57 protein-coding genes (1 of these 57 running past the window's edge) are annotated in these 57,671 nt (G+C 34.6%); 39 read left to right on the plus strand and 18 right to left on the minus strand.

Annotated features, from left to right (window positions below; genetic code table 11):
* Window positions 1-238 precede the first annotated feature (238 nt).
* The 4 genes from rmuC to EKL99_RS09240 all read left to right on the plus strand — a co-directional run bounded on the left by rmuC (window position 239) and on the right by EKL99_RS09240 (window position 3,240).
* Window positions 239-1,597: a DNA recombination protein RmuC gene (gene rmuC, locus EKL99_RS09225; protein ID WP_126556090.1), complete on the plus strand. Its 1,359-nt coding sequence runs from the start codon at window positions 239-241 to the stop codon at window positions 1,595-1,597.
* 17 nt (window positions 1,598-1,614) lie between these two features.
* The gene (locus EKL99_RS09230) at window positions 1,615-1,980 is read left to right on the plus strand and encodes a 6-phosphogluconate dehydrogenase (protein WP_126576822.1); all 366 of its coding nucleotides are present in this window, start codon (window positions 1,615-1,617) and stop codon (window positions 1,978-1,980) included.
* Window positions 1,981-2,526 carry an acyl-CoA thioesterase gene (locus EKL99_RS09235; RefSeq protein WP_126455565.1) on the plus strand — a complete coding sequence of 182 codons (546 nt, stop codon included), beginning with the start codon at window positions 1,981-1,983 and terminating at the stop codon, window positions 2,524-2,526.
* 174 nt (window positions 2,527-2,700) lie between these two features.
* Window positions 2,701-3,240 (plus strand): YceI family protein, encoded by a 540-nt coding sequence (locus EKL99_RS09240; RefSeq protein ID WP_126576823.1) that lies wholly within the window; start codon window positions 2,701-2,703, stop codon window positions 3,238-3,240.
* A gap of 2 nt (window positions 3,241-3,242) precedes the next feature.
* Here EKL99_RS09240 and EKL99_RS09245 read toward each other — a convergent pair whose 3' ends face one another.
* Window positions 3,243-4,157, minus strand: a complete 915-nt coding sequence (locus EKL99_RS09245; RefSeq protein ID WP_126576824.1) for a TIGR01777 family oxidoreductase — start codon at window positions 4,155-4,157, stop codon at window positions 3,243-3,245.
* A gap of 118 nt (window positions 4,158-4,275) precedes the next feature.
* Here EKL99_RS09245 and EKL99_RS09250 point away from each other — a divergent pair, with 118 nt between their 5' ends.
* The 9 genes from EKL99_RS09250 (at window position 4,276) to EKL99_RS09290 (ending at window position 12,677) form a co-directional block, all read left to right on the plus strand.
* Window positions 4,276-4,935, plus strand: coding sequence for a TetR family transcriptional regulator C-terminal domain-containing protein (locus EKL99_RS09250; protein WP_126455559.1), 660 nt, complete (start codon window positions 4,276-4,278; stop codon window positions 4,933-4,935).
* Entirely contained in the window at window positions 4,935-6,242 is a 1,308-nt protein-coding gene (locus tag EKL99_RS09255) for an AarF/ABC1/UbiB kinase family protein (RefSeq protein ID WP_126576825.1), read from the plus strand. Before EKL99_RS09250 ends, EKL99_RS09255 begins: the two co-directional genes overlap by 1 nt.
* Before the next feature lie 26 nt (window positions 6,243-6,268).
* Window positions 6,269-6,376, plus strand: a complete 108-nt coding sequence (locus EKL99_RS09260) for a DUF2256 domain-containing protein (RefSeq protein WP_370273044.1) — start codon at window positions 6,269-6,271, stop codon at window positions 6,374-6,376.
* Window positions 6,352-7,659, plus strand: a complete 1,308-nt coding sequence (locus EKL99_RS09265; RefSeq protein ID WP_126576826.1) for a DASH family cryptochrome — start codon at window positions 6,352-6,354, stop codon at window positions 7,657-7,659. Before EKL99_RS09260 ends, EKL99_RS09265 begins: the two co-directional genes overlap by 25 nt.
* Window positions 7,660-7,666: 7 nt before the next feature.
* Window positions 7,667-9,151, plus strand: coding sequence for a cryptochrome/deoxyribodipyrimidine photo-lyase family protein (locus tag EKL99_RS09270; RefSeq protein ID WP_126576827.1), 1,485 nt, complete (start codon window positions 7,667-7,669; stop codon window positions 9,149-9,151).
* A gap of 51 nt (window positions 9,152-9,202) precedes the next feature.
* On the plus strand, window positions 9,203-9,487 hold the full coding sequence (locus EKL99_RS09275) for a TIGR03643 family protein (RefSeq protein WP_255416288.1): 285 nt from the start codon (window positions 9,203-9,205) through the stop codon (window positions 9,485-9,487).
* Window positions 9,488-9,543: 56 nt separating this feature from the next.
* Window positions 9,544-10,227, plus strand: a complete 684-nt coding sequence (locus EKL99_RS09280; RefSeq protein WP_126561746.1) for an SDR family NAD(P)-dependent oxidoreductase — start codon at window positions 9,544-9,546, stop codon at window positions 10,225-10,227.
* Window positions 10,228-10,384: 157 nt separating this feature from the next.
* Window positions 10,385-10,996, plus strand: a complete 612-nt coding sequence (gene folE, locus EKL99_RS09285; protein ID WP_231507417.1) for a GTP cyclohydrolase I FolE — start codon at window positions 10,385-10,387, stop codon at window positions 10,994-10,996.
* Window positions 10,997-11,258: 262 nt separating this feature from the next.
* The gene (locus EKL99_RS09290) at window positions 11,259-12,677 is read left to right on the plus strand and encodes an SDR family oxidoreductase (protein WP_126576828.1); all 1,419 of its coding nucleotides are present in this window, start codon (window positions 11,259-11,261) and stop codon (window positions 12,675-12,677) included.
* A gap of 1 nt (window position 12,678) precedes the next feature.
* Here EKL99_RS09290 and EKL99_RS09295 read toward each other — a convergent pair whose 3' ends face one another.
* From EKL99_RS09295 to EKL99_RS14435, 7 genes are all read right to left on the minus strand, one after another.
* Window positions 12,679-13,974: a deoxyribodipyrimidine photo-lyase gene (locus EKL99_RS09295; RefSeq protein WP_126576829.1), complete on the minus strand. Its 1,296-nt coding sequence runs from the start codon at window positions 13,972-13,974 to the stop codon at window positions 12,679-12,681.
* Complete coding sequence (locus EKL99_RS09300) at window positions 13,974-14,435, minus strand: SRPBCC family protein (protein ID WP_126460723.1); 462 nt, start codon at window positions 14,433-14,435, stop codon at window positions 13,974-13,976. The genes EKL99_RS09295 and EKL99_RS09300 overlap by 1 nt, the downstream gene beginning before the upstream one ends.
* A 166-nt stretch (window positions 14,436-14,601) precedes the next feature.
* The gene (locus tag EKL99_RS09305; protein ID WP_126561742.1) at window positions 14,602-15,042 is read right to left on the minus strand and encodes a sterol desaturase family protein; all 441 of its coding nucleotides are present in this window, start codon (window positions 15,040-15,042) and stop codon (window positions 14,602-14,604) included.
* 45 nt (window positions 15,043-15,087) lie between these two features.
* Window positions 15,088-15,927, minus strand: coding sequence for a phytoene/squalene synthase family protein (locus EKL99_RS09310; protein WP_126556053.1), 840 nt, complete (start codon window positions 15,925-15,927; stop codon window positions 15,088-15,090).
* Window positions 15,924-17,405, minus strand: a complete 1,482-nt coding sequence (locus EKL99_RS09315) for an NAD(P)/FAD-dependent oxidoreductase (RefSeq protein ID WP_126576830.1) — start codon at window positions 17,403-17,405, stop codon at window positions 15,924-15,926. Before EKL99_RS09315 ends, EKL99_RS09310 begins: the two co-directional genes overlap by 4 nt.
* 39 nt (window positions 17,406-17,444) lie before the next feature.
* Complete coding sequence (locus EKL99_RS09320; protein WP_197037229.1) at window positions 17,445-18,344, minus strand: MerR family transcriptional regulator; 900 nt, start codon at window positions 18,342-18,344, stop codon at window positions 17,445-17,447.
* A 429-nt stretch (window positions 18,345-18,773) separates the two neighbouring features.
* Window positions 18,774-18,911: a hypothetical protein gene (locus tag EKL99_RS14435; RefSeq protein ID WP_156063265.1), complete on the minus strand. Its 138-nt coding sequence runs from the start codon at window positions 18,909-18,911 to the stop codon at window positions 18,774-18,776.
* Window positions 18,912-19,914: 1,003 nt separating this feature from the next.
* On the opposite strand from EKL99_RS14435, the gene EKL99_RS09325 reads away from it, so the two are divergent.
* The 6 genes from EKL99_RS09325 to EKL99_RS09350 all read left to right on the plus strand — a co-directional run bounded on the left by EKL99_RS09325 (window position 19,915) and on the right by EKL99_RS09350 (window position 23,165).
* Window positions 19,915-20,175, plus strand: coding sequence for a heavy-metal-associated domain-containing protein (locus EKL99_RS09325; RefSeq protein WP_126460711.1), 261 nt, complete (start codon window positions 19,915-19,917; stop codon window positions 20,173-20,175).
* 103 nt (window positions 20,176-20,278) lie between these two features.
* Window positions 20,279-20,611: a helix-turn-helix transcriptional regulator gene (locus tag EKL99_RS09330; RefSeq protein ID WP_126460708.1), complete on the plus strand. Its 333-nt coding sequence runs from the start codon at window positions 20,279-20,281 to the stop codon at window positions 20,609-20,611.
* A 19-nt stretch (window positions 20,612-20,630) separates the two neighbouring features.
* Window positions 20,631-21,101, plus strand: a complete 471-nt coding sequence (locus EKL99_RS09335) for a DUF6428 family protein (protein ID WP_126576831.1) — start codon at window positions 20,631-20,633, stop codon at window positions 21,099-21,101.
* Between the two features lie 15 nt (window positions 21,102-21,116).
* Window positions 21,117-21,749 carry a low molecular weight phosphatase family protein gene (locus EKL99_RS09340; protein WP_126576832.1) on the plus strand — a complete coding sequence of 211 codons (633 nt, stop codon included), beginning with the start codon at window positions 21,117-21,119 and terminating at the stop codon, window positions 21,747-21,749.
* Window positions 21,750-21,751: 2 nt separating this feature from the next.
* Window positions 21,752-22,846 (plus strand): ACR3 family arsenite efflux transporter, encoded by a 1,095-nt coding sequence (arsB, locus tag EKL99_RS09345; RefSeq protein ID WP_126460699.1) that lies wholly within the window; start codon window positions 21,752-21,754, stop codon window positions 22,844-22,846.
* Window positions 22,847-22,973: 127 nt separating this feature from the next.
* A complete protein-coding gene (locus EKL99_RS09350) occupies window positions 22,974-23,165 on the plus strand; it encodes an FAD-dependent oxidoreductase (protein ID WP_126576833.1) in 192 nt (63 codons plus the stop codon).
* Between the two features lie 55 nt (window positions 23,166-23,220).
* On the opposite strand, the gene EKL99_RS09355 is transcribed toward EKL99_RS09350, so the two are convergent.
* Window positions 23,221-24,183: an arginase gene (locus EKL99_RS09355; protein WP_126556039.1), complete on the minus strand. Its 963-nt coding sequence runs from the start codon at window positions 24,181-24,183 to the stop codon at window positions 23,221-23,223.
* 11 nt (window positions 24,184-24,194) lie between these two features.
* Window positions 24,195-25,478 (minus strand): ornithine--oxo-acid transaminase, encoded by a 1,284-nt coding sequence (rocD, locus tag EKL99_RS09360; RefSeq protein ID WP_126576834.1) that lies wholly within the window; start codon window positions 25,476-25,478, stop codon window positions 24,195-24,197.
* 230 nt (window positions 25,479-25,708) lie between these two features.
* Here rocD and EKL99_RS09365 point away from each other — a divergent pair, with 230 nt between their 5' ends.
* The 12 genes from EKL99_RS09365 to EKL99_RS09420 all read left to right on the plus strand — a co-directional run bounded on the left by EKL99_RS09365 (window position 25,709) and on the right by EKL99_RS09420 (window position 45,339).
* Complete coding sequence (locus tag EKL99_RS09365) at window positions 25,709-26,161, plus strand: Lrp/AsnC family transcriptional regulator (protein ID WP_126454003.1); 453 nt, start codon at window positions 25,709-25,711, stop codon at window positions 26,159-26,161.
* Between the two features lie 124 nt (window positions 26,162-26,285).
* On the plus strand, window positions 26,286-28,379 hold the full coding sequence (locus tag EKL99_RS09370; RefSeq protein WP_231507418.1) for a penicillin acylase family protein: 2,094 nt from the start codon (window positions 26,286-26,288) through the stop codon (window positions 28,377-28,379).
* Window positions 28,380-28,490: 111 nt separating this feature from the next.
* Window positions 28,491-29,261, plus strand: a complete 771-nt coding sequence (locus tag EKL99_RS09375) for a dienelactone hydrolase family protein (RefSeq protein ID WP_126576836.1) — start codon at window positions 28,491-28,493, stop codon at window positions 29,259-29,261.
* A gap of 750 nt (window positions 29,262-30,011) precedes the next feature.
* Window positions 30,012-31,787, plus strand: a complete 1,776-nt coding sequence (locus EKL99_RS09380; RefSeq protein WP_126460681.1) for a long-chain fatty acid--CoA ligase — start codon at window positions 30,012-30,014, stop codon at window positions 31,785-31,787.
* Window positions 31,788-31,792: 5 nt separating this feature from the next.
* Window positions 31,793-32,845 (plus strand): proline iminopeptidase-family hydrolase, encoded by a 1,053-nt coding sequence (locus tag EKL99_RS09385; protein WP_126515481.1) that lies wholly within the window; start codon window positions 31,793-31,795, stop codon window positions 32,843-32,845.
* Window positions 32,846-33,248: 403 nt separating this feature from the next.
* Window positions 33,249-33,758: a MarR family winged helix-turn-helix transcriptional regulator gene (locus EKL99_RS09390; protein WP_231507419.1), complete on the plus strand. Its 510-nt coding sequence runs from the start codon at window positions 33,249-33,251 to the stop codon at window positions 33,756-33,758.
* 43 nt (window positions 33,759-33,801) lie between these two features.
* Complete coding sequence (locus EKL99_RS09395) at window positions 33,802-36,192, plus strand: 3-hydroxyacyl-CoA dehydrogenase/enoyl-CoA hydratase family protein (protein WP_126568312.1); 2,391 nt, start codon at window positions 33,802-33,804, stop codon at window positions 36,190-36,192.
* Between the two features lie 92 nt (window positions 36,193-36,284).
* On the plus strand, window positions 36,285-37,466 hold the full coding sequence (locus EKL99_RS09400) for an acetyl-CoA C-acyltransferase (protein WP_126460675.1): 1,182 nt from the start codon (window positions 36,285-36,287) through the stop codon (window positions 37,464-37,466).
* Between the two features lie 147 nt (window positions 37,467-37,613).
* On the plus strand, window positions 37,614-39,419 hold the full coding sequence (locus EKL99_RS09405; RefSeq protein WP_126556028.1) for an acyl-CoA dehydrogenase family protein: 1,806 nt from the start codon (window positions 37,614-37,616) through the stop codon (window positions 39,417-39,419).
* A 152-nt stretch (window positions 39,420-39,571) separates the two neighbouring features.
* On the plus strand, window positions 39,572-42,856 hold the full coding sequence (locus tag EKL99_RS09410) for an amidohydrolase family protein (RefSeq protein WP_126576837.1): 3,285 nt from the start codon (window positions 39,572-39,574) through the stop codon (window positions 42,854-42,856).
* A gap of 403 nt (window positions 42,857-43,259) precedes the next feature.
* A complete protein-coding gene (locus tag EKL99_RS09415) occupies window positions 43,260-43,919 on the plus strand; it encodes a superoxide dismutase (protein WP_231507424.1) in 660 nt (219 codons plus the stop codon).
* Window positions 43,920-44,139: 220 nt separating this feature from the next.
* Window positions 44,140-45,339: an LETM1-related biofilm-associated protein gene (locus tag EKL99_RS09420; RefSeq protein WP_126460662.1), complete on the plus strand. Its 1,200-nt coding sequence runs from the start codon at window positions 44,140-44,142 to the stop codon at window positions 45,337-45,339.
* A gap of 45 nt (window positions 45,340-45,384) precedes the next feature.
* Here EKL99_RS09420 and can read toward each other — a convergent pair whose 3' ends face one another.
* The 4 genes from can to EKL99_RS09440 form a co-directional block, all read right to left on the minus strand.
* The gene (can, locus tag EKL99_RS09425; protein WP_126561731.1) at window positions 45,385-46,020 is read right to left on the minus strand and encodes a carbonate dehydratase; all 636 of its coding nucleotides are present in this window, start codon (window positions 46,018-46,020) and stop codon (window positions 45,385-45,387) included.
* A gap of 90 nt (window positions 46,021-46,110) precedes the next feature.
* Window positions 46,111-47,775, minus strand: a complete 1,665-nt coding sequence (locus EKL99_RS09430; RefSeq protein ID WP_126576838.1) for a SulP family inorganic anion transporter — start codon at window positions 47,773-47,775, stop codon at window positions 46,111-46,113.
* 90 nt (window positions 47,776-47,865) lie between these two features.
* Window positions 47,866-48,141 (minus strand): hypothetical protein, encoded by a 276-nt coding sequence (locus EKL99_RS09435; RefSeq protein WP_231507420.1) that lies wholly within the window; start codon window positions 48,139-48,141, stop codon window positions 47,866-47,868.
* A gap of 135 nt (window positions 48,142-48,276) precedes the next feature.
* Window positions 48,277-48,756 carry a Dps family protein gene (locus EKL99_RS09440; protein ID WP_126460653.1) on the minus strand — a complete coding sequence of 160 codons (480 nt, stop codon included), beginning with the start codon at window positions 48,754-48,756 and terminating at the stop codon, window positions 48,277-48,279.
* Window positions 48,757-48,873: 117 nt separating this feature from the next.
* Between EKL99_RS09440 and EKL99_RS09445 the strand changes: the two genes are divergently transcribed.
* On the plus strand, window positions 48,874-49,815 hold the full coding sequence (locus tag EKL99_RS09445) for a LysR substrate-binding domain-containing protein (protein WP_126460650.1): 942 nt from the start codon (window positions 48,874-48,876) through the stop codon (window positions 49,813-49,815).
* A gap of 30 nt (window positions 49,816-49,845) precedes the next feature.
* Here EKL99_RS09445 and EKL99_RS09450 read toward each other — a convergent pair whose 3' ends face one another.
* On the minus strand, window positions 49,846-50,043 hold the full coding sequence (locus EKL99_RS09450; protein ID WP_126455626.1) for a hypothetical protein: 198 nt from the start codon (window positions 50,041-50,043) through the stop codon (window positions 49,846-49,848).
* Window positions 50,044-50,208: 165 nt separating this feature from the next.
* Window positions 50,209-50,871, minus strand: coding sequence for a tRNA (5-methylaminomethyl-2-thiouridine)(34)-methyltransferase MnmD (mnmD, locus tag EKL99_RS09455; protein ID WP_126576839.1), 663 nt, complete (start codon window positions 50,869-50,871; stop codon window positions 50,209-50,211).
* Between the two features lie 297 nt (window positions 50,872-51,168).
* Here mnmD and EKL99_RS09460 point away from each other — a divergent pair, with 297 nt between their 5' ends.
* Window positions 51,169-52,236: a branched-chain amino acid aminotransferase gene (locus EKL99_RS09460; protein WP_126576840.1), complete on the plus strand. Its 1,068-nt coding sequence runs from the start codon at window positions 51,169-51,171 to the stop codon at window positions 52,234-52,236.
* Window positions 52,237-52,332: 96 nt separating this feature from the next.
* On the opposite strand, the gene EKL99_RS09465 is transcribed toward EKL99_RS09460, so the two are convergent.
* Window positions 52,333-52,719 carry a nucleoside triphosphate pyrophosphohydrolase family protein gene (locus tag EKL99_RS09465; protein WP_126455620.1) on the minus strand — a complete coding sequence of 129 codons (387 nt, stop codon included), beginning with the start codon at window positions 52,717-52,719 and terminating at the stop codon, window positions 52,333-52,335.
* An 83-nt stretch (window positions 52,720-52,802) separates the two neighbouring features.
* Here EKL99_RS09465 and EKL99_RS14670 point away from each other — a divergent pair, with 83 nt between their 5' ends.
* From EKL99_RS14670 to EKL99_RS09490, 5 genes are all read left to right on the plus strand, one after another.
* Window positions 52,803-52,991 (plus strand): hypothetical protein, encoded by a 189-nt coding sequence (locus tag EKL99_RS14670; protein WP_126460641.1) that lies wholly within the window; start codon window positions 52,803-52,805, stop codon window positions 52,989-52,991.
* A 276-nt stretch (window positions 52,992-53,267) separates the two neighbouring features.
* The gene (locus tag EKL99_RS09475) at window positions 53,268-54,389 is read left to right on the plus strand and encodes an SRPBCC family protein (protein ID WP_126576841.1); all 1,122 of its coding nucleotides are present in this window, start codon (window positions 53,268-53,270) and stop codon (window positions 54,387-54,389) included.
* A gap of 64 nt (window positions 54,390-54,453) precedes the next feature.
* The gene (locus EKL99_RS09480) at window positions 54,454-54,996 is read left to right on the plus strand and encodes an RNA polymerase sigma factor (protein ID WP_126576842.1); all 543 of its coding nucleotides are present in this window, start codon (window positions 54,454-54,456) and stop codon (window positions 54,994-54,996) included.
* Between the two features lie 33 nt (window positions 54,997-55,029).
* Window positions 55,030-55,446, plus strand: coding sequence for a hypothetical protein (locus EKL99_RS09485; protein ID WP_126561727.1), 417 nt, complete (start codon window positions 55,030-55,032; stop codon window positions 55,444-55,446).
* 36 nt (window positions 55,447-55,482) lie between these two features.
* Complete coding sequence (locus tag EKL99_RS09490; RefSeq protein ID WP_126561726.1) at window positions 55,483-55,941, plus strand: sensor of ECF-type sigma factor; 459 nt, start codon at window positions 55,483-55,485, stop codon at window positions 55,939-55,941.
* Between the two features lie 68 nt (window positions 55,942-56,009).
* On the opposite strand, the gene EKL99_RS09495 is transcribed toward EKL99_RS09490, so the two are convergent.
* Window positions 56,010-57,071 carry an oxidoreductase gene (locus tag EKL99_RS09495; RefSeq protein ID WP_126576843.1) on the minus strand — a complete coding sequence of 354 codons (1,062 nt, stop codon included), beginning with the start codon at window positions 57,069-57,071 and terminating at the stop codon, window positions 56,010-56,012.
* A 115-nt stretch (window positions 57,072-57,186) separates the two neighbouring features.
* Here EKL99_RS09495 and EKL99_RS09500 point away from each other — a divergent pair, with 115 nt between their 5' ends.
* Window positions 57,187-57,671, plus strand: partial view of a hypothetical protein gene (locus EKL99_RS09500; RefSeq protein ID WP_126460623.1) — the beginning only. The gene runs 661 nt beyond the window's last position; only the first 485 of its 1,146 coding nucleotides appear in the window; the start codon lies at window positions 57,187-57,189; the stop codon falls past the right edge of the window.

Here is a 57,671-nt window from a genome sequence, read left to right on the forward strand (position 1 = left end):
ATGCATAATCATATTTTACTTTTTTTTCCATAAAAAATGCCCCAAATAGTGTCTAACTTTTTGGGGCATGTCCAAAAATGAAATCTGGCTTTTTTATCTAATATGTTTTTAAAACTCCGCCTGTTTGAGTCATCAAAATTAATAACTTTCTATAAAAAAACTTGCATTAGTATTTTGATTTCCGAAAGAAAATCAGGAAACTTTTGTTTATTTTTACAACGTTTCAAAAAGAAATTCTATGTCAGATATGTTTCCGTTTTTATTGATTTTTATTGTTGCGCTCGCGATTGGTGTTTTCATTGGCAAGCTCATTTTCTCTGCTCGATTTCAATCGGAAAAAATTAGTTTAGAAGAAAAACTGATTGCATTTTCCACCCAATTCAATCAACTGAAAGAACAACTAATTGTAGACAAAATAACTTTTGAAAAGCAACTGGAAAACACCCATTCCCAAAAAGAAAGCATCAGGAACGAAAAAGACAGTTTAGCCATTCAGCTTTCAAAAAAAGAAGTTGATTTTGAGAATCTTTGGGAACGCAACAAAGAACAAAAAGAAGAAGTGGAAAAACTACAAGAAAAATTCACCAAGGAATTTGAGAATCTTGCCAATAAAATATTAGAAGAAAAGTCCAATAAATTCACGGAACAGAACAAGGAAAACATGAAAAATATCCTGACACCATTACAGGATAAAATTCAATTGTTTGAAAAAAAAGTTGAAGACACCCACAAAGAAAGTATTGATTATCATGCGGCATTACGCCAACAAATTCTGGGCTTACGCGAAATGAATATCCAGATGAGCAGGGAAACTATTAATCTAACTAAGGCTTTGAAAGGAGACAGTAAGATGCAGGGAAATTGGGGCGAATTAGTATTAGAACGCGTTCTTGAAAAATCAGGTTTGGAGAAAGGCCGTGAATATGAGGTGCAACAAGCCTTTACAACCGAAGATGGAAATCGTGTTTTTCCTGATGTTGTGATCAATCTGCCGGAGGGTAAAAAAATGATAGTTGACTCTAAAGTTTCTTTGACGGCGTATGAAAAATATATCAATGAAGAAGATGATCTACTGAAAATTGCCTATCTAAAAGAGCATGTCAGTTCCATCAAACGCCACGTAGAGCAACTTGGCAATAAGAACTACCATGATTTGTACCAAATAGAAAGTCCTGATTTTGTGTTGTTATTTATTCCTATTGAACCTGCTTTTGCCATGGCACTCAATGAGGATACGTCTTTATACAACAAAGCGTTCGAGAAAAACATTGTCATTGTTACTCCAGCAACTCTTCTGGCTACCCTGCGAACAATTGACAGCATGTGGACCAATCAAAAACAACAGGAAAACGCACTCGAAATTGCACGTCAAGCTGGTGCATTGTATGATAAATTTGAAGGTTTTGTGGCAGACCTAATCAAAATTGGAAAAAAAATAGACGAGAGCAAAATAGAATACAGCGGTGCGATGAATAAACTTGTAGAAGGAAAAGGAAATCTAATTGTGAGTGTCGAAAAATTAAAAAAAATGGGAGCTAAAGCGAAAAAATCACTTCCCGAAAGCATTATAAACCGAGCCGAAAAAAACGAAAATTAACTTTAAACTAAATCCTAATGAAAAAATTTATACTAATCCTTTCTGTATTGCTTGTAGTAACTGTTGCGGGTTATTTCACTTTTATATACAATGCTACGTACAGTGAAGGAGTTCGCTCCGGCGAATTAATAAAAGTGAGTCGCAAGGGCGTTGTATTCAAAACTTGGGAGGGCGAAATTAGTCAAGGCATTTCCGTTGCGCAAATTTTTTCTTTTTCGGTAATGGACAGTGAGGAAAAAGTAATAACGGATTTAAAGAAATTTGAAGGACAATACGTCCAAGTAACTTATATGGAACGATACAGAACTTACCCATGGTGGGGCGATTCACACTATTTTATTACTAATGTCAAGAAAGTTAATTCTCCCTTTAAAATCAAATAAATGAACAGCATTTTTAAAACAGTAGCATCATCTGACATTAGTATTTCAGAATTGATGTTACCCTCAAACACTAATTTCAGTGGCAAGATTCATGGTGGGTATATCTTATCCCTAATGGATCAAATTGCTTTTGCCTGTGCTTCAAAATTTTCAGGAAATTACTGCGTAACGGCATCGGTAGATACGGTTAACTTTCTTAAACCTATTGAAGTGGGTGAATTGGTAACCATGAAAGCCAACGTGAATTATGTAGGGAAAAGCTCTATGATTATTGGCATTCGGGTAGAAGCCGAAAACATTCAAACCGGAAAAATTAAACATTGTAATTCCTCCTATTTCACAATGGTTGCCAAAGATAAGGAAGGCAACAGTACCCTTGTTCCCAGATTGATCCTCACGAATCTCAATGAAGTACGCCGTTTTTATAATTGCATCAAACTAATAGCGTTAAAAGAAGAAAAAAATCTCCATAAAGAAGCGTTTGATTACCGTTCAGAAAAAGCACTAGAAAATATAAAAAAATATAATGTTCGGGTAGAATTATAATGTTGCAAACACTTATTATCCAAAAGACCAGCTGTTCTTTTGGACAATAAACCTCTAATTTCTTATTAAAAAAGAACAGATAAATTAACTTATCCAGTTGTTATTTCAAGCAAACAATAATTTTATATTTACTGCTTATTTTGTAACTTTAAGTAATTTAATTCATAAATCATTATGAAAAAAATTATACAAATAATGCTGCTCTTTACTGTAATAGCAACCACTGCTCAAGAAAAAATGGTATCCTATTCCGGAATCATTAATTTTGAGGCTTCAATCCCATTATTTGAAGAAGTGAACGCAATCAACGAGAAAACAACCTGTATTTTAATCACTAAGACAGGTCAGATCATTTGTTGGATTAGCATCAAAGATTTTAAGTTCAAAAAAAAAATGATGCAAGAACATTTTAACAATAATTATATGGAGAGCAACCGTTTTCCAACAGCCATTTTTAAGGGAAAAATTGCGAAATTCGATTTAAAAAACATAAATACTACTGTAGGAGAATATCAAATAAATGGAAAAATAACAATTCGTGGAAGAACTAAAAGGCTCCTTTTTAACGGAACCTTAAAAAAAGTAGATCAGGGAATTCAGCTATATGCCACATTTCCCCTAAATACGGATGATTTCAAGATTAAAATTCCGTTCATTGTTCGCAGCAAAATATCCAAAAATGTGAACACAAAAATCATTTGTGTCTTATATTAAATCTATTTTGTTAAACAATTTCTCAAAGCTCCTTCTAAGTTTTTAAATTTAAATTTAAACCCAGTTTGAGTTATTTTATCCGAAGAAACCCTTCGTCCCGTTAGTACAATTACCGCCATTTTCCCCATCGCTAATTTCAATACAAAAGCAGGTACATTTGGCAACCATATTGAATATCCAAAAACACATGCCAAGGTTTTAGAAAAAACGGTGTTTGTAGTATTATCAGTAATCGCTGCATTATACGGCCCAGCCATATTGGGATTGACAATTGCCTGAAAGTAGATCGCACACAAATCATCGATATGAATCCAAGGCATGTACTGCTCTCCAAATCCCAATGCAGAACCTAACCGATACTTGAATAAAGGAGTGAGTTTCATTAAAAAACCATCATTTTTTCCTAACACTAATCCGGTGCGAATTTTTACGGTACGTATATTTAAATTTTCTATAAAATCTATGGAATCTTCCCATTTCTGGCAGGTATATCCTAGAAAATCATTCGCAGGAGCCATGGTTTCTGAACAAATTTCTTCGCCATTGACAGCACCATAAATGCCTACTGCCGAAGCGGAAATAAACGCTTCTACTTTTTTATCATGCTTTTTTAGAACCGTATAAAGCAACTGAACAGATTGCTCCCTGCTATCAATAATAGCCGCTTTTTGTTTGGCCGTCCAGCGTCTCTCCCCAATATTCTCGCCAGCTAAATGTACAATATAATCGGCGTTCAAAACTGCCGCTTCATCAATAGTGTGATTTGCTACATCCCACTTATAATAAAACACAGCTTCTGTATTACGCTTTTCACTTCTACTCAAAATGGAAACTGTATACCCTTTTGCGACCAACAAAGCAGTTAAATTTTTTCCGATAAATCCCGAACCTCCGCTTATTAAAACATTCTTTTTCATAATACTGTAAAGCTACTGATTTATATTGATACTAAAATTATATTAAATTTTGTTTAACTTTATTGATATATGTTTAAACATTTATTACCTTTATACTCTAATTTGAAACACCGTAAAAATGGCTACTAAAAAAACAACCGTAACAAAAGACAAAATAGTTTCGTTCTACATGAATTATGTTCTTGAACACAGCGAGAAACCAAAATCAGTATATCATTTTACAAAAATAAATGATTTTACAGAAACTGAATTTTATGCTTTTTTCGGTACAATTGAAAGTATTGAGAAAGAAATTTTTAAAATGTTTGTAGAAAAAACTACTGACTTACTGAACAAAAATAAGGAATACGAAATGTATGACATGAAAAGTAAAATGTTAAGTTTTTACTTTACATTTTTTGAGATCCTGACTGCTAACAGGAGTTACGTTGTTCTTGTATTAAAGGAGCACAACAATCAGTTGAAAAAACTAATGCAACTCTCTGGGCTCAGAAACAGTTTCAGAAATTATTTATCTGAAATAATCTCAGATGAATTTAGAACACAACAGGAAAAACTGCAAAACTTTCAAGAGAAATCCTTTCAGGAAGCATCCTGGATTCAACTTTTGTTAACGCTAAAGTTTTGGTTGGATGATGCCTCAGCTGCTTTTGAGAAAACAGACATTTACATTGAAAAATCTGTTAAAGTAACTTTTGAATTAATGAATATCGCACCGATAGACAGCTTAATCGACTTTGGAAAATTCATTTTCAAAGAAAAAATATACAACAAATAATGAAAACTATAGATTATATTCCAACATCAAAAATTGAAAGAGCAACTAAGCTGGTACAAACCGGTGCTAAAGTTGGCGTAAATTACCTAAAATATTACGGTGAAAAAATAGTCAATTCTGATTTGACCCGTGAAAAATTAAACGAGGACAATGCCGAGGATATTTACGACGGACTCAAAAGCCTTAAAGGAAGTGCGCTCAAAGTAGCACAAATGTTGAGTATGGATAAAAGTTTTTTGCCTCAGGCTTATGTAGAAAAATTTTCACTATCCCAATTTTCTGTTCCACCACTTTCAGCTCCGCTAGTACTGAAAACCTTCAAAACAAATTTTGGGAAAACACCTCATGAAATATTTGATGAATTCAATGCTACATCTAAAAATGCAGCAAGTATTGGGCAAGTGCATGTTGCCATGAAAGACGGTAAAAAACTAGCTGTAAAAATTCAATATCCCGGAGTGGCTAACAGCATCTCCTCTGACTTATCGATGGTGAAACCTATTGCCATCAGAATGTTTAACCTTCAAGGAAAAGATTCTGATAAATATTTTAAGGAAGTTGAGGACAAATTGATTGAGGAAACTAATTATATATTGGAATTAAAACAAAGTCAAGAAGTAGTTGACGCCTGCAAAAAAATAGAAAATCTGGTTTTTCCGGAATATTACCCTGACTTTTCAACAGACAAAATCATCACAATGGACTGGATGAATGGCAAACATCTCTCTGAATTTACAAAAACAAATACCAATCAGGAAGTAGCAGACAAAGTTGGTCAGGCTTTATGGAACTTTTATATGTACCAAATTCATATTTTAAGAAAAGTACACGCTGATCCACATCCTGGAAATTTCTTAGTCAACGATGCAAACCAATTAGTAGCATTAGATTTTGGTTGTATGAAACAAATTCCAACAGAATTTTACACCCCCTATTTTGAGCTGGTAAGTAAAGATGTAATTAACGATACTAAAATATTCAATTCAAAATTATTTGAATTAGAAATTTTACGTGCTGATGATTCTGATGCAGAAATAGCCTATTTCACAGAATTGTTTCATGATTTATTATCGTTGTTTACCAAACCTTTTCAAGAGAAAATATTCGATTTCTCGGATGAAAGTTTTTTTGAAAGTATCGCACAATTGGGGGAACGCTTTTCAAAAGACACTAATCTTCGAAAAATGAACGGGAATAGAGGTTCTAAACATTTTATTTACATGAACAGAACTTTTTTTGGCTTATACAATTTGATGTTTGATTTGAAAGCGAAAATAGTTGTCAATGAATTTGAAAAATACAAGTAGTGAAAAAAGAAAATCTGCTTTCAAAAATGTGTATGGTCTGCAACCGGCCATTCAGCTGGCGGAAAAAATGGGAAAAAGTTTGGAACGAAGTTAAATATTGTAGTGAAAAATGCAAAAGAAACAAAAAGGGTTAGTTTGGTTTAGGAATGATCTTAGAGTTCATGATAATGAGTCTCTATCTACTGCGATGGAAGAAAATGACAATGTAATTGCAATTTATTGCTTTGACCCACGACATTTTGAAGAAAAAGAATATGGTTTCAAAAAAACAGAAAAATTCCGTGCTAAATTTCTATTGGAATCGGTAGCGGCTTTAAAACAAAATCTAAAAAATTTGAATGTTTCTTTATTGGTTTATCACCAAAAGCCAGAAGACTGTATTCCAGCGATTGTCATTCAAAACGAAATTAGTTCGATCTATTTTCAAGAAGAATGGACTTCTGAGGAAATTATAGTTTCCGATAACATAAAAACTCAGGTTCCAAATTCAGTAGCGTTTAAAAGTAGTTATAATCAGTTCTTATTTCATCCGGAAGAAATACCGTTTGCTATTGAAGCAGTTCCAAATGTTTTTACACAATTCCGAAATAAATGTGAAAAAACGACAAAAGTCAGACCTGAGTTTTCAGTTGAACCGTTGTTAATTGATAATTACACCATAGACCAAACTGTTATTCCTACGATAAAAAATTTAGGGTTTACTGATTTTGAAATAAATTCCAGAACGGCATTTCCTTTTGGTGGTGGTGAAGATGAAGCAATGAAACGTTTGCAAAATTATTTTTGGAAAACCAAAAAACTGAGCGTTTATAAAGTAACTCGAAACGGATTAATTGGAACTGATTTTAGTTCGAAATTTTCACCTTGGTTGTCTAATGGATCAATTTCTGCAAAAACTATTTATTGGGAAATTTTGAAATATGAACAACAAATCGAGAAGAATGACTCAACATATTGGTTGGTTTTTGAACTAATTTGGAGAGATTATTTTAAATATATTTCGTTAAAAAATGGAAATTCAATTTTTAAGATTGGCGGAATTTTAAACAAAAAATATGATTGGAAAAGAAACAAGTATGCCATCAATAAATGGATTAATGGTGCAACTGAAGAACCTTTTATAAATGCAAATATGCTTGAATTACAACAAACAGGTTGGATGAGCAATCGCGGCAGACAAAATGTAGCGTCGTATTTTGCAAAAGATCTGCTATTGGACTGGCGTATAGGAGCGGCATACTTTGAAGCAATGCTTATTGATTACGATGTTCACAGCAATTATGGAAACTGGATGTATGTTTCAGGAGTAGGCAACGATCCCAGAGATCGAAAATTTAATATTAAATTACAAGCCACGAATTACGACGGACAATCAAAATTTCAAAAATTATGGCTACAACAACAATTATTATTATAAAAAATAAATGAATACAAATAAAAAAAATATCAATGTAGTTTGGTTCAAAAGAGATCTTCGTTTGCAGGATAACGAAGCAATTTTTAATGCCACAAAAACAGATACGCCTACTTTGTTGCTTTATGTGTTCGAGAAATCTTTAGAAAATGATTCGCATTACAGTTCTAGACACTGGAATTTCATCAAGCAGTCCCTTGTTGATATCAATAAGCAGCTGGAGCAATCGAACACGCAGGTTTTAGCAGTCTCCTCAGAAGTTCTTCAGGTATTTAATATCCTTGAGGAAACATACAAAATTGATACTGTTTTTTCGCATCAGGAAACAGGGTTAAAAATTACTTACGAAAGAGATAAAACCTTCAAACGATTTTGTAAAAATAATCAGATCAATTGGGTTGAAAATATTAATAATGGCATTTTCAGGGCATTGAGAAACAGAGCAAACTGGGTTTCTAAATGGGAAGAATATATGAATGAATCATTATTTATTTTCGATTCGAAAGCAGAGAATTTCCTTAATATGGCAGCAATTAATGAGCTTGAAAAAGCACTAGAAAAAACCAATCTGGAAACCATTCCCGATACTATTTTCCAAAAAGGAGGTAGCAGTATGGCTGGAAAGTATTTACAAACATTTTTTGAGGAACGGTATCACAATTACAGTTCTCATATTTCAAAACCATTACTAGCTCGAAAAAGTTGCAGCAGATTATCCCCTTACATTGCTTGGGGAAATCTATCTTCCAGACAGGTTTTACAAAAAGCAGCGACATTCAGACTCAACTGCAGCGACAAAAAACAAATTGATTCGTTTGTATCCAGACTGACTTGGCAGGCACATTTCATTCAAAAATTTGAAATGGAAGAAGTCATGGAGTTTGAAAGTGTGAATAAAGGATTCCATTCGTTGCAAAAGAAAGTGAATGAAAATTATATTAAAGCTTGGAAAACGGGATACACCGGATTTCCATTAGTCGATGCTTCCATGCGTTGTTTGAACGAAACAGGGTATTTGAACTTTAGAATGCGTGCAATGTTAGTTTCCTTTTTTACTCATAATTTATGGCAACCTTGGCAGAACGCTACAGAACATTTATCTCAAATGTTCCTTGATTTTGAACCCGGAATTCATTTTCCTCAATTGCAAATGCAGGCTGGCGAGACCGGAATCAATATGTTGCGTATTTATAATCCCATAAAAAACAGCTATGAGCACGATCCTGATGGTGAGTTTATAAAAAAATGGGTTCCAGAATTGCGAAACTTACCTAGGGCATTTGTGCACGAACCAAATAAAATGACCTATTTAGATCAAAAATTTAATGAGTTTGAAGTGGGCATTCACTATCCAAAACAAATTGTAAACATGGAACGAACAAGAAAATATGCTAGCGATTTATTATGGAAAATGAAGAAAAATCCATTAGTAAAAGAGGAAAGTTCCCGGATATTAAAACTCCATACCATGGCTGATATTGGCGATAGCGAATAATTTTTCAGCGATAAGCACAAAGAAATCAAGACCACTTTTAAATAACATATTGTGAATATAAAAAAAGAACTTACCGATTTAGACAAAGACCGAATCATAGAAATGGCTTGGGAGGACCGCACGACTTTTGATGCAATTTTAATGCAATTTGGATTAAAAGAGCAAGAAGTAATTGACCTGATGCGTACCGAGATGAAACCATCCAGTTTTAGAATGTGGCGCGAAAGAGTGCAAGGTCGTAAAACAAAACATGAAAAATTAAGAGATTTTCGCGAAGGCCGCTTTAAATGTACCATGCAAAGACAGATTAATAACAATAAGATTTCCAAACGATAAATTGGATTCAATAAACGACAAAATCAAAATAGAATTTAAATAACTGACCAAATAACATGAAAAATATCGTAATCATTGGCGGAAGCAAAGGAATTGGCAATGCCATTTTGTTGCAGCAATTAGAGACAAACATGGTGTATAACATCAGCCGAAATGCACCAGAGATCACACATCCCAATCTGAAACATTTTTCAGTAAATGTGTTACAAGATACACTTCCGGAAATTGAAGCGATAGATACATTAATTTATTGTCCGGGTTCTATCAACTTGAAACCCATAGGAAGTCTTAGTATTGACGATTTCAGAACAGATTTTGAAATTAATGTTATTGGTGCCGTAAAAGCGATCCAAAAATATTTGCCTGTTTTGAAAAAAGGAACCAATCCATCCATTATTTTGTTCAGTACGGTTGCTGCAAAATTAGGAATGCCGTTTCATGCAAGTATTGCTACTGCAAAAGCGGGTGTGGAAGGATTAGTGAAATCATTAGGAGCAGAACTAGCTTCAGTAGTGCGCATCAATGCCATTGCTCCCACAATTACGGAAACGACACTAGCCGCAGGAATTTTGAGAAATGACCGTATGAAAGAGAATATGATAGAACGCCACCCGATGAAAGGCTATTTGAAACCTCGGGAAGTAGCACACATGGTAGACTTCCTGATATCTGAAAATGCAAAATCAATTTCAGGTCAGGTATTCGAAATGGATTACGGAATAGTGACTTTTAAAATCTAAACAAGTTATTGTTAACCACACAAAAAAGAAAAATTAACCATTAAGAAATTAAGCTTATATATAAAGAATGATTGTTTTTTTTAAATCTATAAATGGTTTGTTTAAACAAGAATCCAAAAAAAAAATAGCCAAAATTAAAATTGAAATACAGTATACCATGATAAAAGAAATGAGAAGTTACGAGAAAGTCGAGCAATATGATGCAGAAATAACCGAAGCATTAGCTGAAAATTATAAAACCATAATTAGTGATTTGGGTGAAGATGTAACCAGAGAAGGACTTGAAAAAACTCCAGAACGTGTAGCCAAAGCCATGCAATATTTGACGCACGGTTACGGCTTAGATCCATTAGAAATATTAAAATCGGCATTATTTAGTGAAGACCACCATCAAATGATTGTGGTAAAAGATATTGAAGTATATTCGATGTGTGAACACCACATGTTGCCGTTTTTTGGAAAAGCGCATGTTGCTTATATCCCTAATGGTAAAATTGTTGGTTTGAGTAAAATACCAAGAGTGGTGGATGCTTTCGCCAGAAGGATGCAAGTGCAGGAACGGTTGACAGATCAGATAAAAAATTGCATTCAGGAAGCTCTGAATCCGCTTGGAGTAGCGGTAGTAATTGAAGCGCAACACATGTGTATGCAGATGAGAGGAATTCAAAAACAAAACTCAGTTACTACCACTTCCTCTTTTACAGGCGCGTTCGAAAAAAATAAAACCAGAAGAGAATTTATTAGTTTGATTTCTACTAAACTGAGTTAAATTTAATTTTTACAACTAATTAAACAGATTAAAAGTGGCTAAAAAAATGCAAAAACCCAAAATAAACTACCTCGGGGCAGGGCCCCAGAGGTATTAACTAAATAACTGTCACAGATTTTCAAAAATCTTTTTAATCTGTGAATCTGTGGCAAAAAAAAATAGAAGTAGAGCTTCGAGGAATTAAACCTGAAAAGATTAAAATGGGATCAATTAAAGCGGTAAGGTAGTATCTTTACGATATGATGGCAAAATATAGAAACTTATGAAAATTCTCTTAACAGGTGCAACAGGTTACATCGGGAAACGACTCTTACCCCTATTGTCAGGACAAGGGCACGATATAATCTGTTGTGTAAGAGATAAAAACAGATTTAATTGTCCGGTCGAATATCAAAAAAATATTACCATAATTGAGGTAGATTTCCTAAATCAAGAAACATTGACAGCTATTCCAGAAACTATTGATGCGGCGTATTATCTGATTCATTCCATGTCAGGTTCAGCTGCTAATTTTGATGAATTGGAAAGTGAATCGGCTCTAAATTTTGTGCATCGCTTGAATAAAACCAAAGCCAAACAAGTAATTTATTTGAGTGGAATTATCAACGATAAATCATTATCCAAACATTTATCGTCGCGAAAAAAAGTAGAAGAAATTTTGAATACCGGTACTTTTCCCACTACTACTCTAAGAGCAGGAATTATTGTAGGTTCTGGAAGTGCTTCGTTCGAAATAATTCGGGATTTAATCAATAAACTGCCTGTAATGATTACCCCAAAATGGCTGAATACTAAATGCCAGCCCATTGCAATTCCGGATGTTCTTGAATTTTTATCCAAATCATTATTAAACCCCGTTACTTATAATCAAAGTTTTGATATTGGCGGACCTGATATTTTAACGTATAAAGAGATGCTTTTGGGTTTTGCAGAAGCCAAAAAGCTAAAACGATGGATCTTTACTGTTCCTATAATGACGCCAAAATTATCTTCCTATTGGTTGTATTTTGTAACCTCAACATCTTATCGACTGGCTTCAGCACTGGTCAGCAGCATGAAAGTAGAAGTTGTTTGCAGTGATAATAAAATCAATGAGTTATTGCATGTTACGCCAATGACCTACAAAAAGGCACTTTCCCGTGCTTTGATAAAAGTAGATGAAGACAAAGTAGCTTCGAGCTGGAAAGATTCCCTCATTAGCGGCCGTTTCAACAGTAACATGTCAGAATATTTGAAGGTTCCAAAAAAAGATTGCTTTATAGACCGACGCAAAATGGAAATCATAGACCGAGAATACACTATAAATAAAATCTGGTCCATTGGTGGAGATTCCGGTTGGTATTATGGCGATTGGCTTTGGAGTTTACGAGGTTTTATTGATAAATTATACGGAGGTGTAGGTAGTAGAAGAGGAAGAACCAACAGACACGAGATTCATTCTGGTGATGCTTTGGATTTTTGGCGCGTACTATATGCCAATAAACAAGAAGGAAAATTAATCTTATTTGCCGAAATGAAGCTACCTGGTGAAGCGTGGCTGGAATTCAAAATAATAGGAAATACGCTGTACCAATCGGCTACTTTCCTCCCAAAAGGGATTTGGGGAAATTTATATTGGTATTCTGTTTTGCCGTTTCACGGGTTTATATTTAATGGCATGCTGAACAAATTAATAAAATAAATCACTTCAGAATTCCGGCTTTGTACGTCGCAATAGCTCTGTCTCTAGCCATCGCATGTTCTACCATTGGCTGTTTGTATCCTAAATCGAATTCTTTAATCCATTTGCGGATATAGATTCCTTTTTCATCGAATTTTTTTAGCTGGATCTCCGGATTGAAAACTCGGAAATATGGTGCAGCGTCACAGCCAGTTCCTGCAGCCCATTGCCAATTGCCAACATTGGCAGACATCTCATAATCCAATAATTTTTCGGCAAAATAGGCTTCACCCCATTGCCATTGAATCAATAAATGCTTGCATAGAAAACTCGCGACAACCATGCGAACTCTGTTGTGCATATACCCGGTTTCATTGAGTTGCCTCATTCCGGCATCAACCATTGGATAGCCCGTTGTTCCGGTACACCAGCGCTTGAAATCTTCTTCATTATTGCGCCACTGAATCCCATTATAGGCTGATTTGAAGTTTTGCGTACCGACTTTTGGAAAACTAAATAAGATTTGCATGAAAAATTCTCTCCAAATTAGTTCACTCAAAAACACATCATTTTTATTAAATGCCCAATTGACCAATTTCCGGATACTTACCGTTCCAAAGCGCAGATGTGGCGAAAGATAAGAGGTTTTATCTAAGGCTGGGAAATCTCTTATATCTTGGTAATTTGCAATGAATTTAAGGTTATGTGGTTTTACTTTGATAAGACTTTCTACGAAACCTATTTGTTCCAAAGTGGGAAAAGCAAAACTGTTTTTATAGAAATTAGCAAAATAAACAGCAGTATCATATTCTTGAACTGGAGTCATTGACTTGTATTTCTCCAACCATTTATTTTTAAACGGTGTATACACCGTGTAGGGCAATCCATCTGCTTTAGTAACTTCTTTTTCTTCAAAAATGACTTGGTCTTTAAAAGAATAAGAAATGGTTTTATTAGTTTCTAAAAATTCACAAATTGCAGAGTCACGTTGTATCGCGTACGGTTCGTAATCTTTGTTGAAGAAGACTTCTTTGACATCAAATTCTTTTAATAAAGATTGCCAAACAGCGATAGTTTTTCCTTTTTTAACCAAAAGTGAACTTTCAATTTCCTGTAATTGTCTATTTATTTTAGAAAGTGATTCGTGAATAAAACCGACTCGAGCGTCGTTTTTAGGTAAAGTATCTAAGATGGAATCATCAAAAATAAACAACGGAATAACCGGATATTCAGACTTCAAAGCATGAAATAATCCAACGTTATCTTCCAGACGCAAATCGCGTCTAAACCAAAAAACAGAAATTTCTTGCTTGCTCATTACTTTGAATTAAACATTTGATCCACTTTTGCAACACGATACGCAAAAATGGATTTCAATTTATTTTTCACGACTAAGGTGTTCATGATTCGTCCCAATATACCAAGTGGCAAACCGTAATGGACCACATCGGTCATTTTTGTTCCATTTGGTGTGGTCTCAAAGAAATGTTTGTGATGCCAGAAACTATAGGGACCAAAACGCTGCTCATCAATAAAATAATCATTTTCCTTTACTTGTGTAATTACCGTCATCCACGACAAGGTAATCCCAAAAAGTGGCGTTACTTTATATTGAATGATTTGCCCGGGATACATAGATTTATTATCGAAATCTGTGATTTGGAAACCCATTCCTTCTGGTGTGATTTTTTGAAGATTTTTTGGATTGGAAAAAAAAGTCCAACATTCTTGGACAGTTGCATTCACGTGCTGTACGGTTTCTTGTTTGTATATTTTCATGGTTGTATTTTAAGGATAAATACCGTTATGGAACACTGGGTTTGCGTGAGGGATAGTAGTGAAGCTCTTTTTATACCTGGCTTTTTTGCCTGGTATAAAAAAGCGGGAACGGATAGCCTGACCCCGCTGTAACACTAGTGAAAGCGGGGTCACGCCCAAATTAAATTTATATTTTGTAGTATTTTAAAGGAACGAACAGCATGCCAAAACATTCTCCATGCTCTTTGCCTAAGTGTTTGTGATGTACTTTATGGGCTTTTCGCAATCCTATTAAATACTTGTTGTTCGTGTTTTTGAACCACTTGAAACGTTGGTGAATTAGGACGTCATGGATCATGAAATAGCAAAGGCCGTAAAACATAATTCCCAGTCCGAGAAAGAATTTATAATTCAGTCCTCCTTCGACACCATAATAGAAAAGCAGGATGCTTGGGATGGCAAAAATGACGAAAAAAATGTCGTTTCGTTCAAAAACATTAGTGTATTTTGGTTGGTGATGATCGGCATGAAAGTACCACATTGAGCCGTGCATAACGAATTTGTGGGTACACCAGGTGACACATTCCATTATTAAAAAAGTACCTATAAATATCAAAAAAAATATCATTTTATTCTATGTTTAATTAAAAAATATTTAAAAACAAGCTGTAACTTAAACTAACTTCAATTTATAAGAGACAAAAGATTTTGCCAGTAATCCGGCTTTGGTGTAGTTAGAAACTCGGATTCTTGCACTTCCAATTTCATGACACGGAGTGTTTTCTAGCTTTTTTAATAGTTTTTTGTAGTACACAAAAGCGGTGTATACGCCAAACTTAGCTTCAATAGGAAGTTTTACAATTCCTTCATAGGCTACTTTAAAATCTGCTTCAATTTCATTAATGATAGCCGCTTTAGCATTTTCATCGAAGGAATTTAAATCGACTCCTGGGAAATAATTCCGGTTCAGGACAAGATTATCGTCTTTTAAATCCCGAAGAAAATTCACTTTCTGGAAAGCAGATCCCAGTCGCATGGCTTCGTTTTTCAGTTGCTCATATCGTTTGTGATCTCCGGCAACAAAAACCTTGAGACACATAAGACCTACCACATCAGCCGATCCATAAATGTAATCATCATACTCTGCTTTACTGTGATAATCCGATTTGATTAAATCTAATTTCATGCTTTTTAAAAATGCCTGAATGAGATCATCAGAGATGTTGTATTTGTTTACCGTTTGCTGAAAAGAATTTAATATAGGATTTAAACTAATCCCTCTGTCAATGGCTTTGTAGTACTCATCTTCAAACTCAGTGATCAGATTTTCTTTGTCAAAACCATGAAAAGTGTCTACAATTTCATCCGCAAAACGGACAAAACCATAAATACTATAAATGGCATCCCTAATACTGGGCGAGAGCATATAAACCGCCATAGAGAAAGAGGTACTGTAGTTTTTAGTGACTAATTTGCTACATTTAAAAGATACATCATCAAATAATTGTTTCATAATTGTTGTGCTAAAAATTGTTTGTTAATTAACTCAGACACTAATTTTCCGGAAATCAATGCTGGTGGAACACCTGGTCCGGGCACGGTCAATTGACCGGTAAAATATAAATTTTTCACTTTCTTGCTCTTTAACTTAGGTCTCAAAAAGGCAGTTTGCAATAATGTATTTGCCATTCCATAGGCATTTCCTTTGTATGAATTGTATTCTGATACAAAATCATTTTTACAAAAGGATTGTTTAAATAGTATAGTATTGCGTACTTTTTGTTGTGTTAAAGTTTCGAAACGATCCATTATTTTTTCAAAGTATTCTTCTCGGAGTGCTTCAGTATCGTTGATTCCGGGAGCTAAAGGTATTAGAAAAAACCCTGATTCCATTCCTTCCGGAGCTGCAGTTTCATCTGTCACTGATGGAAAATTAGCATAAAATAAGGGTTCTTTTGGCCACTGTGGTTCATCATAAATGTCTTTGGCATGCTGATAAAAATCAACATCAAAGAATAAGGCATGATGTGAAATGTTTTTTATTTTTTTATTGAAACCAACATAAAACAATAATGATGATGGTGCAAAAACGCGACTGTCCCAATATTTTTCAGAATAAGTACGGTGCTCCATATCCAATAATGTTTCCGTGTGATGGTAATCGGCTCCGCTTAGAATTACATCAGAGGTAATGATTTCTCCATTTACCTGAATTGAATTGGCTGTTTTATGCACTACGATGATTTTTTCGATGTTGGAATTCATTTGAAATTTCACTCCCAACTCTCTTGCTAAACTTTCTATACCCCGAACTACATCAAACATTCCTGTTTTAGGATGCCAAGTTCCCAGACCAAAATCAGCATAATTCATGAAACTGTAAAATGACGGGGTATCAGATGGCTTGGCTCCAAGAAATAAAACCGGAAATTCCAGAATTTGAATCAATCTTTCGTTTTTGAATTTCTTACGAACATCTTTACTGATAGAACTAAAAAACTGACCCACTTTCATGGCTGTTTCTGCTGTTATTAATTCCAGTGGAGAAATCCCGGGGCGATACACTAAATCTTTGATGGCGATGTCATAATTACTTTTGGCCTCAGCCATAAATTCGTTTAACAGGCTGCCGCTTCCTTTTTCGATGGCTTCAAAAGCGATTGTAATATCCCTTAAATTATCTGCTATGGTAATAAAATCATCAATTCCATAGTACACGCGGTAGGCTGGTGCTAATTTAATTAATTCGTAATAATCAGTGGTTTTCTTTCCAAAATCAGCAAAGAAGCGATCGAATACGTCTGGCATCCAGTACCAACTTGGTCCCATATCAAAGGTGAAACCTTCTTTTTTTAATTGTCGTGCTCTCCCTCCAGTTGTTGCATTTTTCTCATACACAGTCACATCGTGACCACTTTTTGCTAAATAGCAGGAAGCGGCTAAAGCCGAGAATCCAGAACCTATAATTGTAATTTTTTTTATATTCTTCATTTGTTTAGCAAATATACAAAATGTTTAAACAAAAAACAACTAGATCCAATCTACCAATTCAGTAATTGAACTAAAAAGAGTAATTCGATCTGAAAGTTCCTCTTCTTTTATAAACTCAATCATACGACCAATATACCATAATTCAGTCGTATCATCCACCAACTCATCGGACATTTTTTGAATGTATCCATCGAGTTGACATCTTTCTGGTTGTACTGTAAGGTAGGAAACAAAAATAATGGAATCAAAATGTTTTTTCAAGTCTTTCAGATTTTCAATAGGCATACTTTCTCCTAAATAAATAGTTTTGTAGCCATGCAATAAAATCTCATAATTCAGGTACATCAGACCTAATTCATGAATTTCATTCATAGGAAGTGACAGGACAAAAACTTTATCTACTTTTGTTTGCTTTAAAACTTGAAGTTTTTCGGTGTTAACTAATAATTTTTGTTTAATTAAGTAGCTGATAAAATGCTCGTGGGCTGGAGTTATCGTGTCCGATTGCCATAATAATCCCAGTTCATTCATTAATGGTATAAAGACTTGATGAAATACTTCCTTAAATGATTTTTCTGCAATTAACCAATTATAAGTATTAAAAAACAGCTCCTGATCAAAATTCATCATGGCCATTTTAAATTCACTTATGGCATGACTTTTTGCTGTTTTGCTCGAAATTATTTCACGTACTAAAGAGGGTATTTTTTCTTGAGGATAGGTTGCTATTTTTGAGATTTTATAGCCATAATCGTGTAACAATGTAATATTTAACAGTTTTTGCAAACTCACTAAATCATACAATCTAATATTAGTGTCGGTACGCATGGGTTGCAAAATATTGTATCTTTTTTCCCAGATTCGTATGGTGTGCGCTTTTATACCTGAAAGATTTTCAAGATCTTTTATACTGAACACATTTTTTACATTGTTTATCATTTATCGAAATTTAATGAACAAATGTAAAATAAATTTAATTATAAACTCTTATGATCACACCGAAACTTTTTTTAAACTCAAAACACCCCAAGATTCTATAAAACGGTACACTGCTGAAACTGATTATTTCTCGAATGCTACTAGCTGATTATAAAACTAATATACACTTTTTTTGGGATTAAACATTGAATAGCAAATAATCAATCCCTTTTAATAATAATAATAATAAGCCGCAGTTTCCTTCTTATTAAATGGCTGCACTTAAAATTACTTTCTGATTTTCAACTATTTTCAAAAGAAAAACAGCACTAAAAAAAGCTTTAGAAAAACTACTGCTCCATTTTATTCTCTTAAACATAAGAAAAGCCGTGTGAAAATCTGACCTTTTTCGCAACTTTTCTTAATAATGATTCCTATTATTTATTAAATTTATTTTTTTATGATTGTTCGGGTGATGTCGTCCTGATTATTGACCGTAATAAAATACATCTCACTAGAATAAGAACTTAAAACCATACTTGCCGCTTCCAAAGTTACTTTGATCTCTTGAACTAAAGCGCCTAACATATTAATACTTTAATGCCTCTGATGGGAGTAATACTCTGAATCTTCAAAATAGTAGTGATAGGATTGAGTTAAGAGCCCGTCTGCGGTGGCAGTTACCCAACTTGAAGCTAAATTATTATCCAGAGTGGTACTTATTAATTCGAGGTAACTTCCTCGACCTTCAGGAGCTAATGGACAAGACACGGAATCAAAATATTCTACTGAATCAATTTTAAATAAGTAATAACCATGGTATAATGTCGTATTTTAAAATCAGGATAAAATCATGTAAAAATCTGATTTAAAGCTGTTTTACTTAAAGTTAATTCTTTTGACTTTACGACTTTTAAACTTTCGACTTACTTACATGACAAAAAGCGGTTATAAATAAACAAATAAGCTTGACCCTGACCCTAACTAGATCGAGTTTGACTTTAAAATGAATTTGCAAAACTGAAATTAACGCTGTATCTTTACTCTCAAGACCGATGTTTCTCATTAGAAATATTATCTGGTAATAATTCTTTAATATACTAAATTTCAGTGTTTTTACTGATTAATTATTATTTATTGTATCGATTTTTATTAAAATATATTTTTGTCATGTACTAAAAAATAATAGCTACAATTTAATATCGTATTTTATTAAAACTCTAAATTTCTTTACTACCGATTTCACAGATTAACACAAATTAATTCGTCATTTAGCTTTAAAAATCGTTTTAAACCTTCAAATCTATGACAAAACTCTTTTTAATAATTGCGACAATATATCTTTCATGCTGCTTATTTCAGTATAAAATAACAATCGGACAGGTGAATAAAGCGTAATCTTACGCAAATTTATTTAACACTAGAGTAGCGATATCCTTTTTCAAACCGTTCCGGTGCATTCGTATTTTTTCTTAGTAAACCTATTGCATTTTAAAACTTAAAAATGATTGTTTATTTGTTTTAAAAAGTATAAACAACTAATCTTAAAATACTTAGACACCTAAAAACAACTAATTTAAAACACAAAATCATGAGCATACTCACTGACAATGTAATTCCAGGAAATCATGGTAAAATTTTTGGTACCAATGCGATCAAAGATTTAGATTTATTAGAAATTAAAGCAAGTCTGCTGAAGTTAGACGGAATAATAGACGTCCTTTTGAATACTGATCTTTTCCCTAGAGAATTTACAATACACACCTCCAAGATGATTCCTGTAAGTGTTATTCAAGATCAAGTACGATCAGTGGGGTTTCACGCCATCCCAAAAGAAGTATTTGAACTTTAATTTTTAAAGGTAACTTTTAAAAATCAACACTATCTTTAAAAAAATCAATATCATTTGTTTATTTCAAATCTATATCGTAATATTGCAATATAAATATATAACGATGGGAATTACTAAATCAGACCATTTCACAGACGAGCAAAACGAATTGGCAACTTTAGCCAAAGCCATAGGCCATCCTGCACGTATTGCTATTATTCAACACCTCATCAAGGTAGATAGTTGTGTGTGCGGTGATATTGTAAACGAACTGCCTCTAGCCCAGCCTACGGTTTCGCAGCACCTGAAGGAACTTAAAAATGCCGGACTCATAAAAGGCAATTTTGAAGGAAATGCAATTTGTTATTGCCTAAACGAAGAAGGCTTTAATAAAATAAAAGGCTTTTTTCAGCACATCAATACTTATTTAGAAAACAAGAAAAATCAATGCTGTTAATTTTTAAATTACAAAAATAATGAAACTATCCGAAATTAAAAAAGAGTTGATCACATTAGACAATGTTGCTTTTGTATTACCAAACGGAACCTTTGTTCCTGAACATTTCCATGTAACTGAAGTGGGTTTGATCACTAAAAATTTTATTGACTGCGGTGGAAAAGTTAGAAAAGAAACTGTGGTAAATTTTCAATTATGGGATGCCAATGACTTTGATCACCGCCTAAAACCAAAAAAACTTTTAGAAATCATTTCGCTTTCAGAAAAAATACTGGGCATTGAAGATTATGAAGTAGAAGTCGAATTCCAATCAGAAACTATTGGGAAATACGACATTCGTTTCAACGGAACAGCATTTACCTTAATCAACAAGCAAACGGCTTGTTTGGCAGAGGATCAATGCGGAATTCCTTCCGAGAAACAAAAAGTAAAATTATCCGAAATTCCAAGTCAAACCAATACTTGCACCCCTGGTGGTGGCTGTTGTTAATTTTAAAACTAAGATATGACATTAATCAAAACAAACTTGTTTCCAGAAATAGAAACACAAATAGCTGCCTTTGGTTTTGAAGATATTTCAGTTGAACGCAAAATTATTTTGCAACCGCTAATTGACTTTATTCAGACAAAAGTAGCCCATCAACAAGAGATCAGATTGAATTTGATTTGCACACACAATTCCAGAAGAAGTCATCTGGCACAAGTTTGGGCACAAACAGCCGCAGCATATTTCAATATAAAAAATGTATTTTGCTATTCTGGTGGGACCGAAGCAACTGCTTTATTTCCTATGGTTGCCCAAACTTTAATACAATCAGGATTCAAAATCAAAGCAATCACAGCAGGAAATAATCCCATTTACAGCATAAAATATGGAGAAAATGAGCCTCCTATTATTGGTTTTTCCAAGACCTACGATGATGATTTTAATCCGAAAAATGAATTTGCAGCGATTATGACTTGCTCTCAAGCAGATGGAGGCTGTCCTTTTATCGCTGGTGCTGAAAAACGTATCCCAATTACTTTTGAAGATCCAAAAGCATTTGACAACACTCCGCAACAAGCCGAAAAATATCAGGAGCGAAGTTTACAGATTGCCACCGAAATGTTTTATGTCTTCTCCCAAATAAAATTATAAATATGTCAGCATCTACTTGTTTTCCCGCAGCAGAAAGAAAAAAACTAGGTTTCCTAGATCGATTTTTAACCCTTTGGATCTTCCTTGCAATGGCACTTGGTGTTGCTGTAGGGAATTTCATCCCTTCCAGTGGGAATTTTATCAACTCTTTTTCCAGCGGAACAACTAATATCCCACTCGCCATTGGTTTAATCTTAATGATGTATCCGCCATTAGCCAAAGTGAATTATAGTAAAATGGGAGACGTATTCCAAAACACCAAAGTATTGGGTGCTTCCCTGTTCCTGAATTGGGTGGTAGGCCCAATCCTCATGTTTTCATTAGCCTTACTTTTCCTAAATGGATATCCGGAATACATGATTGGAGTCATCTTGATCGGATTAGCCCGATGCATTGCGATGGTAGTGGTTTGGAATGATCTGGCCGACGGTAATAGAGAATATGCCGCTGGATTAATCGCTTTGAATAGTATTTTTCAGGTATTGCTTTACAGCGTATATGCGTATGTTTTCATAACCATTTTGCCACCGTATTTTGGCTATACCGGTTTTGATGTGACGATAGGTATTGGTCAAATTGCAGAAAGCGTAGGTATTTATTTAGGAATTCCATTTGCTTTGGGAATAATCAGCCGGTATGGTCTTATAAAACTCAAAGGCGAAACTTGGTTTCAAAACAAGTATATACCTTTTATTTCTCCTATTACTTTAGTGGCCTTGTTATTTACCATCATATTAATGTTTAGTCTGAAGGGCGCATTAATTGTGCAAATCCCCCTGGATGTAGTTCGGATAGCTATTCCTTTAGTTATTTATTTCACCTTAATGTTTGTGATCAGTTTTTTTCTCGGAAAGTATTTTGGTGCTGATTATTCTAAATCTACCGCAATCGCTTTTACGGCAACCGGAAACAATTTTGAATTGGCTATTGCAGTTGCAATTGGCGTTTTTGGAATCAACAGCGGACAAGCATTTGCCGGCGTTATTGGCCCACTGGTCGAAGTTCCGGCGCTAATTGCATTGGTAAACGTCGCTTTTTGGTTTAGAAAAAAATATTATACAAAACCCGAATTAGACCCAAAAACTGGAACCTCTTAAATGTTCCGCTACTAGAGAACTCAACTATTTTATTACAGACTCTCTTTTGTTTTAAACTTGTTTTAAAACAGTAAATCTGTGGAGATCTAAAAAACTAAAATAGAATTTAATCCAGATTCAAAACAGAATGAATGAAATTAAAGAGGTCATTATCATTGGTGGCGGACAAAGCGGATTGGCTTGCGGATATTATTTAAAACGCAATAAATTAAACGTTTTTCTCCTGGATAAAGAAGAAAAATGCGGTGGTACCTGGCAACATGTTGGGGATAGCCTAACGCTTTTTTCTCCTGCCGAACACAATTCATTGCCCGGCTGACTAATGCCAAAAATCTAAAACTGATTTCGGGCTTTTTTATACACGCTAAAAAAAATTATTCTGCAGGAATAACTAGTTCTGATGTAATGGCTTCTAAAACTTCAAAAGCAGTTTCTGCCATTTTATTTCCTTTGGTGTCTAATAATGGGTTAATCTCGACAAATTCGATACAAACTACTTTTTTGGTTTGAACAATTTGTTTGATGATCGCTATTACTTCATACTGATCAAAACCTTTGGAAACCGGTGTTCCAGTCCCGTAAGAAATCATATCACAATCCATAGAATCCACATCAAAAGAAACATATAGCACTTCACAATGCGATAGTTTAGTTAATGCTTCCGCGACACACTTTCGTAAACCGCGATACCGCACTTCATCAACTTTATAATTTTTGATTTGCAATTTTTCAATTTGCTTATCCTCCTCTTCTTCGGTATCCCGAACGCCAAAATATACCAGGTTTTCTGCCAAAACTTTCGGCCCCTTACAACCTATATTTTTCATGTCTTCCCAGTGCTGTTGGGTTTCCGGAGGCACTTCGTTATTCTGGCAACTCAAATTATCATCCGCAAGAGCCGCAGATAGTGGCATTCCATGAATATTACCGGATGGCGAAGTGTAAGGTGAATGCAAATCCGCATGGGCATCAATCCAAAACACCCCGATATTTTGTTCCGGAAAAGCTGCTTTTATACCACTTAATGTTCCTAATGCCGAAGAATGATCACCTGATAAAACAATTGGAAAATAATTTCCTGCTAAATTTTTCTGTACTGCATTACAAACCCTGGTGCATTGCTCCACTACATGCTCAATTCGTTTAGCCGAAGAACTTCGGTTTTTATCATATATGGATTCGTTGTGCGTTTTGACATCTTCAAACTCAAACTGATTAAAATAATCACTGTTTTGATTGATTGCCGCAATTTCGATAGCATCAATCCCTAAGTCGGATCCTCGTGTACCAGCACCTATATCGGATCTGTTCTTTATTAATTTTATAGATTTTCCCATTGTACTTAAAATTATTTGAAATCGTTTAGAGCTCGCTCAATTATACCCAAACATTCCTGTATTTGAGGTTCTGAAATTACTAATGGTGGTGCAAATCGAATTTTGTTGCCGTGTGTTGGTTTTGCCAATAATCCATAATCTCTAAATTTCATACAAATATTCCAGGCTAAATCAGATTCTTCACCACTGTTGATAACTATGGCGTTCAGTAATCCTTTTCCTCTGACCAACGTAATTAATGGGTTTCTGGAAGCAATCTCGTTAAGTCCTGTTCTTAAAACTTCGCCTAAGTACGCCGCATTTTGTGCTAATTTTTCCTCTTTCACTACTTCCAGTGCAGCAATAGCCACAGCCGCTGCAACAGGATTTCCTCCAAAAGTGGAACCGTGTTGTCCTGGTTTAATCACATTCATAATGGGATCATTCGCTAAAACTGCCGAAACTGGGTACACACCGCCCGAAATAGCTTTTCCTAGAATAAGGATATCTGGTTTTACTTCCGGTCTGCCTTCACATCCTTTTTTACAGTCACAATTTCCGCAAGTTGCTAATAATCTTCCCGTGCGTGCAATTCCTGTTTGCACTTCATCCGCGATAAATAGAACGTTATGTGCTTCACAAAGCGCTTTTGTTTTTGCTAAATATCCTTCGGCAGGAACATACACTCCCGCTTCTCCTTGAATTGGTTCCACTAAAAATCCAGCAATATTTGGGGTTGATTTTAATACGTTTTCTAGGGCGTCAACATCATCGTACGGAATTTTAATAAATCCAGCAGTGAATGGTCCAAAGTTTTTACGGGCACTCTCATCATTCGAAAATGAAATGATTGTTGTTGTTCTTCCGTGAAAATTGTTTTCACAAACAATGATTTGTGCTTGATTTTCAGGAATTCCTTTTATCTCATAGGCCCATTTTCTACACAATTTCAAAGCAGTTTCCACTGCTTCAGCACCTGTATTCATGGGCAACACTTTATCAAAACCAAAATACTTAGTCACATATTCCTCAAAAGGTCCTAGTTGATCATTATGAAAAGCACGTGAAGTTAAGGTCAATGTTTGTGCTTGTTTTATCATTGCATCCACAATTTTTGGATGACAATGCCCTTGGTTTACGGCAGAATAGGCCGATAAAAAATCATAATATTTTTTTCCGTCTACATCCCAGACATAAACCCCTTCGCCTCTTTCTAAAACCACAGGTAAAGGATGGTAATTGTGTGCTCCGTATTGATTTTCTTTAGCTATTAACGCTTCCGATTTTGAAGAAAGGTTTTGTTCTGTGTGTGTCATGATATTCCTATTTTGATATTACAAAGTACAAAACTACAGATTTTTTTTAAATTGACAATAAAATAAATATTTTGACTTTTTTAAAAGTATTATTTTAAATAAATTACTTAATTTACATGAAAAAAAAGTCATTTTTTAAATATAAAATTCAAATAATAGAACTATTCCCATATAAATAAAAATAAGTACTTTTATACAAACACAAAAGCATCATTTATAAGTAAACCAACATGGATATACTAGACGAGTTTGATATCAACATTATCAAAGAATTAGAGAAAGACGGAAGAATGGCGTATTCTGCTATTGCAGCCAATCTAAAAATATCAAATACAATGGTGCATCAGCGCATGAACAGATTAACAGAACAAGGAATACTTATCGGAATAAAACCGGTCATCAATGAAAAGAAAATTGGATATGATTGGGGATCATTCACAGGAATTACCTTGAATAAAGACCAAGATTCTGACCGGATTATTGAGGAACTGAAAAACATTCCAGAAATAACGGAATGCTATTATATCACCGGATCTTTTACCCTTTATATAAAAATAATTGCCAAAAATCATGAGCACATGCGTAAAGTTCTGTATGAAAAAATAGACACTATTCCGGGTATTGCCAAAACAGATTCCATAATCGAACTGGGTTGTGCATTTAAACGAAACGTAAGTCTCTAATTAAAATTCAATAATAATGACGTATTTCAAGAACCATTTACCCCTTGCAGTTTTAATTTTTTGTTTTAGTTGCTCCCTGTTTTCACAAAAGATATCAAACCAAGAACTAGAAAGACTAAAAAAAATGTCGCAACAAGTCACTATTATCAGAGACAATTGGGGAATTGCGCATGTGTATGGCAAAACGGATGCAGATGCCGTTTTTGGAATGCTGTACGCACAATGTGAAGACGATTTCAAACGGGTAGAAATGAATTACATTGAAAAACTGGGCCGTCTTTCCGAAATCAAAGGACAGTCCGTTTTGTACAATGATTTAGAAATTAAACTTTTAATCGATACCGAAGATGCTAAAAACGATTATAAAAAAGCAGCGCCTTGGTTGAAAAAATTATTAAACAGTTATGCGGACGGGATCAACTTTTATCTATACAATCACCCCGAAGTAAAACCCGCTTTATTAACTCATTTTGAGCCTTGGTTTCCATTGCTTTGGACTGACGGAAGTATTGGAGCCATAAGCACAGCTGATCTTTCTACTGGAGAATTGAAAGCTTTTTATTCGGGAAACACCGATAAAGTAGCCTATATAGAACGAGAAAAAGACGTACAAACGGGTTCTAACGGATTTGCAATTGCACCTTCAAAAACAGCGTCTGGGAATGCCATTTTATACATTAATCCGCATACCACTTTTTATTTCAGGCCAGAAATACAGATGAGCAGTCAAGAAGGGCTGAATGCGTATGGAGCCGTTACTTGGGGACAATTTTTTATTTACCAAGGATTTAACGAAAACTGTGGCTGGATGCATACCTCCTCAAGTGTTGATGTTGCGGATATGTATGCCGAGAAAATCGTGACCAAAAACAACAAACTATTTTACGAATACGATACCAAATTAGTTCCGGTTATCGAGAAAAAAATAACCATCAAGTATCTGGAAAATGGAAAATTGATTCCTAAAACATTCAATACTTATTATACCAATCACGGTCCAATCATGGCCAAAAGAGACGGGAAATGGATTAGCTTAAAATCCAATAACCGTTCGATGAAAAGTCTGGAACAAAGTTGGATACGAACAAAATCAAAAAGTTTTGAAGACTACAAAACTGCAATGGATTTGAAAGCCAATACCTCAAACAATACTGTTTATGCCGATAAAGAAGGAAACATTGCCTACTGGCATGGGAATTTTGTTCCCATTCGGGACAAAAACCTAAATTGGTCAAAAGTAATGGACGGTACGACACCGGCTACACAATGGAAAGGATTACATGAAGTTTCAGAAACAGTACATTCTTATAATCCTATAAACGGCTGGTTACAAAACTGTAATTCTACACCATATACCGTGGCAGGAGATTATAGTCCAAAAGAAGAAAATTACTTGCCTTATATGGCTCCAGACGGAGAAAGTTTCAGAGGATTAAATGCTGTACGATTATTGAACAAAGGCAATAAATATACACTAGACAAAGTGATTGCTGACGGTTACGACACGAAACTAACGGCTCTCGAAGTGTTAATTCCATCCTTAATTTCCAGTTTTGAGAAAAACATCAGTCCCGAAGATCCGCTTTATACAGAACTGTCAGAACCGATAACCTTATTGAAAAACTGGGATTATTACGCCCGGGAAAATTCTGTGGCTACCACCTTAGCTGTGGAATGGGCTTATAAATTAAACCCCATTATTCAAAAAGTATATATTGATCAGGGCCAAAAGGACCAAGTAGAAAATACTCGTGATTTTGCTAAAAATGCGTTTCCAGATCAACTGATTCCACAATTGCAAATGGTGATAAACGAATTGAAAATAAAATTTGGTACTTGGCAAATTCCTTGGGGCGAAATCAATCGTTTCCAGAGAACATCAGGCGACATAAATCTGGTTTATAGTGATGCTTTGGAAAGTTTACCTATTAGTTATGGACCAGCGCTTTGGGGAAGTTTACCTGCTTTTAAAAGCAATTATCAAAAAGATACCAAAAAACGCTACGGATTTAACGGAAATAGTTTTGTGTGTGCGGTGGAATTTGGACCAAAAATAAAAGCCAAATCGTTACTTGCGGGAGGAAATAGCGGTGATTCAAAATCGAAACATTTTTACGATCAAGCTGAAATGTACCGAAAAGGACAATTCAAAGACGTATTATTTTATAAAGAGGATGTCCAGAAAAATGCCGAAAAAACATATCATCCCGGCGAGTAATCGCTTGTCTGTATGCCATAAGAATTAAAAATTACATCATCAATTAAAAAATCAAAGTCTTAGTTTTAGGATAAATTGATTGAAACATTTGTAAAAATAAAAATATCTAATATGAAAAATATTTTCTTTGCCTTTTTAGGATTCTTTTTGTTTTCCAATGACACATTTGCACAATTAAAATCCGTCAAATACACGGATGGAAACCAACAATTAAATGGCTTGTCTATTGCACCTAAAAAAGGAAGCAAAACAAAACCCGGAATTTTAATCCTTCCCGCTTGGAAAGGAATCGATACACATTCAAAACAATCTGCTGAGAGACTTTCAAGCATGGGCTATTATGCATTTGTAGCAGATATTTATGGCCAAGGGAATTATCCCGGAACCACACAAGAAGCCGGAAAGCAAGCTGGTTTTTACAAAAAAAATGTAGCTGATTATCAAAGACGCATTCAACTTGCTTTAGACCAATTAGTAAAAGCAGGCGCAAATCCTGCCAATATCGTAGTAATAGGCTATTGTTTTGGCGGAACAGGAGCACTGGAAGCCGCAAGAGCGGGAATGAAAATTCAAGGTGCAGTTTCTTTTCACGGAGGTTTAGGACATGATGCCGCAAGGGTAAATAATCCAATCACGGCTGAAATCCTGGTTTTACATGGTGCTGACGACACCTATGTGCCAGCAACGGAAGTATCGTCCTTTCAACAAGAAATGAGAGATACAAAAGCAGAATGGGAAATGATTTATTATGCAAATTCCGTACATGCCTTTACTGAAATTGAAGCTGGTAATGATAATTCAAAAGGAGCAGCGTATAACGAAAAAGCTGCTATACGTTCTTGGGAGCGCATGAATTCTTTCTTAAAAGAAGTTTTAAAATAATTTAGAATTTTTTTTTTCAAAAAAAGTATACGTTCCAATTTTTTGTTAATTTTATAAATTAAAATGTACCTGACCGCGCTAATATACCACAATCGTTAGCGCAGTTTTACAAACTGTGCCCACAACAGAGAGCAAACAATGCAAAAAACTATGAGCAATTCAGGGCTTTTTGCTGTTTTTAAAACAAAAAATGTCTGCTAAGAATAAAGCCCTAAAAACCGAAGACCGGATTAGAAAATGAATTAGAATTGGTTTTATTAGATTTATTTTAGTGGCTAATTGGAATTGATACGGTTTTCAAAACTGCGTCAACGATTCTCTGTAAATACTAATGATCTAGTGAACGCTTTTCCTCACTGGCGCTCGTTTATCCATGTTCTTTGGTGCTCGTTTGCAACGAGTACATACTTAAATTAAGACACAAATTATAATATTTATAATGCGGATCATTAAAAATTTCTTTAAGATTTTTTACAGAATAGATTATATAACTGTGTTACAAAAACTTTATAGTTCACATTAGTGACTAGGCACTAAAGTTTAACGGCACATTGAAAAGGGTACGAAGCCGGAAAATCTCGCACGGCCGTACACGCTTTTTTATTATAATCCTACACTAAAATTTTACTTCATGAAAACGATTTCGTTAAATAGTAACAATCCTTTCATAATTTTGCGATATAATTTCTAATTTTTAAAATTTATCCTTATTTTTTTTTTAATTTGCAATCAAATCCAATATTTTCTATAATGACAAATATCACCCGCCTTTTTGATTTCCCTTATTATCAGCAAGAAAAATACAATTCCATTCCGGATGCTTTAACAACAAAGCAAAATGGAGTTTGGATCAAAACATCTACACAGGAATATATCGCTAAAGCCAATGCCGTTTCGAGAGCACTACTCCGAATGGGTGTTCAAAAAGACGATAAAATTGCTATCATCTCTTCTAATAACAGAACCGAATGGAATATTATGGATATTGGTGTGTTGCAAACCGGCGCACAAACCGTTCCCATTTATCCTACCATTTCAGAAGAAGATTACGAATATATTCTGAACCATTCCGGTTCTATGTACTGTTTCGTATCGGATGCCGAAGTGCTTCGAAAAGTAAACCTCATCAAACATAAAGTTCCTACACTCAAAGAAGTATATTCCTTCAACGAAATAGAAGGTTGCACCAACTGGAATGAATTACTGATTCTTGGCGTAGACAACGGAAACCAAAACGAAGTGGAACAACGCAAAAATAACGTAAAAACTGAAGATTTAGCCACAATAATCTATACTTCCGGAACAACGGGAAGACCAAAAGGAGTCATGCTTTCGCATAAAAACATTGTATCGAATGTTTTAGACAGTGCTTCGAGAATTCCGTTTGAAGCCGGAAAAAGCCGTGCTTTAAGCTTCCTTCCTATTTGCCATATTTTTGAAAGAATGATTTTGTATTTATACCAATATTACGGAGTTTCAGTATATTTTGGCGAATCAATTGATAAAATTAGTGACAATCTAAAAGAAGTAAGACCAACAGTAATTACTGCCGTTCCGAGACTTTTAGAGAAAGTATACGATAAAATATACGCTAAAGGAACGGAGTTAACCGGTGTCAAAAAGAAACTATTTTTTTGGGCGATTGACTTAGGTTTAATCTATGAGCCGTATGGCAAAAATGGTTTTTGGTATGAATTACAACTCAAAATTGCCCGCAAACTGATTTTTAGTAAATGGAAGGAAGGTTTGGGTGGAAACCTCGATTTAATGGTTTCCGGAAGCGCTGCTTTGCAACCAAGACTAGCCCGCATTTTTGCCGCTGCCGAAATCCCAGTTATGGAAGGCTACGGATTGACCGAGACCTCTCCGGTAATCTCTGTAAATGATATTAGAAATGGTGGTTTCAGAGTGGGAACGGTGGGTAAAGTAATTGATAATGTGGAAGTGTTAATTGCTGAAGACGGCGAAATCCTTTGTAAAGGACCAAACGTAATGATGGGCTATTACAAAGATGAGAAATTGACCAATGAAGTAATAACTGACGGCTATTTTCACACTGGTGATATTGGAATTTTTGACGAAGACGGATTCTTAAAAATCACGGATCGTAAGAAAGAAATGTTCAAAACCTCAGGTGGTAAATATATTGCCCCACAATTAATCGAAAATACGATGAAACAATCGCGTTTCATTGAACAAATTATGGTTATTGGTGACGGTCAAAAAATGCCGGCTGCCTTTATTCAGCCGAGTTTTGATTTCATCAAAGAATGGGCCGTTATCCACGGAATCAACATAGGAAAAAGCAATGAAGAAATAATTGCCAACGAAAAAGTAATCGAAAGAATCCAATTGGAAATTGACAATCTGAACGAAAAATTTGGAAATTGGGAGAAGATAAAACGTTTTGAGCTAACGCCGGATTTATGGTCTGTGGAAGGTGGACAGCTTACGCCAACCCTGAAACTAAAACGAAAAATAGTAATGGAAAAATACATTGATTTATTCCATAAAATCTACAACTAGCCGTTATGAAACTAAAAGTCTTGATTTACTCCGTTGTCAGTGTGTTCTTTTTTTCTAATTGTCAGGAAAAACCAAAGGAAGATTCCATAAAAGCAAATTATTTAGATTTCTCCAAACGGGACGACCAACTCACAGGCGGCATCAAAATGATTCCGATTCATACGCCAAAAGGCACGTTTAAAGTCTGGACCAAACGAGTGGGCAATAATCCTAAAATAAAGGTGTTGTTGCTACACGGCGGTCCAGGTTTGACCCATGAATTATACGAGGCCTTTGACGGTTATTTTCCCAACGAAAGCATTGAATACATTTATTACGATCAGTTAGGCTCGTATTACAGCGACCAACCCAACGACAACAGTTTGTGGACCAATGAACGTTTTGTGGAGGAAGTCGAGCAAGTGCGCATCGCATTAGGCTTGGACAGTTCTAATTTTTACCTGATGGGACAATCTTGGGGCGGAATCCTAGCAATGGAATACGCTTTGAAATACCAAAAAAACCTGAAAGGATTAATTATCTCAAATATGATGGCGAGTGCTCAGGAATATAACGCTTACGCAAAAGACGTTCTGGCACCGCAAATGGATTCTAAAATCCTAAAGCAATTACAGGATATCGAAAAAAATAATGATTTTGATAATCCAAAATACAGCGAATTACTGTTCAAACATTACTACACGGAACATATTTTGAGAATGCCACTCGAAAAATGGCCAGAATCCATCAACAGATGTTTCAAGCACATTAATCCTAATGTATATGTTTTTATGCAAGGCCACAGTGAATTTGGCATCACTGGAAATGCCTCCCTTAAAAATTGGGATGTCAAAGCCAGACTAAAAACCCTTACTGTTCCAACCTTGAGTATTGGTTCTAAATACGATACTATGGATCCCGAACACATGAAATGGATTGCTAACGAAGTCCAAAACGGACGTTTCTTGTTTTGTCCTAACGGAAGTCACCTTTCACAATACGATGACCCAAAAACCTATTTTCCGGGTGTGATTAAGTTCTTGAAAGATGTGGATAAAGGGGAGTTTAAGAAGGGTTAAATAAAAGATACTATAAAAAACCACGAATTGATTTTCGTGGTTTTTTGGTTTTTAGTCGAGAACAATAAACTCAAAAATCAAATTTAACGATAGTAAACTACTTATTACGTAAATCCATAATCCCAACAATTAAATTAAAATCCCCAATCATTCTCCTCAGCAGGATTTGCGTAAGGGATGGAAGTGGCATCCCACGCTTTTTAGCGTGGATACAACGTACAGCCCGACCCGGAGTTTTTACGCAGGGATACGACCAAAAAATTAATTACTCTTAAAAAAAGAGTATAATCTCCTCTATTTCAGTGGAGATTTTTTATATTTAATGCTTTTTAACAAAAAAATGTTTTAATATATTATGCGTGCATAGTATTTTTTATTATATTTGAAAACGATATAGTTACTTATGAAAGATAAAACGATAGATTATATTTTACGTGCCACCTGGCAAGCAGTGGCCAGAATGTATAATGAAGAAGCTTCGAAATACGATGCGAGCATGGCTACTGGGTTCGCTTTATTGAGTATTGATAAGGAAGGTGGGACGCCATCGACCTCATTAGGACCAAAAATGGGAATGGAAGCTACCAGCTTAACCAGAACCCTTAAATCTATGGAGGAAAAAGGCTTGATTATTCGCAAGAAAAATCCAGTGGATGGCCGTGGAGTATTGATTTACCTCACGGATTTTGGTAAAGAAAAAAGAGAATTGTCAAAAAATACGGTGTTGAAATTCAATGAAACGGTGAAACAAACTATTTCGGAAGAGAAACTGCAGCACTTTATTGAAGTTGCAGAAGCCATCAATGAATTAATTCAAGAGAAAAATATATTTACGCACACGAGCGCCAGCGAACTGGCGGAACAAACTGAAAAAACAGCGAATGACACCGCCAAAATTGAAATCCTTCAATAAAAATAGCGCTGTCATTTTCTAATGAAAATCAAATATTATTTATATGAAACGCACAATTAAAAAAGTTGCAGTGATTGGATCCGGAATTATGGGTTCAGGAATTGCTTGTCATTTTGCTAACATTGGAGTTGAAGTTCTGTTATTAGATATTGTTCCAAGAGAACTTACCGAAGCGGAAGCTAAAAAAGGACTGACTTTAGAAAGCAAAATCGTTAGAAACCGATTGGTAAATGAGCATTTGGCCAATTCCCTGAAATCGAAACCCTCTCCTATTTACAATCCAAAATTTGCCAGCAGAATTACTACTGGAAATACCACAGATGACATGGCGAAAATCGCTACTGTGGATTGGATTATTGAAGTTGTTGTAGAACGGTTAGACATCAAGAAAATGGTTTTTGAACAAATTGAAAAATTCAGAAAACCGGGAACTCTAGTAACTTCAAACACATCTGGAATTCCAATTCACTTTATGAGTGAAGGACGAAGCGACGATTTCCAAAAGCATTTCTGCGGGACACACTTTTTTAACCCTGCGCGTTATTTGAAATTATTCGAAATCATTCCTGGCCCGCACACAGCATCGGAAGTTTTGGATTTTCTTACGGATTATGGATCCAAATTCTTGGGTAAAACTTCGGTCGTGGCCAAAGATACTCCAGCGTTTATTGGAAACCGAATCGGGATTTATGGGATTCAAAGTTTGTTTCATTTAGTTAAAGAAATGGGATTGACGATTGAAGAAGTGGATAAATTGACCGGTCCAGTTATTGGAAGACCAAAATCAGCTACTTTCAGAACTGTTGACGTAGTTGGATTGGATACTTTGGTGCACGTTGCCAACGGAATCTACGAAAATTGTCCGAATGACGAGCAACACGATTTGTTTAAATTGCCGGATTTTGTCAACAAAATGATGGAGAACAAATGGTTGGGAAGCAAAACTGGTCAAGGTTTTTATAAAAAAGTAGACAAGGATATTTTATCATTGGATTTAGATACTTTAGAATATCGTCCGGCTAAAAGAGCGTCTTTCGCCACTTTAGAACTGACAAAAACGATTGATAAACCTATTGACCGTTTTAAAGTTTTGGTAAAAGGAAAAGATAAAGCAGGCGAATTTTACCGTAAAAGTTTTGCGGGAATGTTTGCTTACGTTTCCAACAGAATTCCTGAAATTTCAGATGAATTATACAAGATTGACGATGCCATGAAAGCCGGTTTTGGATGGGAAAATGGTCCTTTCGAAATTTGGGACGCCATTGGTGTTGCCAAAGGAATCGAAATGATGAAAGCGGAAGGCCTTGAACCAGCTGCTTGGGTAACTGATATGCTTGTTAATGGAACTAAAAGTTTCTATTCAATAAAAGAAGGTGCTACTTATTTTTATGATATTCCAACAAAATCTGCAACTAAGGTTCCTGGTCAGGATGCCTTTATTATCCTGAACAACATACGCGAAAGCAAAAAAGTGTGGAGCAATAGCGGCGCTATTATTCAAGATTTAGGAGATGGAATTTTGAACTTAGAATTCCAGTCTAAAATGAATACGATTGGTGGCGATGTTTTACAGGCGATCAACAAAGCGATTGACTTATCTGAAAAAGAATATCAAGGATTGGTTATTGGAAATCAGGCAGCGAATTTCTCTGTGGGTGCTAACATAGGAATGATTTTCATGATGGCCGTCGAGCAAGAATACGACGAGCTGAATATGGCCATCAAAATGTTCCAAGACACAATGATGCGCGTGCGCTACTCCGGAATTCCAGTTGTGGTTGCGCCACACGGAATGACTTTTGGCGGTGGTTGCGAAATGAGCTTACACGCTGATAAAGTTGTTGCTGCAGCCGAAACGTATATGGGATTAGTAGAATTTGGCGTTGGAGTTATTCCTGGCGGTGGCGGATCTAAAGAGATGGCATTGCGTGCTGCAGATTTATTCCATAAAAATGATGTGGAGTTGAACGTATTGCAAGAATATTTCTTGACGATCGCTATGGCAAAAGTATCTACTTCAGGTTACGAAGCTTTTGATACCGGACTTTTACAACACGGAAAAGATATCATCGTTGTGAATAAAGACCGTCAGATTGCTGAAGCAAAGAAACACGCTTTATTAATGGCAGAAGCAGGTTACACACAACCAATTCGCAGAAGCGACGTAAAAGTTCTTGGAAAACAAGCTTTGGGAATGTTCTTAGTAGGAACAGACCAAATGGAAGCCGGAAAATACATCTCGGAACACGACAAGAAAATCGCTAACAAACTAGCTTATGTTATGGCTGGTGGAGATTTATCAGAACCAACTTTAGTAACCGAACAATATTTATTGGATCTGGAACGTGAAGCATTCTTATCTCTTTGTACAGAAAGAAAAACATTAGAAAGAATCCAGTTTATGTTAACCAAAGGGAAACCGTTACGCAATTAGAAAATAGAACAAGGAGAATAGAATATAGATTAAAAACAAAATTTAAAGTCTATTATTTATTCTCTATATTCTCAACTCTTAAAAAAAAAAAAATGAAAACAGCCTATATAGTAAAAGCATACAGAACAGCCGTGGGGAAAGCCCCAAAAGGCGTGTTTAGATTTAAACGTCCTGATGAATTGGCAGCAGAAACCATTCAGTTTATGATGAATGAGTTGCCTGATTTTGACAAAAAACGTATCGATGACGTGATGGTAGGAAATGCCATGCCAGAAGCAGAACAAGGACTAAACGTGGGACGATTAATTTCCTTAATGGGATTGAAAATCGAAGATGTACCAGGTGTAACCGTAAACCGTTATTGCGCGTCAGGATTAGAAACAATTGGTATGGCTACAGCCAAAATTCAATCGGGAATGGCAGATTGTATTATTGCCGGTGGTGCCGAGAGCATGAGTTTTATTCCAATGGGAGGGTACAAACCAACTCCGGATTATGCTGTTGCAAAAGCGGGGAACGAAGATTACTATTGGGGAATGGGGCTAACTGCAGAAGCTGTTGCCAAACAATTCAATGTGTCTCGTGCAGACCAAGATGAGTTTGCTTACAACTCACACCTGAAAGCTCTTAAAGCACAAGCCGAAGGCAAATTTGACAAACAAATTGTTCCTATTACGGTAGAACAAACATTTATCAATGAAAATGGTAAAAAAGAAACCAAATCCTATATCGTAAATAAAGATGAAGGCCCGAGAGCTGGAACTTCAGTAGAAGCTTTGGCTGGTTTACGTCCTGTTTTTGAAGAAGGCGGAAGTGTAACTGCCGGGAATTCTTCTCAAATGAGTGACGGAGCCGCTTTTGTTCTAATCATGAGCGAAGAAATGGTTAAGGAACTGAACCTTACTCCTATTGCTCGTTTGGTGAACTTCGCTTCGGCAGGAGTAGAACCAAGATTAATGGGAATTGGCCCGGTAAAAGCGATTCCAAAAGCATTGAAACAAGCAGGATTAACATTAAATGATGTTGATTTAATTGAATTAAACGAAGCTTTTGCATCACAATCGTTAGCCGTAATTCGTGAATTAGGATTGAATCCTGATATCGTAAACGTCAACGGTGGAGCAATTGCAATGGGACATCCACTGGGCTGTACCGGAGCAAAACTGTCTGTTCAACTCTTCGACGAAATGAAAAAAAGAGGCAACAAATACGGAATTGTGAGTATGTGTGTGGGAACTGGACAAGGAACTGCTGGGGTTTACGAACTTTTGTAGTCAAAGATTTCCATCCGTTTGTCATTCCGACAAAGAAGGAATCTTTACTATTAATGCAGAATTAGCTACTGAGATTCCTCCTTGTTTGGAATGACAATATTGACAATTCAATTTATAAATAAAATTCATCATTTAAAATAACAAGAAATGGCAGATACAATTGAAAAAAACGTAACCCGTGGCGGTCAGTTTTTAGTTAAACAAACAAAGTGCGAAGATATCTTTACACCAGAAGATTTTTCAGAAGAGCAATTAATGATGCGTGACTCTGTAAAAGAATTTGTAGATAAAGAATTGTGGGCACACAAAGATCGTTTTGAGAAAAAGGATTATGCGTATACACAAGAAACCATGAAAAAAGCTGGGGACTTAGGACTTTTAGGAGTTGCTGTACCTGAAGCTTATGGTGGATTAGGAATGGGATTTGTATCAACAATGTTGGTTTGTGATTATATTTCGGGAGCAACAGGTTCATTTTCAACTGCTTTTGGAGCACATACCGGAATTGGGACTATGCCAATAACTTTGTACGGAACAGAAGAACAAAAGCAAAAATACGTTCCTAAATTAGCTTCTGGCGAATGGTTTGGAGCCTATTGTTTAACAGAGCCAGGCGCAGGATCTGATGCTAATTCTGGAAAAACAAAAGCTGTTTTATCAGAAGATGGTACACATTACAAAATCACAGGACAAAAAATGTGGATTTCAAACGCTGGATTTTGTTCATTGTTTATCGTTTTTGCCCGTATTGGTGATGATAAAAATATCACTGGTTTTATCCTAGAAAACACAGCTGATAACGGAATATCAATGGGCGAAGAAGAGCATAAATTAGGAATACGTGCTTCCTCTACGCGTCAGGTTTTCTTTAATGAAACAAAAGTTCCTGTAGAAAACATGTTGTCCGAAAGAGGAAACGGTTTCAAAATTGCCATGAACGCTTTGAATGTAGGTCGCATCAAATTAGCAGCTGCTTGTTTGGATGCACAGCGCAGAGTTATTTCAGGTTCAGTGAAATATGCTAATGAAAGAATCCAGTTCAATACTGCAATTTCTCAGTTTGGTGCTATCCGTGCAAAACTAGCAGAAATGGCTACAAGTTGTTACGCTGGAGAAAGCGCTTCCTACCGCGCTGCAAAAGATATTGAAGACAGAATTATAGCTCGTGAAGCCGAAGGAGTTTCACATCAGGAAGCAGAATTGAAAGGCGTTGAAGAATATGCTATTGAATGTTCAATCCTTAAAGTAGCCGTTTCTGAAGATGTACAAAATTGTGCTGATGAAGGAATTCAAATTTTTGGCGGAATGGGATTCTCTGAGGACACTCCGATGGAAAGTGCTTGGAGAGATGCCAGAATTGCCCGTATTTACGAAGGAACTAACGAAATCAACAGAATGCTTTCAGTAGGGATGCTGATTAAAAAAGCGATGAAAGGTCACGTTGATTTACTTGGACCTGCATCAAAAGTACAAGAAGAATTAATGGGAATTCCTTCTTTTGAAACCCCTGATTATTCTGAATTGTTTGCAGAAGAAAAAGAAATGATTGGCAAATTAAAAAAAGCATTCTTAATGGTAGCCGGTGGAGCTGTTCAAAAATACGGTCCGGATTTAGATGCACACCAACAGTTATTGATGGCCGCTTCAGATATTTTAATCGAAATCTATATGGCTGAAAGCACAATCCTTAGAACGGAGAAGTTAGCCAAAAAAGAAGGAGAAACTAAAGTACAAGAGCAAATTGCAATGGCCAAATTATACTTGTATAAAGCCGTAGATATTGTTACTCAAAAAGGAAAAGAAAGTGTTATTTCCTTTGCTGAAGGCGATGAACAACGTATGATGTTGATGGGACTACGTCGTTTTACTAAATATACAAATATGCCAAATGTTGTAGGATTAAGAGAAACAATAACGGTTAAATTAGTAGCTGAAAATGAATATTGTTTTTAATTACAAAAAAAAATACTGCTTTAATTGATACAAAAACCACTCGCAACTGCGGGTGGTTTTTTGCTTTTATAGCAATAAGATATAAATAGAAATACAAACTACTTCATTTTATTACCTATATTTATCCTCTATCACTATTTAATTTCTTTTTAATGAATAAAAAAACAAGCTTATTTCTACTCGCATTTTCTTTTATTTCCACCATTTATGGACAGGAAAAGCCGAAATGGGATGTCGCAAAACCTGGAAAAGAATTCAATTACAAGGCCCATAAATTTACCACATCCGAAGGAACTTGGATGAACCTCGATGTGAGTCCAGACGGGAAAACTATCGTTTTTGATCTCTTGGGAGATATTTACCAAATGCCTATAACAGGCGGAACAGCAAAAATACTTCGTTCCGGTATTCCTTTTGAAGTACAACCCAGATTCAGTCCTGACGGAAAACACATTTCGTTCACTAGCGATGCTGGTGGTGGCGATAATATTTGGTTCATGAAAGCCGATGGAAGTGAAGTGAAACAAATCACTAAGGAAAATTTTCAACTACTGAACAATGCGACTTGGATGCCCAACGGCAATTATCTGGTAGCAAGAAAACACTTTACATCAAGCCGTTCTCTTGGCGCTGGTGAAATGTGGCAATACCACATTAGCGGTGGTAGTGGCGTACAATTGACCAAACGAAAAAACGACCAGCAAGATGTTAACGAACCTGTAATTTCTCCTGATGGCAAATACATGTATTACAGTGAAGACGTTTCTCCCGGTGGTTATTTCAAATACAATAAAGATCCTAACAGTGAAATCTATGCTATCAATCGCTATGATTTTGAAACGGGAGAAACAGAAAAAATTACGGGTGGTCCGGGAGGCGCCGCTCGACCACAAATTTCAAGAGATGGTAAACTGTTAGCGTATGTAAAACGAGTGCGTACCGCAACGGTTTTGTATGTTCATAATTTAGAAACAGGTGAAGAAGGTCCCGTTTATGATAAACTTAACAAAGATCAACAAGCCGCTTGGGCTTTGTTTGGTGTGTATCCTAATTTCAATTGGATGCCCAACAATGAGGATATTATAATTTGGACCGGAGGTAAAATTCAAAAAATAAATACAAAAACAAATCAGGTAACACAGATTCCTTTCACAGCCGATGTCGCTATTGACATTGCAGATCGGGTACATTCTGATACTCCAATAACTGACAATGACTTTACAGTAAAAATGATCCGTGATGCTGTAACCGCTCCCGATGGAAAAACAGTAGTCTTTAGAGCTTTAGGATATTTATGGACTAAAAGCTTGCCTAATGGAAGTCCAAAACGATTGACTACAGATACTGATTTTGAAGCAGAACCTACTTTTACCGCTAATGGTAAAGAGATAATTTATGTTAGTTGGAACGACACAAATTTAGGCGCTATCAGAAAAATTAATTTAGAAAGTAAAAAATCTGTTAAATTAACCTCTGAAAAAGGAATTTACAGAACACCAAGTCTCTCTCCTGACCAAAAAACAATTGTCTACTTCAAGGAAGGCGGAAATATGGATCAAGGTTTTGCTTTTTCAAAAAAACCAGGGATTTACACCATGAATGTTACAGGTGGCAAATCAAAATTTATTACCTCAAAAGGAGAATATCCTGTGTTTACTAAAGAAGGAAATCGTATTTTCTTCCAAACTGGGGGAGTCTTTTTTGGGGATTTAACCAAAGAACTCAAAAGTGTTGACCTTAACGGAAAAGAAGAACGCACCCATATTAAATCCAAATATGCTAACCGATTGGTGCCAAGTCCAGACAATCAGTGGATCGCTTTCACCCATTTACACAAAGCTTATGTGGCTCCATTAAACATCAACGGCCAAGAAGTAGATTTGGACGAAAAAACTACGAATGTACCTGTGTCAGAATTGTCAAAAGAGGCTGGAATTAATTTACATTGGTCTCCCAATAGCAAAAACGTGATGTGGATGTTAGGCAATACTTATTTTTCGAATGCCGTAAAAAACAGATTTACTTTTTTACCGGATTCACCTGAAAAAGTTGAAAAACCATCTGATATAGGTATTAAAATAGATTTAAAATCAAAAGTTGATAAACCAAAAGGCAGAATTGCCCTGACGAATGCTCGTATCATCACTATGGACGGCGACAAAGTGATTGAAAACGGTAGTATAATAATCAATGAAAATCGGATTGAGGCCATTGGTAATGCAAGTGACATTCGTATTCCTGAAACGGCTATGGTTTATGACCTGACTGGTAAAACTATTATGCCCGGAATGGTAGATGCTCATGCCCATGTAGGTGCTTTTCGTTATGGATTAACCACCCAACAAAATTGGCCTTTCTATGCAAATTTAGCCTTTGGAGTAACGACATCGCATGATCCGTCTTCTAACACGGAATCTATTTTTACCCTTTCGGAAATGGTAAAAAGTGGTGCCATTGTAGGACCCCGAATATATTCAACCGGATTTATTTTGTACGGTGCTGAAGGAGACTTTAAAGCAATTGTCAATACTATTGATGACGCTCGTTTTGCAGTAAAACGGACCAAAGTTTTTGGAGCACTTTCTGTAAAAAGCTATAATCAACCAAGACGTGACCAACGTCAACAGGTATTGCAAGCGGCCAGAGAAGAAGAAATTAATGTGGTACCAGAAGGCGGCTCGACATTCTTTACTAACATGACCATGGTGATTGACGGTCATACCGGAGTGGAGCATAATATACCGGTGGCACCCGTTTATAAAGATGTACTCGAACTTTGGGGTACAAGTAAAGTAGGATATACTCCTACCCTAATTGTAAATTATGGCGGATTGAATGCCGAATATTATTGGTATCAAAAAACGAATGTTTGGGAAAACAAAAAACTACTCCAATTCACCCCAAGGGCAGTAATTGATTCCCGCTCGAGATACCGCATGATGGCTCCTGATGAAGAGTATGAAAACGATCATATTTTGACATCTAAAACCGTAAAAACGCTTGCTGACAATGGCGTAAAAGTCAATATGGGAGCACACGGACAGTTGCAAGGAATGGGAGCACACTGGGAATTATGGAGTATACAGCAAGGTGGAATGAGCAATTTAGAAAGTTTGAAAACAGCCACCATTAATGCAGCCAATTATATCGGAGCCGGAAAAGACATTGGTTCATTAGAAACCGGAAAATTGGCTGACATTTTAGTTTTGGATAAAAACCCATTAGAAAATATCCAAAACTCCAATACGTTATTGTATACCATCGCAAATGGCCGAATGTACGAATCCGAAACAATGAATGAAATAGGTAACGAACCTAAAAAAAGAGAAAATTTTTATTGGGAAAACAACGCATACAATGCTAATTTCCCATGGCATGAGGAGTCCAATAGCTTTATGCATCAACAATGTTGTAGTTCTGGCTTTAGCCACAACTAAGAATTAATTTTAAACTAAAAAAACCATTCGCAAAACGAATGGTTTTTTTAGTTTAAATTCAACTTGTTAAAAAAGCAACTAATTACTTCATTTTTAAATACTTGTTAATTTCAGGATATGCCAATTCAAAATGAAATTTATATAATTTCCGTAAAAAAAATAGATATTCAAAATATCATTGTAGGTAAAACAAATCAAATTTTAAGTCTTTATTAACCCAAGTCGGTCTATTAATGATTATTTTTATACAAATATTTAATCCCTATTTAAGACTAACAAATAAATTATGGAAAATAATAATACACGAAGAAATTTTTTAAAAAAAACGGCCCTATTGTCTACAGGTACAATTATTGGCTCTGGATTATTCAATGCTGCATTTGCTGCCCAGCCAGTACTGCAAATTGACAATCAACCCTATGAAGCAGCTTTCACAGATACTCCTGGAACCTACAGTCTTCCTAAATTAGGTTATAGCTATAATGAATTAGAGCCTCATATTGATAAAGCTACAATGGAAATTCACTACAGCAAACACCATCAAGCTTATGTGACAAATTTGAATAAAGCCATTGATACTTTGGATAAAAACTTAATTGATTATTCAAAATCTTTAGAAAGTATCTTTGAAAAAATGTCTAAATTCCCAGAAGCCATTCGGAATAACGGAGGCGGACATTACAATCACAGCTTGTTTTGGAGTTTAATGAAACCTAATGGTGGTGGTATTCCAAAAGGCAAATTGGCAGCAGCCATAACCACAACTTTTGGTTCTTTTGATGAATTCAAGAAACAATTTAGTGATGCATCTATGAAAAGATTTGGTTCCGGTTGGGCCTGGTTAGTGGTGCAAGACGGAAAATTAGTAATAGGTTCTACGGCAAACCAAGACAATCCTTTGATGCGATTACGAGGGAAGGGACTTAAAGGAAAACCCGTTTTAGCTTTAGATGTCTGGGAACATGCGTATTATCTTAAAAATCAAAACCGAAGAGCTGATTATATAAACTCTTTTTGGAATGTAGTTGATTGGGATGCCGCCGAAAACTTATTTAATTCTTAAAAAACAATAAAAACCCTGAATTAAAAAGTAGGATTCCGGGTTTTTTATTTAAAAAAAAGGGGCCTCTGAGACTTCATTTTTTAATAATTATTCGTTAGAAATCCGTACTGTTCAAAATTAAAAAAACCAATACTAATTAAAAGTAATATCTGTGTTAAACTAAAAAACAGAAGTTAAAATTACGAAAAAAAGTATAGCTTTGTACCTTCAAATTAAAGCAATGATTAACCCTTCAGCATCAGGTTGGATAGATAAATTTTTTATTGAACAAAAGTTTTCAAAAGAAACGGTTTCAAAAACTACCGATATATTTTATCAAAAAGTTAGAGAAACAGGTTTTATATATGGCCATATCATTGCATTTGAAACTGTAGCACCTATTGAAACTAAGGGTTGGTTCAAAGAAGAGATTTCAAAAGTCGCACTTTTAAATACTTTGCATGCAGTTTTTTGTTTAACAAATGAAAATATCAGCCCTGATAATTTCATTAAACAAGCCGTTACTTTTTACAATCAAATGAATCCTCAAGGCTTTAACCTATTTAAAAAAATACTGCCAAAGAATTCTCCTGCTTTAACTTTAGAAAAAATAATTGATGAGCGTGTTCAAACAAATGATAGCATCATCAGTAAAAATTTTTCTCACCTAGTAACTAATGCCTTACTGTTTATTGATGTCTTGGCCTTTCGCCAATACTTAATTCATGGTGAAATTCCGGAAAAGTATTTAAAAAAGATCGAGGAAACTATTGTAAATGTGGTCACACTTGCTTTAAAAATTAAAACAAAAAAATCTCAATACGATGATTTATTAATCAAGCTTTTTGAAGCTTCTATTCGCTACAGTAAATTCTCTAAGGTGTCAGTACAAAGCTTAGAGACACTTGAACTAGATTATTTTTCAAATGACTTAGAAAAATACTATTTGATAGATCTTGCAGGAATGGCTTTATGGAGTGATGGAGAAATTGAAGATAATGAAGCTTATTTTTTGCATTCACTGGCTAAAACGGTTTCGATCCCGGATGGTTTTTCGGATGAAAGTATCCGCAATACGAATGCCTTTATTACGAAACATAAAAAGGAAATTCCTTATTTTAATTATTCAAATCCAGTAAAACATTTTTATGCCCAAACGACTCAAAGTGTGGTCACACTGATTAGTCGTAATAAGAACAGATTGTCTAAGGAAATCGCACAAAGTAAGGAGTTAATGGTACTATTAGCCTACTCTACTCGCAGGGATTTAGACGAGAAAGAGAAGAAAAAAGTCAAGAAACAATTACTGGAAATTTGCAAAACCATTCCGTCGTTGACTATATTCCTTCTTCCTGGCGGTAGCTTATTGCTGCCTATTTTAATTAAATTTATACCTCAACTACTACCCTCCGCTTTTAACGAAAATCTTGATGACGAATAATAAAAGCCGCTAAAAGCGGCTTTTATTTATTACAAATTTTGGGGATTAAAATTTCAACTGATAGACTTCATCCAAATCTTTTTCGGAACTGATATTCACCTCTAAATCCGTTACAAAACCGGAATTAAGACCATAAGCCCATCCGTGTAAGGTTAAGTCCTGACCATTTCGCCATGCTGCCTGAACAATTGAAGTTTTAGCCAAATCATAAACTTGTTCTTTAACATTCAATTCTACAAAAGTGTTGAATCGCTCTGTTTCATCTAAAATAGAATCTAAGTAGGCACTGTGCAAACGATAGACATCTTTTATGTGACGAATCCAGTTGTCAATGATACCAATAGAATCATTACCCATAGCTGCTTTGACACCGCCGCAACCATAATGTCCGCATACCAGTACATGTTTTACTTTCAATACATTTACTGCGTAATCCAGTACACTCAACATATTCATATCTGAATGAACCACCATATTAGCAATATTTCTATGAACAAAAACTTCGCCTGGTTTAGCTCCTATAATTTCATTTGCAGGAACCCTGCTGTCAGAACAGCCTATCCATAATAAGGGTGGTGTTTGCCCTTTGGCCAGGTCTTCAAAATAATTAGGATCAGAAGCCAAAGATGTTTCTACCCATTTTTCATTATTTTCCAGTATTTTTTTATAAAAATCACTCATAATCGTTGTGTACTTATTTTGTTTATATCCTTACTTAGTGACAAATTAATGCTTTGTAAAGGACTCATTTTTAAATTTATTAGTGCGAAATTAATTTTTATTTTTAGTGAATTCTTCGTCAGGCACCTCTCGTTTAACCATTACCCTTTTTGCTGCATCATAATAATGCTCAATAGTTACATGGTTTTTGGTTTCTTGAGTATTTTCTAAATCATAGGCTTTTTTAAATCCTTTGAGTTTGACTTTTATATTATGATCTATAGCTCTTGTTGTTTTGAATTCATATATCAAATCTAAAATGTCATGCGCTATATACACGGTGTCTTTGGCATCAATTATCACTTTAGAATTTTCAGGAATCTCGTTTAAAGTATATTTGATGGCTGCTTTGTTCAAAAAAGAAACTTCTTGCGCCAAATCAATGTGGATAACATCACCATCTTCATATTCTTCTTTTCTAAAACTGTAAGCTCTTTTCAGGTTTCCTTTTAAAACAAAAATAATACTGATGACAATTCCTAATGCCACCCCTTTTAATAAATCCGTAAAAACAACTGCTAATAGAGTCGCAATAAAAGGAACAAATTGATATTTCCCTTTTTCCAAAAAATGTTTGAAAGTGGCTGGTTTAGCTAACTTGTAACCAACCAAAATTAAAATTGCGGCTAATGTAGCCAATGGAATTTTATTCAGGATAACAGGAATTACAAGTACACTCACTAATAATAGTACCCCATGAATTATAGTAGACATCTTTGATTTAGCACCTGAATTAGAATTTGCTGAGGTACGCACAATTACCGAGGTCAAGGGAAGACCTCCTAGAAGTGAGCTTATCACATTTCCAACACCTTGTGCTTTCAATTCCATATTAGTGTGCGTATAACGTCTTTGAATATCCATTCGGTCTGCTGCTTCAATACTCAATAACGTTTCTATCGAAGCGACTATTGCAATAGTAAAGGCTACTATCCAAACTTTTGGATTCGAAATCCCAGAAAAATTGGGAGTAACTATAATCGTCTTAAATTCCTCCAGACTGGTAGGAACCGGTAAAGAAACTAAATGCTCGTTAGTAATAGCCCACGGACTTCCTGTTCTGATGAAAATCTCATTCAAAACAACACCTAAAACTACAGCAACCAATGCACCAGGAACTAATTTTAAATCCTTCAAAAAAGGGACTTTATTCCAGGAAATCAATACCGCTACAGAGATTAAAGTGATAATTATAGATCCAACCTGAATATAATCAAAAATATTTAATAAGGTTGAAAATGTATTACCTCCGTCCTTTTGCATAAAAGCTAAATCGCCTTCAAAATCGCTATCGTATCCAAAGGCATGAGGCAATTGTTTTAAAATAATTATAATTCCAATACCGGCCAGCATTCCTTCGATGACATTTGTTGGAAAATAATTAGATATACTTCCTGCTTTAAGAAATCCTAGAACTAATTGTATTAGACCTGCTATAAAAACAGCCGTCAAAAAAACATCAAATGCACCTAAATCCGTTATTGCGGTAAGAACAATTGCGGTAAGACCTGCTGCAGGGCCTGAAACACTGATGTGTGATGTACTTAAATACCCAACGACAATTCCTCCAACAATTCCTGAAATAATTCCTGAAAATAATGGAGCACCCGAAGCCATTGCAATACCCAAACACAAGGGCAAAGCTACTAAAAAAACCACTAATCCTGATGCAAAATCAGATTTAAGGGTAGCAAAAAGATTAATTTTTCTTGTCATAATACCAAACTAAAGATTGAATACAAAGAGCTGTTTTCACGTTGAAAGTATGTGAAAATTGATTTAAGAAACACTAAAACCAACACTGTCTTAAACTTGGTTGGGTGGTAGTATAAATATAGAAGAGGTAATATTATCATGCTTTGATAAATTTTCAGAAAGAATAGCACTAGAAGATAATTTTGTTGCAATAATTATTTCCAAAGAAGATTCAGAACTAAATAATACTTTAATTTCTTTGTGAACGTGTTCCTCTTCAGAAAAACTATAGAAAACAGAGATATCTGAACTTTTCTCAATCACCGCAACAATAGTTGGGGTGACAAGGAAAGCTAAAAATAGAATTAAAAATATTTTAGATATCATTTTCATTGTCGCAAAAATAGAATTTAGTTTATAATAAAAGTAACAGTTTTTATTTATTTTAAAAAAAATAAAATTCAAAAAAAAACCAGATAAAAATGCATCATTTTTATCTGGTTTTTTTTTGAATTTTAAGTGTTACAAACTTTCTTCAAGCCAGGCCTGCATCATCCAGATTGTCTTTTCTTGTTCTGAAATGAAATCACTCATCATCGCATTTGTACCTTCATCATTGATTTGTGCCGATTTGTCAAGAATTACTCTTTCAATCTTTAATAAATGAGATAGTGATGTAACAATTAAATGTACTGCTTTTTCATCATTTGAAATATTTTTACCAACTACTAATTGATTGTTTTTTATATAGTCTTCAAACGTATGGAGCGGCGTTCCACCAACAGTGAGAACTCTTTCAGCAATTAAATCAATTTTTATTTGAGAATCCGTGTATAATTGCTCAAATTTTACATGCAAATCAAAAAAACGCTTTCCTCTAATATTCCAATGAATTCCTCTTAAATTTTGATAATATACTTGGAAATTAGCTAACAAAACATTTAGTTCAGTTGCTATTAATTCTGACTCTTTTACCGGTAAACCTAAAATATTTGTTTTCATTTTAATGTTGTTTTATATTTATTTCCGTTATATGACAAATTTAGTGTAAGATTAACGAAAAACACTATAATAAAAAGTTATTGTTTTATTAAATTTGTATCAGATATAATTATAACCATGACAATTACTCAATTAAAATACGTACTTGCAGTAGCTGAACACAAGAATTTCACTCTTGCTGCAGAAAAATGTTTTGTTACTCAACCTACACTGAGTATGCAAATTCAAAAAATAGAAGAAGAATTAAGTATTCAAATATTTGACCGTACCAAAAAACCAATCCAGCTCACTGATATCGGGTATAAAATTGTAAACCAGGCAAAAAATATAGTCAATGAAGCTGATAGAATACAAGATATTGTTGAACAACAAAAAGGTTTTATAGGCGGTGAATTTAGATTAGGCATCATTCCAACAATCATGCCTACTTTATTGCCAATGTTTCTAAATAATTTTATAAAAAAATATCCAAAAGTAAAACTTATTATTGAAGAGTTAAATACCGAAGAAATTATTATTAAACTCAATAATGGACACCTGGACGCTGCAATTGCCGCAACTCCTTTGATGGAAGAAAAAATTAAAGAAATAGTCTTGTATTTCGAACCTTTTGTTGCGTACATCCCTGAAAACCACCATAATTTTCAAAAAGAAGAAATAGAAGTTTCAGATTTAAACTTGGATGAAATTTTATTATTACAAGACGGACATTGTTTTAGAGAAGGAATTTTAAACTTATGCAAGAGTACTGGTAAAAATGAAATCAACCATTTTCAAATACAAAGTGGCAGTTTTGAAACCTTGATAAAACTAGCTGATGAAGGTCTGGGAACAACGCTGCTTCCTTATTTGCATACCTTAGATTTAAAAGAAAAAGACAAGCTAAAACTTCGTCATTTTAAAGAACCTAAGCCTGCAAGAGAAGTCAGTTTGATTTTTCCTAAAAGCGAATTAAAAATTCAAATAATAGATGCACTTCGAAATACCATAACAGGAGTTGTAAAAGGAGCAATTGTTTTTCAAAATGTTCAGATAATAAGTCCCATCGCAAAAAAATAAAAAAAGGAACCGTTTATGGTTCCTTTTTTACTATGAATTTACTATTAGTAAACAGTGCTTTAGTTCCGGTTTACCAATAGTGAAATTCAATAACCACTCCCGTAATTGATCCATTTCATAGGGCAATAATGTCTTAATAGCTTTTTCTAATTCTTTGCTAAAAAGCATAACATCAAAGCTTACTCTTTCTAAAACTGATTTAGTATAATCATACATGATTTTCGACATAATTAATGAAGATTTTAGGTTAGATTTTAATTGAAAGTGATGTAAAAATACATTTTTTACAACTAGAACATAGTTATTTAACGTAGTTTTTAGTTTTTTTATTTTTCGTACTACTTTTGATCAAAAATATAATATATTATTGATAATAAGCCACTTAACAAATATTTATTTTTTAGTAGCTCTGAACATTTCTCTTTTTCCTGGTGGTCCGGCTAATTTTTCAACCGTAAAACCTACTTCTAACATGCTCCTTTTTACAACTCCTCTGGCTGCATAAGTCACTAAAACTCCATTACTTTTCAGTGCTGTATGCATTCTTTTAAAAATATCCGTACTCCATAATTCAGGCTGCACTCTGTAACCAAAAGCATCAAAGTAAATCAAATCAAATGTGTTATTGTCGTCAATTACTTCAAAAAACTGCTTTCTTTTAGTCAACAAAAAATCATTACTAAGCGCTATTTTCTCTCCCCAGACACTTTGATGCATTGCTATAAAAATGTCACTTTCTTGAGCAGCATTCAACTCTGTAATATAATTCATACATAAAACTTCGTCCGGAGATATAGGATATGCCTCTACGCCAACATAATCGATAGACTGATTCATTTTTTTTGCTTCTAATAATGTAATAAAAGCATTCAATCCGGTACCAAAACCAATTTCTAAAATAGAAACCGCTTTATTTTGAAATAAGGAAAGTCCGTTTTTAATAAAGACATGTTGCGCTTCCTGAATGGCTCCATGTTTAGAATGATAACACTCATCCCATTCCTCTATTCGTATGGTTGTGGAACCATCAAGTGTTTGTATTATTTCTCTTTTCAAAATTATTATTTGAGGTTATTTGAAGTTTTATAATTATATGAGCAGTCCAAATTTAATCAAAACTAAAATGATTGTCCTAAATAAAGTACATTTATTATGCAAATCCCATAAAATTGATGCTGATTTTTTCTGTTTTTTCAAAAATAAATAAATCGTACGTAAAGGCTATAATTAATGGTGTTTTGTCAAGTATTTTAGTGATTTTTATTTAATTTTGCAATTATTAAAGTTCTTTTTGCATAATCAAGATTTTAATACCCAATTGTAGTAACATATAAAAATAAACAATACATTATCATGAGTACAACTCAAACTAGCAAAATTGAAATAATTAAAGCACCCACTTCAAAAATAAATGAAGTTGATTTTAAAAATTTAAGCTTTGGATCTGTTTTTTCAGATCATTTATTTGAATGTGATTTTAAAAATGGGGAATGGCAACAACCAGTCATTAAGCCTTACGCACCTTTTTTGTTAGATCCATCGTCAAGAGTTTTTCATTATGGTCAAGCTATTTTTGAAGGTATGAAAGCGTACAAAGATGAGAACAATGACGTTTGGCTTTTTAGACCCGATCAAAACTACAGCCGTTTCAACACCTCTGCTGTTAGGATGGCTATGCCGGAAGTTCCAGAAGATATATTCCTGAATGGTTTAAATCAATTGCTGCAATTAGACGAAGCATGGATAAAAAAAGGAAAAGGAAATGCCTTATATATCAGACCCTTTATGATTGCAACAGGTACCGGAGTAATTGCAAACCCTTCAAATGAATATAAGTTCATGATTATTTTATCGCCTGTTTCCTCTTATTATTCAGGTGATGTAAAAGTAATAATTGCGGAGCATTACAGCAGGGCGGCTAATGGTGGAATTGGAGCTGCAAAAGCAGCCGGAAATTATGCAGCCCAATTTTATCCAACTAATTTAGCAAATAAAGAAGGCTTTCAACAAATAATCTGGACTGATGATGCCACACACACAAAATTAGAAGAAGCCGGTACGATGAATGTGTTTTTTAGAATAAATGACACATTATTAACGGCTCCTGTAAGTGAAAGAATACTTGATGGTGTTACTCGAAAAACACTGATTGATTTAGCAAAGAGTGAAGGTATAAATGTAGAAATTCGTTCAGTTTTAGTATCTGAACTTGTTGAGGCATTTAAAAACGAAACTTTAAAAGAAATTTTTGGTGCAGGAACAGCTGCTGTGGTAAGTCCCATTTCAGGATTCTCCTATCAGGATGTGTATCATGAATTACCAAAAATTGAAAACACAATGGCTTTGCAACTGAAAACTAAATTAGAAAATATCCAAAATAAATTAGATGCGGATCCTTTTGGCTGGACTGTTAAAGTATAATTCAAAGATTTAAAAATTAAAAAAAAGCGATTTTCAGTGTGAAAATCGCTTTTTTATATCATACACATCATCAAAGAATTTCTGAAATTTCTACCTCTATTTACCAATTATTTTAGAGAAATCAGGCTTGAAATAATTTGGCCCTTTCATGACCTTACCATCTTCACGGTAAATAGGCTCCCCATCCTGACCCAACTTACTCATATTACTGCGTTGAATTTCATCGAAAACGGCTTCTATTTTGTCTTGCAGCCCATGCTCAATAATCGTTCCGCATAAAATGTACATCATATCGCCTAATGCATCGGCAATTTCTATTAAATCATTATTCTGAACAGCCTCTAAATATTCTTCATTCTCTTCTTTCATCAAATTGAAACGAAGGATATGTTTGGTTTCAGCTAAGCCGGCTATTGGAGTTTCGCTATGCCCAATTTTGAAAGCGGTATGGAATTCTTTGACGGCATTAATTTGTTTTTGCATAATTTAAATTTTATTAAATGAAAATACAAATTAGCAAACTATTATTAAACAAATAGCTAAATTTGTCAAAAATAATATAAAGTATGTTTAGTCAGGGACAATTCATTTTTGCCGGCTTTTTTTTTGTTGCATTCAGTATTGCAATGATTTATGCCTACCGAAAAGATTTAGCGTTACACCGAAAATTTTATAAAGGAAATTATAAAATTTTAATTGGGTTTGGAGTTTTTATTGGCATTTTATTTTTGATAAAAGTCTTTTTCAAACGTTAGTTTTTTTTTAAATGTCTTCTGAAAAGAGGACTTTTTTTAATTTGTTCTTTTCTTATTTTAAAAACAAATCCTAATTGCTAATTAGTGCAAGGTGCCAAATAGTGCTACCTGAACATGTCCCCTATAAATTTTATTCTAGAAATCATTCTCCTAAAGTATTCCTTTCGTAAAACAACTATTTAATTAAAACATTCAAGTCGCGTTTTTTTATTTAACACTTTTGGCGACTTGTAAATTAAATTTTTAACTTTACAAAAATTAATACAATTAGATATCATGAGGATTATAAAATATTTATTTCTTTTGTTGCTGCTTAGTTTAGTGGCTTTATCCATTTTTGTAGCTACACAAAAAGGGGAATTCACTGTACAAAGAAGTCATATTATTAATTCTCCTAAATCTACGGTATTTAATTTTGTTAATGATTATAAAAATTGGCAGGATTTTGGTGCCTGGATCGTTGAAGATCCTGAAATTATAATCACCTATCCTAAAAACACTGTAGGAAAGGGAGCTTCCTTCACTTGGGAAGGAAAAGAAGTCAAAGGGGATATGCAAACGGTTTTTGTAAAAGAAAATGAAAGTATTTCTCAAAAAATAAATTACAACGGAGGGGTATCATCCGTTTTCTTGAGTTTAAAAGACACGGTTGGCGGAACAAAGGTCACCTGGAAAACCACCGGGAAAATGAGTTTCGTTATGAAGATCACTGCTGCGTTAAACGGCGGTATCGATACAGTTATAGGTGCCATGCAGGAAAAAAGCTTGGCTAATCTAGACAAAACACTAGTTTACGAGATAAATACCCATCAAATAAAGGTAAAAGGTGTGGTAAAAAAACTAGCAACTTTTTATTTGCACCAAACTTTTACAAGCAAAATTTCAAATATCACTAAAAATGCCCGAATCGTTTTTCCAAAAATCATTCTTTTTTGTGAACAAAACAATATAGAATTGAATGGAAAGCCTTTTATTATTTATCACACTTACGATCCAGTAAATGGATTGAGTAGATTGTCTTTTTGTATCCCTATAAAAAATCAAATTTTAACCAGTTCAGGCAGTGATATTTTATCCGGTAAACTCGAACCTTTCGAAGCCTTGAAAACAACCTTAACCGGTGATTATTCACACATAAAAAAAGCGCTAGATAAAACAACAGCGTACAGCAATGCTAACAAAATAAGTATTGACACTAAATTTTCACACCTAGAGAACTATACCATCGGCAAAGCGGAAATAAAAAATCCATCAAAGTGGATTACTGACATTTACTTTCCAATAAAACCAAAAGTAATTCCTGTTAAAGTCTTTGCTCCAGCAGCAATCAATAAACCTCCAGCGGTAAAAACACCGGAACCTGCACAAAAAAAGGAAGAAGAACAATCTGAATTTTAATATTATCTTTCCTCCGAATTAAACCTTTTTGATAAAGAGTATTCTAAATTCATAAATAAAAAATTTGCAAGACGAACAGGAATATATAAATAACTTGTTGAACTCTAAAACACAAAATCAAGCGTTTCAGCAGTTGTTACAAGAGTATCAAAGACCGTTATACAATCACATTCGTAACATTGTTTTAAATCACGATGACGCAGATGATATCTTGCAAAATACTTTTATCAAAATATTTCAAAATTTAAAAAATTTCAAAGGAGACAGTAAACTCTTCTCTTGGATGTATCGTATTGCTACTAATGAAGCATTGACTTTTTTGAAACAAAAATCAAAAATCAATACGGTATCGTCTGAAATTTTACAAAGTAAAACTATTGATAATCTCGAAGCTGATGTGTTTTTTGATGGAAACGAAATTCAACTAAAATTACAAAAAGCAATTGCTTTATTACCTGAAAAACAACAGTTAGTTTTTAAAATGAAATATTTTGAAGAACTAAAATACGAGGAAATATCTGCTATTTTAGGCACTTCAGTTGGAGGATTAAAAGCTTCCTATCACCTTGCTGTAAAAAAAATAGAAGCATTTGTATCTACTAATTAAACCTTTTTGCAATACCACTGTCTAATGAATAGTATGAAAACATTTAAATTAGAAAACGAGCCCAAAATTGAGACTGGATTTAAGATTCCTGACCATTATTTTGAAAATTTTTCAGCAAAAATGATGAAGCAATTACCCATAGAGGAGCCAAAAGTATTTTCTATTTTTCAAAAAAGAAAAAACAGGATTCTAATGGTTGCAGCAATTTTAGTAATAGCCCTGATGATTCCTGTTTTAAGCCCGTCAGCAAGCAACCCTAACGAAATAGACACGCTCACTCTGGAAAATTATTTAACCTATCAATCGAGTGTAAACCCTTATGATTTAATAAGTGAATTAGAAACCGAAGATATCAATAATATTAAAGCAGATAATGAAGTTTTAGAAGATGAAGCTATAGAGGATCATTTATCCGAAAATGCTAATCTGGAGCATCTTCTTTTAGAATAAAAAACGCGTTCACCGATTACAATAAATAAAACAAAAATGAAATATAAAAAAATATTCCCAATACTGTTGCTACTTCTTTCCTTTAATTTTTATGGCCAACATGAAAACATGAAAGAGAAAAAAGAACAAATTAAAGCTTTGAAAGTAGCCTTTTTGACAACTGAGTTAAACTTGACCACTAGTGAAGCCGAAAAATTCTGGCCTATTTACAACCTGTTTGATGACAAACAATTTGAATTAAGACATCAGAAAATGAAAAGTTTCATGAGAAGAATGAATGATGGATCTTTAGATCAAATCACGGAGAAAGAATCCAATTCATTTTTAGTTCAAATAGAAGAAACCGAAGAAGAATTGTTTTTTTTACGGAAGAAATTTGTTCAAAATTTGAGAGAAATATTTCCATCTGTAAAAATTTTAAAACTTAAAAAAGCAGAGGAAGACTTCAATAGAAAGCTGTTGCAACAATACCGCAACAAAGCGCATAAAAAATAACATCTTTTTTTATTAGTTCGATAAAACATCCTAAACACAAGTAAAAACTTGAGCTTAGGATGTTTTTGTTATTTAAAATTGATCCGAATCATTTTATTTTTCCCTGCAGCAACAGCCGTTTTTTTATCTATGAACCGGAGCGTATTAAGACTTTTATCCTTTGCTATTTGTTGCCATGATTCACCACCATCCGAGGAGTAATAAACCCCTGAAGTCCCCACAGTAACGAGTTTCTTACCATTGCTTTCAGGAATATATTGCACACAGGAAGCATACCCAAATCCTTGATTATCAGCAATAAGCCCCCATGTTTTCCCACCATCCGCAGTACGGGCTTTATTGGAAAAATTCTGGTTTTGATCTTCATAATCCCCTCCTGCTACAAAACCGATTTTTGCATCATAAAAATCGGCAGTAAAAATTCCGGTCATTGCCTTTCCTTGTGCCATTGGAGTTTCAAAAACGGTCCAACTCTTTCCTTTATCAGGAGAATAAAAAACCCTTGCTTTTTTTCCACCAGAAACAATCCATGTATTATTCCCTTTAATTACAATATTAGTATTGCTTGCCGCAAAAGCAGCTTCGCCTTGCATCACTTTTGGTAATTTATCGCACGGAATTTTATTCCATGATCGGCCTCCATCACGTGTTGTAATAATATTAAGACAATCAGCGATTGGATCTCCCATAGCAATACCTTCTGTATCGTCCCAAAATTGCATACTATCATAAAAGACCTTCTCATGGCTTTCCTGATATACTATTTGTGAATCCTTTTCCTCTTTTGAAATTTGATACAACACTGCAGGATTTGCCACATTGAGAATAAAAATATGATTGGCTGTTTGAGCGATACTCCTAAAATCAAGTATCAAAGAATCCTTGGTGATTTTGTGCTCTATTTTTTGATTGGTATCTAAATTATATAACCCGTATCTACCTTTATCAGCAGCATACCAGATTTTGTTTTTATCAATTTGAATCGCTCTGATACTTATTTGATCTTGAAATAAGGTATCAATTTCAACGGACTGAAAACTAACGTTATGTAACTTTTCCGATTTATAAACACTTGTTTTACAGGATACAAATCCATTTAAAACCAACAGCATTAAAAAAATATTTTTCATTTTTGTACATTTTAAGGCTAATTTACAATTAATAATATAAATACAAATAGCACCCAAATTATATTGGCACAGTAATTGGATATTGAAAAAAAGGAAAAACTTAATCCAATTAATTATGAAAACGAAACTATTACTATTGAGTCTGTTGACCGCTGTTTTCGCAACACAAATACAGGCACAAAACAGAACATACGTAAATGCTGTGAATGCCGAAATCAGTGATAATCTTGATCTGAGAGCTGTTGCTGATATCTTTGGTGATTCTAGAGACCTGCAGGATTTTGAAAGACGCCTTAATGATCCTGAGCTGCAAATATCAAATTTAGATTTGAATAATGATAATGAAGTTGACTATTTACGGATTATTGAAACGGTAGAAAACAGAACCCATCTAATCATCGTTCAGTCAGTGATTGATGAAGATATCTACCAAGATGTTGCAACAATTGATGTTGAGAAAGACAGAAACAATAAAATTCATGTACAAATAGTTGGTAATGAATTTATGTATGGACAAAATTACATTTATGAGCCAGTTTATTACAGTACTCCAGTAATTTATGCATCCTTCTGGTCTACTAATTACCGCCCTTACTATTC

The organism is Flavobacterium sp. ZB4P23, assembly GCF_003970375.1.
Classification (GTDB): Bacteria; Bacteroidota; Bacteroidia; order Flavobacteriales; family Flavobacteriaceae; genus Flavobacterium.

Bases quoted from the DNA above. Each gene is read 5' to 3' on its own strand.
- EKL99_RS09370 (WP_231507418.1), top strand. From the start codon at position 26,286: ATGTCGCAACAAGTCACTATTATCAGAGACAATTGGGGAATTGCGCAT.
- EKL99_RS09485 (WP_126561727.1), top strand. From the start codon at position 55,030: ATGAAAACATTTAAATTAGAAAACGAGCCCAAAATTGAGACTGGATTT.
- EKL99_RS09395 (WP_126568312.1), top strand. From the start codon at position 33,802: ATGAAACGCACAATTAAAAAAGTTGCAGTGATTGGATCCGGAATTATG.
- EKL99_RS09435 (WP_231507420.1), bottom strand. From the start codon at position 48,141: ATGATATCTAAAATATTTTTAATTCTATTTTTAGCTTTCCTTGTCACC.
- EKL99_RS09240 (WP_126576823.1), top strand. From the start codon at position 2,701: ATGAAAAAAATTATACAAATAATGCTGCTCTTTACTGTAATAGCAACC.
- EKL99_RS09230 (WP_126576822.1), top strand. From the start codon at position 1,615: ATGAAAAAATTTATACTAATCCTTTCTGTATTGCTTGTAGTAACTGTT.
- EKL99_RS09305 (WP_126561742.1), bottom strand. From the start codon at position 15,042: ATGATATTTTTTTTGATATTTATAGGTACTTTTTTAATAATGGAATGT.
- EKL99_RS09365 (WP_126454003.1), top strand. From the start codon at position 25,709: ATGGATATACTAGACGAGTTTGATATCAACATTATCAAAGAATTAGAG.
- EKL99_RS09280 (WP_126561746.1), top strand. From the start codon at position 9,544: ATGAAAAATATCGTAATCATTGGCGGAAGCAAAGGAATTGGCAATGCC.
- EKL99_RS09300 (WP_126460723.1), bottom strand. From the start codon at position 14,435: ATGAAAATATACAAACAAGAAACCGTACAGCACGTGAATGCAACTGTC.
- EKL99_RS09450 (WP_126455626.1), bottom strand. From the start codon at position 50,043: ATGTCGAAAATCATGTATGATTATACTAAATCAGTTTTAGAAAGAGTA.
- EKL99_RS09385 (WP_126515481.1), top strand. From the start codon at position 31,793: ATGAAACTAAAAGTCTTGATTTACTCCGTTGTCAGTGTGTTCTTTTTT.
- EKL99_RS09445 (WP_126460650.1), top strand. From the start codon at position 48,874: ATGACAATTACTCAATTAAAATACGTACTTGCAGTAGCTGAACACAAG.
- can (WP_126561731.1), bottom strand. From the start codon at position 46,020: ATGAGTGATTTTTATAAAAAAATACTGGAAAATAATGAAAAATGGGTA.
- EKL99_RS09250 (WP_126455559.1), top strand. From the start codon at position 4,276: ATGGCTACTAAAAAAACAACCGTAACAAAAGACAAAATAGTTTCGTTC.
- folE (WP_231507417.1), top strand. From the start codon at position 10,385: ATGATAAAAGAAATGAGAAGTTACGAGAAAGTCGAGCAATATGATGCA.
- EKL99_RS09260 (WP_370273044.1), top strand. From the start codon at position 6,269: ATGTGTATGGTCTGCAACCGGCCATTCAGCTGGCGGAAAAAATGGGAA.
- EKL99_RS09290 (WP_126576828.1), top strand. From the start codon at position 11,259: ATGAAAATTCTCTTAACAGGTGCAACAGGTTACATCGGGAAACGACTC.
- EKL99_RS09495 (WP_126576843.1), bottom strand. From the start codon at position 57,071: ATGAAAAATATTTTTTTAATGCTGTTGGTTTTAAATGGATTTGTATCC.
- EKL99_RS09410 (WP_126576837.1), top strand. From the start codon at position 39,572: ATGAATAAAAAAACAAGCTTATTTCTACTCGCATTTTCTTTTATTTCC.
- EKL99_RS09380 (WP_126460681.1), top strand. From the start codon at position 30,012: ATGACAAATATCACCCGCCTTTTTGATTTCCCTTATTATCAGCAAGAA.
- EKL99_RS09465 (WP_126455620.1), bottom strand. From the start codon at position 52,719: ATGCAAAAACAAATTAATGCCGTCAAAGAATTCCATACCGCTTTCAAA.
- EKL99_RS09265 (WP_126576826.1), top strand. From the start codon at position 6,352: ATGCAAAAGAAACAAAAAGGGTTAGTTTGGTTTAGGAATGATCTTAGA.
- EKL99_RS09350 (WP_126576833.1), top strand. From the start codon at position 22,974: ATGAATGAAATTAAAGAGGTCATTATCATTGGTGGCGGACAAAGCGGA.
- EKL99_RS09310 (WP_126556053.1), bottom strand. From the start codon at position 15,927: ATGAAACAATTATTTGATGATGTATCTTTTAAATGTAGCAAATTAGTC.
- EKL99_RS09420 (WP_126460662.1), top strand. From the start codon at position 44,140: ATGATTAACCCTTCAGCATCAGGTTGGATAGATAAATTTTTTATTGAA.
- rocD (WP_126576834.1), bottom strand. From the start codon at position 25,478: ATGACACACACAGAACAAAACCTTTCTTCAAAATCGGAAGCGTTAATA.
- EKL99_RS09255 (WP_126576825.1), top strand. From the start codon at position 4,935: ATGAAAACTATAGATTATATTCCAACATCAAAAATTGAAAGAGCAACT.
- EKL99_RS09475 (WP_126576841.1), top strand. From the start codon at position 53,268: ATGAGGATTATAAAATATTTATTTCTTTTGTTGCTGCTTAGTTTAGTG.
- EKL99_RS09325 (WP_126460711.1), top strand. From the start codon at position 19,915: ATGAGCATACTCACTGACAATGTAATTCCAGGAAATCATGGTAAAATT.
- rmuC (WP_126556090.1), top strand. From the start codon at position 239: ATGTCAGATATGTTTCCGTTTTTATTGATTTTTATTGTTGCGCTCGCG.
- EKL99_RS09430 (WP_126576838.1), bottom strand. From the start codon at position 47,775: ATGACAAGAAAAATTAATCTTTTTGCTACCCTTAAATCTGATTTTGCA.
- EKL99_RS09340 (WP_126576832.1), top strand. From the start codon at position 21,117: ATGACATTAATCAAAACAAACTTGTTTCCAGAAATAGAAACACAAATA.
- EKL99_RS09440 (WP_126460653.1), bottom strand. From the start codon at position 48,756: ATGAAAACAAATATTTTAGGTTTACCGGTAAAAGAGTCAGAATTAATA.
- EKL99_RS09405 (WP_126556028.1), top strand. From the start codon at position 37,614: ATGGCAGATACAATTGAAAAAAACGTAACCCGTGGCGGTCAGTTTTTA.
- EKL99_RS09315 (WP_126576830.1), bottom strand. From the start codon at position 17,405: ATGAAGAATATAAAAAAAATTACAATTATAGGTTCTGGATTCTCGGCT.
- EKL99_RS14670 (WP_126460641.1), top strand. From the start codon at position 52,803: ATGTTTAGTCAGGGACAATTCATTTTTGCCGGCTTTTTTTTTGTTGCA.
- EKL99_RS09245 (WP_126576824.1), bottom strand. From the start codon at position 4,157: ATGAAAAAGAATGTTTTAATAAGCGGAGGTTCGGGATTTATCGGAAAA.
- EKL99_RS09295 (WP_126576829.1), bottom strand. From the start codon at position 13,974: ATGAGCAAGCAAGAAATTTCTGTTTTTTGGTTTAGACGCGATTTGCGT.
- EKL99_RS09460 (WP_126576840.1), top strand. From the start codon at position 51,169: ATGAGTACAACTCAAACTAGCAAAATTGAAATAATTAAAGCACCCACT.
- EKL99_RS14435 (WP_156063265.1), bottom strand. From the start codon at position 18,911: ATGTTAGGCGCTTTAGTTCAAGAGATCAAAGTAACTTTGGAAGCGGCA.
- EKL99_RS09335 (WP_126576831.1), top strand. From the start codon at position 20,631: ATGAAACTATCCGAAATTAAAAAAGAGTTGATCACATTAGACAATGTT.
- EKL99_RS09270 (WP_126576827.1), top strand. From the start codon at position 7,667: ATGAATACAAATAAAAAAAATATCAATGTAGTTTGGTTCAAAAGAGAT.
- arsB (WP_126460699.1), top strand. From the start codon at position 21,752: ATGTCAGCATCTACTTGTTTTCCCGCAGCAGAAAGAAAAAAACTAGGT.
- EKL99_RS09490 (WP_126561726.1), top strand. From the start codon at position 55,483: ATGAAATATAAAAAAATATTCCCAATACTGTTGCTACTTCTTTCCTTT.
- EKL99_RS09355 (WP_126556039.1), bottom strand. From the start codon at position 24,183: ATGGGAAAATCTATAAAATTAATAAAGAACAGATCCGATATAGGTGCT.
- EKL99_RS09320 (WP_197037229.1), bottom strand. From the start codon at position 18,344: ATGATAAACAATGTAAAAAATGTGTTCAGTATAAAAGATCTTGAAAAT.
- EKL99_RS09390 (WP_231507419.1), top strand. From the start codon at position 33,249: ATGAAAGATAAAACGATAGATTATATTTTACGTGCCACCTGGCAAGCA.
- EKL99_RS09400 (WP_126460675.1), top strand. From the start codon at position 36,285: ATGAAAACAGCCTATATAGTAAAAGCATACAGAACAGCCGTGGGGAAA.
- EKL99_RS09235 (WP_126455565.1), top strand. From the start codon at position 1,981: ATGAACAGCATTTTTAAAACAGTAGCATCATCTGACATTAGTATTTCA.
- EKL99_RS09375 (WP_126576836.1), top strand. From the start codon at position 28,491: ATGAAAAATATTTTCTTTGCCTTTTTAGGATTCTTTTTGTTTTCCAAT.
- EKL99_RS09330 (WP_126460708.1), top strand. From the start codon at position 20,279: ATGGGAATTACTAAATCAGACCATTTCACAGACGAGCAAAACGAATTG.